The sequence below is a fragment of the Lysinibacillus sp. NPDC097287 genome (assembly GCF_044761695.1).
In the GTDB taxonomy this organism is placed as follows: domain Bacteria; phylum Bacillota; class Bacilli; order Bacillales_A; family Planococcaceae; genus Lysinibacillus.
The window spans coordinates 1-57671 of record NZ_JBIWCX010000009.1 but is presented as its reverse complement, the minus strand read 5'-3'; the positions used below and the strand labels follow the sequence as shown (position 1 = coordinate 57671).

Annotated in this window: 56 protein-coding genes and 1 riboswitch (1 of these 57 running past the window's edge); of the genes, 8 read left to right on the top strand and 48 right to left on the bottom strand. The window is 37.2% G+C overall.

Features of this window, described 5'->3' with window-relative positions:
- A protein-coding gene (locus ACIQ2D_RS13810) for a tubby C-terminal domain-like protein (RefSeq protein ID WP_402864931.1) crosses the window boundary here: on the bottom strand, positions 1 to 325 show its 5' portion. 200 nt of this gene lie to the left of the window's left edge; only the first 325 of its 525 coding nucleotides appear in the window; the start codon lies at positions 323 to 325; the stop codon falls past the left edge of the window.
- Between the two features lie 128 nt (positions 326 to 453).
- On the bottom strand, positions 454 to 1176 hold the full coding sequence (locus ACIQ2D_RS13805) for a FadR/GntR family transcriptional regulator (protein WP_402864929.1): 723 nt from the start codon (positions 1174 to 1176) through the stop codon (positions 454 to 456).
- A gap of 140 nt (positions 1177 to 1316) precedes the next feature.
- Here ACIQ2D_RS13805 and ACIQ2D_RS13800 point away from each other — a divergent pair, with 140 nt between their 5' ends.
- The gene (locus tag ACIQ2D_RS13800) at positions 1317 to 3131 is read left to right on the top strand and encodes an L-lactate permease (RefSeq protein ID WP_402864927.1); all 1815 of its coding nucleotides are present in this window, start codon (positions 1317 to 1319) and stop codon (positions 3129 to 3131) included.
- A 53-nt stretch (positions 3132 to 3184) separates the two neighbouring features.
- On the opposite strand, the gene ACIQ2D_RS13795 is transcribed toward ACIQ2D_RS13800, so the two are convergent.
- On the bottom strand, positions 3185 to 3364 hold the full coding sequence (locus tag ACIQ2D_RS13795; RefSeq protein ID WP_402864925.1) for a hypothetical protein: 180 nt from the start codon (positions 3362 to 3364) through the stop codon (positions 3185 to 3187).
- A gap of 85 nt (positions 3365 to 3449) precedes the next feature.
- Complete coding sequence (locus ACIQ2D_RS13790; protein ID WP_402864923.1) at positions 3450 to 4292, bottom strand: polysaccharide deacetylase family protein; 843 nt, start codon at positions 4290 to 4292, stop codon at positions 3450 to 3452.
- Between the two features lie 290 nt (positions 4293 to 4582).
- On the opposite strand from ACIQ2D_RS13790, the gene ACIQ2D_RS13785 reads away from it, so the two are divergent.
- Positions 4583 to 5293 (top strand): N-acetylmuramoyl-L-alanine amidase family protein, encoded by a 711-nt coding sequence (locus ACIQ2D_RS13785; protein ID WP_402864921.1) that lies wholly within the window; start codon positions 4583 to 4585, stop codon positions 5291 to 5293.
- A gap of 72 nt (positions 5294 to 5365) precedes the next feature.
- On the opposite strand, the gene ACIQ2D_RS13780 is transcribed toward ACIQ2D_RS13785, so the two are convergent.
- The 4 genes from ACIQ2D_RS13780 to ACIQ2D_RS13765 all read right to left on the bottom strand — a co-directional run bounded on the left by ACIQ2D_RS13780 (position 5366) and on the right by ACIQ2D_RS13765 (position 9354).
- Positions 5366 to 7198 carry a sensor histidine kinase gene (locus ACIQ2D_RS13780; protein WP_402864919.1) on the bottom strand — a complete coding sequence of 611 codons (1833 nt, stop codon included), beginning with the start codon at positions 7196 to 7198 and terminating at the stop codon, positions 5366 to 5368.
- A complete protein-coding gene (locus tag ACIQ2D_RS13775) occupies positions 7195 to 7875 on the bottom strand; it encodes a response regulator transcription factor (RefSeq protein WP_402864917.1) in 681 nt (226 codons plus the stop codon). The genes ACIQ2D_RS13780 and ACIQ2D_RS13775 overlap by 4 nt, the downstream gene beginning before the upstream one ends.
- Positions 7876 to 8139: 264 nt before the next feature.
- Positions 8140 to 8856 (bottom strand): toast rack family protein, encoded by a 717-nt coding sequence (locus ACIQ2D_RS13770; protein ID WP_402864915.1) that lies wholly within the window; start codon positions 8854 to 8856, stop codon positions 8140 to 8142.
- Positions 8857 to 8988: 132 nt separating this feature from the next.
- Complete coding sequence (locus ACIQ2D_RS13765) at positions 8989 to 9354, bottom strand: hypothetical protein (protein WP_402864913.1); 366 nt, start codon at positions 9352 to 9354, stop codon at positions 8989 to 8991.
- 859 nt (positions 9355 to 10213) lie between these two features.
- Between ACIQ2D_RS13765 and ACIQ2D_RS13760 the strand changes: the two genes are divergently transcribed.
- Positions 10214 to 10483 (top strand): hypothetical protein, encoded by a 270-nt coding sequence (locus tag ACIQ2D_RS13760; protein ID WP_402864911.1) that lies wholly within the window; start codon positions 10214 to 10216, stop codon positions 10481 to 10483.
- 97 nt (positions 10484 to 10580) lie between these two features.
- Here the strand turns inward: ACIQ2D_RS13760 and ACIQ2D_RS13755 are convergent, their stop codons facing one another.
- The 3 genes from ACIQ2D_RS13755 to ACIQ2D_RS13745 all read right to left on the bottom strand — a co-directional run bounded on the left by ACIQ2D_RS13755 (position 10581) and on the right by ACIQ2D_RS13745 (position 12512).
- Positions 10581 to 11489, bottom strand: a complete 909-nt coding sequence (locus tag ACIQ2D_RS13755; RefSeq protein WP_402864909.1) for a hypothetical protein — start codon at positions 11487 to 11489, stop codon at positions 10581 to 10583.
- On the bottom strand, positions 11473 to 12003 hold the full coding sequence (locus ACIQ2D_RS13750; protein WP_402865110.1) for a sigma-70 family RNA polymerase sigma factor: 531 nt from the start codon (positions 12001 to 12003) through the stop codon (positions 11473 to 11475). Before ACIQ2D_RS13750 ends, ACIQ2D_RS13755 begins: the two co-directional genes overlap by 17 nt.
- Positions 12004 to 12122: 119 nt before the next feature.
- Positions 12123 to 12512 carry an SRPBCC domain-containing protein gene (locus ACIQ2D_RS13745; protein WP_402864907.1) on the bottom strand — a complete coding sequence of 130 codons (390 nt, stop codon included), beginning with the start codon at positions 12510 to 12512 and terminating at the stop codon, positions 12123 to 12125.
- Between the two features lie 129 nt (positions 12513 to 12641).
- On the opposite strand from ACIQ2D_RS13745, the gene ACIQ2D_RS13740 reads away from it, so the two are divergent.
- Positions 12642 to 13286: an HAD family hydrolase gene (locus tag ACIQ2D_RS13740; RefSeq protein WP_402864905.1), complete on the top strand. Its 645-nt coding sequence runs from the start codon at positions 12642 to 12644 to the stop codon at positions 13284 to 13286.
- Positions 13287 to 13387: 101 nt separating this feature from the next.
- Here ACIQ2D_RS13740 and ACIQ2D_RS13735 read toward each other — a convergent pair whose 3' ends face one another.
- The 7 genes from ACIQ2D_RS13735 to ACIQ2D_RS13705 form a co-directional block, all read right to left on the bottom strand.
- Positions 13388 to 13936 carry a GNAT family N-acetyltransferase gene (locus ACIQ2D_RS13735; RefSeq protein ID WP_402864903.1) on the bottom strand — a complete coding sequence of 183 codons (549 nt, stop codon included), beginning with the start codon at positions 13934 to 13936 and terminating at the stop codon, positions 13388 to 13390.
- A gap of 118 nt (positions 13937 to 14054) precedes the next feature.
- Entirely contained in the window at positions 14055 to 14750 is a 696-nt protein-coding gene (locus ACIQ2D_RS13730; RefSeq protein ID WP_402864901.1) for a glyoxalase, read from the bottom strand.
- A gap of 302 nt (positions 14751 to 15052) precedes the next feature.
- Positions 15053 to 15754: a class I SAM-dependent methyltransferase gene (locus tag ACIQ2D_RS13725; protein WP_402864899.1), complete on the bottom strand. Its 702-nt coding sequence runs from the start codon at positions 15752 to 15754 to the stop codon at positions 15053 to 15055.
- An 84-nt stretch (positions 15755 to 15838) separates the two neighbouring features.
- On the bottom strand, positions 15839 to 16744 hold the full coding sequence (locus ACIQ2D_RS13720) for an NAD(P)/FAD-dependent oxidoreductase (RefSeq protein WP_402864897.1): 906 nt from the start codon (positions 16742 to 16744) through the stop codon (positions 15839 to 15841).
- A gap of 91 nt (positions 16745 to 16835) precedes the next feature.
- Complete coding sequence (locus ACIQ2D_RS13715; protein WP_402864895.1) at positions 16836 to 17237, bottom strand: Rrf2 family transcriptional regulator; 402 nt, start codon at positions 17235 to 17237, stop codon at positions 16836 to 16838.
- Positions 17238 to 17690: 453 nt separating this feature from the next.
- Positions 17691 to 18311 carry a DedA family protein gene (locus ACIQ2D_RS13710; RefSeq protein WP_402864893.1) on the bottom strand — a complete coding sequence of 207 codons (621 nt, stop codon included), beginning with the start codon at positions 18309 to 18311 and terminating at the stop codon, positions 17691 to 17693.
- A 159-nt stretch (positions 18312 to 18470) separates the two neighbouring features.
- Complete coding sequence (locus ACIQ2D_RS13705) at positions 18471 to 19679, bottom strand: MFS transporter (protein WP_402864891.1); 1209 nt, start codon at positions 19677 to 19679, stop codon at positions 18471 to 18473.
- Positions 19680 to 19814: 135 nt separating this feature from the next.
- On the opposite strand from ACIQ2D_RS13705, the gene ACIQ2D_RS13700 reads away from it, so the two are divergent.
- A complete protein-coding gene (locus ACIQ2D_RS13700; protein WP_402864889.1) occupies positions 19815 to 20666 on the top strand; it encodes a LysR family transcriptional regulator in 852 nt (283 codons plus the stop codon).
- A gap of 198 nt (positions 20667 to 20864) precedes the next feature.
- Positions 20865 to 22634 (top strand): methyl-accepting chemotaxis protein, encoded by a 1770-nt coding sequence (locus ACIQ2D_RS13695; RefSeq protein ID WP_402864887.1) that lies wholly within the window; start codon positions 20865 to 20867, stop codon positions 22632 to 22634.
- 65 nt (positions 22635 to 22699) lie between these two features.
- On the opposite strand, the gene ACIQ2D_RS13690 is transcribed toward ACIQ2D_RS13695, so the two are convergent.
- From ACIQ2D_RS13690 to ACIQ2D_RS13635, 12 genes are all read right to left on the bottom strand, one after another.
- Positions 22700 to 23431 carry a sulfite exporter TauE/SafE family protein gene (locus ACIQ2D_RS13690; protein ID WP_402864885.1) on the bottom strand — a complete coding sequence of 244 codons (732 nt, stop codon included), beginning with the start codon at positions 23429 to 23431 and terminating at the stop codon, positions 22700 to 22702.
- A gap of 286 nt (positions 23432 to 23717) precedes the next feature.
- A complete protein-coding gene (locus ACIQ2D_RS13685) occupies positions 23718 to 24629 on the bottom strand; it encodes a sensor histidine kinase (RefSeq protein ID WP_402864883.1) in 912 nt (303 codons plus the stop codon).
- A gap of 11 nt (positions 24630 to 24640) precedes the next feature.
- Positions 24641 to 25396, bottom strand: a complete 756-nt coding sequence (locus ACIQ2D_RS13680) for an ABC transporter permease (protein WP_402864881.1) — start codon at positions 25394 to 25396, stop codon at positions 24641 to 24643.
- Positions 25389 to 26312 (bottom strand): ABC transporter ATP-binding protein, encoded by a 924-nt coding sequence (locus ACIQ2D_RS13675; protein WP_402864879.1) that lies wholly within the window; start codon positions 26310 to 26312, stop codon positions 25389 to 25391. The genes ACIQ2D_RS13680 and ACIQ2D_RS13675 overlap by 8 nt, the downstream gene beginning before the upstream one ends.
- Positions 26313 to 26933: 621 nt before the next feature.
- Positions 26934 to 27413 (bottom strand): GNAT family N-acetyltransferase, encoded by a 480-nt coding sequence (locus ACIQ2D_RS13670; protein ID WP_402864877.1) that lies wholly within the window; start codon positions 27411 to 27413, stop codon positions 26934 to 26936.
- A gap of 479 nt (positions 27414 to 27892) precedes the next feature.
- Positions 27893 to 28585 (bottom strand): response regulator transcription factor, encoded by a 693-nt coding sequence (locus ACIQ2D_RS13665; RefSeq protein ID WP_402864875.1) that lies wholly within the window; start codon positions 28583 to 28585, stop codon positions 27893 to 27895.
- Between the two features lie 367 nt (positions 28586 to 28952).
- Positions 28953 to 29282, bottom strand: a complete 330-nt coding sequence (locus ACIQ2D_RS13660) for a DUF3889 domain-containing protein (protein WP_402864873.1) — start codon at positions 29280 to 29282, stop codon at positions 28953 to 28955.
- A 95-nt stretch (positions 29283 to 29377) separates the two neighbouring features.
- Complete coding sequence (locus ACIQ2D_RS13655; protein WP_402864871.1) at positions 29378 to 29869, bottom strand: sigma-70 family RNA polymerase sigma factor; 492 nt, start codon at positions 29867 to 29869, stop codon at positions 29378 to 29380.
- A gap of 111 nt (positions 29870 to 29980) precedes the next feature.
- Positions 29981 to 31795, bottom strand: coding sequence for an ABC transporter ATP-binding protein (locus tag ACIQ2D_RS13650; protein ID WP_402864869.1), 1815 nt, complete (start codon positions 31793 to 31795; stop codon positions 29981 to 29983).
- On the bottom strand, positions 31792 to 33525 hold the full coding sequence (locus ACIQ2D_RS13645; protein WP_402864866.1) for an ABC transporter ATP-binding protein: 1734 nt from the start codon (positions 33523 to 33525) through the stop codon (positions 31792 to 31794). Before ACIQ2D_RS13645 ends, ACIQ2D_RS13650 begins: the two co-directional genes overlap by 4 nt.
- 339 nt (positions 33526 to 33864) lie before the next feature.
- Positions 33865 to 35319: an aldehyde dehydrogenase family protein gene (locus tag ACIQ2D_RS13640; protein ID WP_402864864.1), complete on the bottom strand. Its 1455-nt coding sequence runs from the start codon at positions 35317 to 35319 to the stop codon at positions 33865 to 33867.
- A gap of 19 nt (positions 35320 to 35338) precedes the next feature.
- A complete protein-coding gene (locus ACIQ2D_RS13635; RefSeq protein ID WP_402864862.1) occupies positions 35339 to 36451 on the bottom strand; it encodes an NAD(P)-dependent alcohol dehydrogenase in 1113 nt (370 codons plus the stop codon).
- 218 nt (positions 36452 to 36669) lie between these two features.
- Between ACIQ2D_RS13635 and ACIQ2D_RS13630 the strand changes: the two genes are divergently transcribed.
- Entirely contained in the window at positions 36670 to 37269 is a 600-nt protein-coding gene (locus ACIQ2D_RS13630) for a TetR/AcrR family transcriptional regulator (RefSeq protein WP_402864860.1), read from the top strand.
- Between the two features lie 378 nt (positions 37270 to 37647).
- Here ACIQ2D_RS13630 and ACIQ2D_RS13625 read toward each other — a convergent pair whose 3' ends face one another.
- The 18 genes from ACIQ2D_RS13625 to ACIQ2D_RS13540 all read right to left on the bottom strand — a co-directional run bounded on the left by ACIQ2D_RS13625 (position 37648) and on the right by ACIQ2D_RS13540 (position 56973).
- A complete protein-coding gene (locus ACIQ2D_RS13625) occupies positions 37648 to 40635 on the bottom strand; it encodes an S-layer homology domain-containing protein (protein WP_402864858.1) in 2988 nt (995 codons plus the stop codon).
- A 214-nt stretch (positions 40636 to 40849) separates the two neighbouring features.
- Positions 40850 to 41890, bottom strand: coding sequence for a ribonucleotide-diphosphate reductase subunit beta (locus tag ACIQ2D_RS13620; protein ID WP_402864856.1), 1041 nt, complete (start codon positions 41888 to 41890; stop codon positions 40850 to 40852).
- A 12-nt stretch (positions 41891 to 41902) separates the two neighbouring features.
- On the bottom strand, positions 41903 to 44116 hold the full coding sequence (locus ACIQ2D_RS13615) for a ribonucleoside-diphosphate reductase subunit alpha (RefSeq protein ID WP_402864854.1): 2214 nt from the start codon (positions 44114 to 44116) through the stop codon (positions 41903 to 41905).
- Positions 44117 to 44272: 156 nt separating this feature from the next.
- Positions 44273 to 44461, bottom strand: a riboswitch (cobalamin riboswitch).
- Positions 44462 to 44571: 110 nt separating this feature from the next.
- The gene (locus ACIQ2D_RS13610; protein ID WP_402864852.1) at positions 44572 to 45255 is read right to left on the bottom strand and encodes a hypothetical protein; all 684 of its coding nucleotides are present in this window, start codon (positions 45253 to 45255) and stop codon (positions 44572 to 44574) included.
- Positions 45252 to 45746 (bottom strand): ECF transporter S component, encoded by a 495-nt coding sequence (locus ACIQ2D_RS13605; RefSeq protein WP_402864850.1) that lies wholly within the window; start codon positions 45744 to 45746, stop codon positions 45252 to 45254. Before ACIQ2D_RS13605 ends, ACIQ2D_RS13610 begins: the two co-directional genes overlap by 4 nt.
- A 20-nt stretch (positions 45747 to 45766) precedes the next feature.
- Positions 45767 to 46159, bottom strand: a complete 393-nt coding sequence (locus ACIQ2D_RS13600; RefSeq protein WP_402864849.1) for a bifunctional adenosylcobinamide kinase/adenosylcobinamide-phosphate guanylyltransferase — start codon at positions 46157 to 46159, stop codon at positions 45767 to 45769.
- Positions 46108 to 46707, bottom strand: coding sequence for a histidine phosphatase family protein (locus ACIQ2D_RS13595; protein WP_402864847.1), 600 nt, complete (start codon positions 46705 to 46707; stop codon positions 46108 to 46110). Before ACIQ2D_RS13595 ends, ACIQ2D_RS13600 begins: the two co-directional genes overlap by 52 nt.
- Positions 46680 to 47456 carry an adenosylcobinamide-GDP ribazoletransferase gene (gene cobS / locus ACIQ2D_RS13590; RefSeq protein WP_402864845.1) on the bottom strand — a complete coding sequence of 259 codons (777 nt, stop codon included), beginning with the start codon at positions 47454 to 47456 and terminating at the stop codon, positions 46680 to 46682. The genes ACIQ2D_RS13595 and cobS overlap by 28 nt, the downstream gene beginning before the upstream one ends.
- Positions 47437 to 47712, bottom strand: coding sequence for a hypothetical protein (locus ACIQ2D_RS13585; protein ID WP_402864843.1), 276 nt, complete (start codon positions 47710 to 47712; stop codon positions 47437 to 47439). Before ACIQ2D_RS13585 ends, cobS begins: the two co-directional genes overlap by 20 nt.
- Positions 47713 to 47940: 228 nt before the next feature.
- Positions 47941 to 48516 (bottom strand): bifunctional adenosylcobinamide kinase/adenosylcobinamide-phosphate guanylyltransferase, encoded by a 576-nt coding sequence (locus ACIQ2D_RS13580; RefSeq protein WP_402864841.1) that lies wholly within the window; start codon positions 48514 to 48516, stop codon positions 47941 to 47943.
- A 14-nt stretch (positions 48517 to 48530) separates the two neighbouring features.
- Positions 48531 to 49139: a histidine phosphatase family protein gene (locus ACIQ2D_RS13575; RefSeq protein WP_402864839.1), complete on the bottom strand. Its 609-nt coding sequence runs from the start codon at positions 49137 to 49139 to the stop codon at positions 48531 to 48533.
- A 5-nt stretch (positions 49140 to 49144) separates the two neighbouring features.
- Positions 49145 to 50233, bottom strand: coding sequence for a pyridoxal phosphate-dependent aminotransferase (locus ACIQ2D_RS13570; RefSeq protein ID WP_402864837.1), 1089 nt, complete (start codon positions 50231 to 50233; stop codon positions 49145 to 49147).
- Positions 50220 to 51176, bottom strand: a complete 957-nt coding sequence (gene cbiB, locus ACIQ2D_RS13565) for an adenosylcobinamide-phosphate synthase CbiB (RefSeq protein WP_402864836.1) — start codon at positions 51174 to 51176, stop codon at positions 50220 to 50222. The genes ACIQ2D_RS13570 and cbiB overlap by 14 nt, the downstream gene beginning before the upstream one ends.
- Complete coding sequence (locus ACIQ2D_RS13560) at positions 51173 to 51856, bottom strand: adenosylcobinamide amidohydrolase (protein ID WP_402864834.1); 684 nt, start codon at positions 51854 to 51856, stop codon at positions 51173 to 51175. Before ACIQ2D_RS13560 ends, cbiB begins: the two co-directional genes overlap by 4 nt.
- A gap of 313 nt (positions 51857 to 52169) precedes the next feature.
- Complete coding sequence (locus ACIQ2D_RS13555; protein WP_402864832.1) at positions 52170 to 52355, bottom strand: hypothetical protein; 186 nt, start codon at positions 52353 to 52355, stop codon at positions 52170 to 52172.
- Positions 52356 to 52452: 97 nt separating this feature from the next.
- Positions 52453 to 53811 (bottom strand): aspartate kinase, encoded by a 1359-nt coding sequence (locus ACIQ2D_RS13550; protein WP_402864830.1) that lies wholly within the window; start codon positions 53809 to 53811, stop codon positions 52453 to 52455.
- A gap of 303 nt (positions 53812 to 54114) precedes the next feature.
- Positions 54115 to 54849 (bottom strand): nuclease-related domain-containing protein, encoded by a 735-nt coding sequence (locus ACIQ2D_RS13545; RefSeq protein ID WP_402864828.1) that lies wholly within the window; start codon positions 54847 to 54849, stop codon positions 54115 to 54117.
- A 48-nt stretch (positions 54850 to 54897) separates the two neighbouring features.
- Positions 54898 to 56973, bottom strand: coding sequence for a DNA topoisomerase (locus ACIQ2D_RS13540; protein ID WP_402864826.1), 2076 nt, complete (start codon positions 56971 to 56973; stop codon positions 54898 to 54900).
- 163 nt (positions 56974 to 57136) lie between these two features.
- Between ACIQ2D_RS13540 and ACIQ2D_RS13535 the strand changes: the two genes are divergently transcribed.
- Entirely contained in the window at positions 57137 to 57532 is a 396-nt protein-coding gene (locus ACIQ2D_RS13535; RefSeq protein ID WP_402864825.1) for a glucosamine 6-phosphate synthetase, read from the top strand.
- Positions 57533 to 57671: the final 139 nt, after the last annotated feature.

Below are 57671 nucleotides of genomic sequence, written 5' to 3'. Positions count from 1 at the left end.
CATCCATAATAATGAGATCAGGAATCATAATTTTCCAGCCATCATAGGCAATCATATAATCTTTCCCCGTTACTAAATCTTTTCCTTTAAAATGTACACGACCACGACGAGACACCTTTTTACACGTAAAAAGTGGTCGTCCATCTATAGACGTTGCATCATAACGTACAAAATAACGATAATCCATTGAACGATCGAATACCTTTTTCAACGCATTTGAGTAAACACGTTGAACAATGGACGACACCTTGCCTTCCTCATTTAAAACCTCTACTTTTTCCGTTGATTCAATAGCTGCTGGTTGCTTGTATGTAAAAGTTTTCAATCATTTCGCTCCTTCAAGTACAGTTGTTTCTATTCTAACAAAATAAGTTCTCCCTTTTCCACGTAAACGCTGGCATCATCATAAAAAAACACTATGGATACTTTTATCCATAGTGCTAGTTCAAAGGTTCAATCAATTTCCTCTTTCATATGCTTTGCCAATACATCTTCTACAAATAGCAAATGTGACTTCATTGCCTGCTCAGCTGCAGCTACATCTTGTGCTTCAATTTGACGATAAATTAATTGGTGTTGTTCATTTAATTGAGCTAAGGTTTGCTTCTCATCGTATAAACAAATTCGTCGTGTCTCACGCATAGCCTCTGTCATTAAATCAGATACATGTTGCATTAATGTACTTAGTAGTACATTGTCCGCTGCTTTTGCAATAGCTAAATGAAAAGCTAAGTCTTCACGCTCCCCTAACTCTGAGTTTTCAGTATGAGCTATCATCTTTTCTAAATGCAGTCGCATCTCATCCAAATCTTCCATTGTTCGTTTTTTGGCAGCATTTGCGACTATAGCCGCTTCTAAAATTAATCGAACTTCTAATAATTCTTCAATATTTTTTTTCGTCATTAGCATAGCATTTTGAATTGGATAAGTTAGATTTTCTGGAGTAAATGTTTTAACAAATGTCCCCTCACCTTGTCGCATTTCAATTAAGCCCATTGCACGTAAAGACGTGAGTGCTTCACGTATTGCAGAACGGCCAACTTGGAAATTATTCGCCAATTCTTGAACAGAATCTAGTTGATCACCTGGCTTTAGCTGACCACTTTTAATCATTTCTAATATAATATCTGCAACTTCTTCATATATCTTTTTGCGGGTTATTTTTTTATAGTTCAATTTTCTATGCACCTCATTTCTATTATACCAAATATTAATAGTTTTTTATAATTTTATTGATAATTCAGAATTCATCATTATATAATAAATACAGGTCATCAGACGACCTAATCATCTAATGATTAAAAGGGGGAGAAAATGTGAATTTATGGATTTTATCAATTATTGCACTGCTGCCAATCCTGTCTATATTTTTCTTTTTAGTTATTCTTAACTGGCCGGCAAGTCGGGCTATGCTGATCACATTGGTGTTCACGTCATTAATTGCTATATTCGTTTGGGGGACGGATGGCAATGTTGTCGCAGGGGCTGCATTTAGTGGGCTTATTTCTGCACTCGAAGTAGTATTTATTATTTTTGGAGCCGTATTACTGTTAAACACAGTCAAGCATAGTGGGGCCATTCATACGATTCGTAATGGCTTTACGAAGATTTCACCAGATCGTCGAGTACAAGCCATATTAATCGCTTGGTTATTCGGATCATTTATTGAAGGTGCTTCAGGTTTTGGTACACCTGCTGTTGTAGCTGCACCATTATTAGTGGCAATTGGCTTTCCAGCAATGGCTGCAGTTGTTGTAGCGCTCATCATCCAAAGTACACCAGTATCGTTTGGAGCTGTTGGTACGCCGGTTATTGTTGGTGTTAACACTGGAATATCTGGCCAAAGTTCTGTTATGGAAGGGCTTACTTCCATGGGTATGGAATATAGTGAATACATTTTATTCATCACGAGTAAAGTAGTTTTATTCCACGGGATTGTTGGTACACTTATTCCAATTTTTTTATCTTGTTTATTAACTAGATTCTTCGGTGAAAATAAATCATTCCGTGAAGGTTTGGGTATTTGGAAATTCGCTTTATTTGCTGCATTCTCATTTACAATTCCTTATTATTTTATCGGGGTCTTTTTAGGACCAGAATTCCCATCATTATTAGGTGGACTTGTAGCATTGTGTATCGTTATTCCAGTTGTAAGTAAAGGTTACTTTATGCCTCCCAAAGAGAAAATTTTTGATTTCCCGGCAAGAGAAAACTGGGCGCCAGATTGGATTGGCAAATTGAATAACCAAGCAGTGCCTGCAGAGGATAGTAAACGTTCATTCTCGATCGTCGTAGCTTGGATTCCATATGTATTATTAGCGCTGTTTTTAATTGCATCACGTACGATTGATTCACTTGGCGCGTTCTTAAAAGGATTTGCAATTAAATTTGAAAATATGTTCGATTCTGGCATTACGGTAACTACAACACCCTTATTTTTACCGGGAACCTTATTTATCCTTGCCGCATTATTAACAATCTTAATTCATCGTATGAGAATAAAAGACTTTATGGCAGGTGTAAAAGATTCTGCACAGACAGCTATTTCAGCCGGTGTTGCATTAGTACTCGCAGTACCGATGATTAAAATTTTCTTAAATACAGTTTTAGCAGAAGATCGGGTGGCAGAAACAGCCACAACATTAGTAGGACAAAATATGCCACTTGTATTAGCTGAATCCGTTTCAATGATAGTCGGAGATTTCTGGCCAATTGTAGCACCCGCAATTGGCGCACTTGGAGCTTTCATAGCAGGCAGTAATACCTTTAGTAATATGATGTTCTCTTTATTCCAATTTGGAACAGCTCAAAATATTGGCCTCTCTATGGAGCAATCTGGAATGGTAATTGCACTTCAAGCAGTTGGTGGTGCGGCAGGTAATATTGTTTGTGTACACAATATTGTAGCTGCTTCTGCAACAGTTGGCCTAATCGGTAAAGAAGGTCTGATTATCCGTACCGTCTGGTTGCCTTTTGTATATTACGTACTTGCAGCGGGATTACTTGGAATGGCGGTCATTCATGGTTTCCTAAATATTTGGTTATTACTGTATGCTGCTGTAGTTATTTTCTTCATATGGTTCCTTCAACGCAAAGTCGATAAACCACTTTACAAAGCAACAACAAACTAAATATCTACTATCAAAAAATAAGCACCACGGAAGTTTAACCGTAGTGCTTATTCTTATTCATTTAGTGTTGCAGGATTAGTTTTGTTTTGAGGCTTTTCTTTGTTTTCATTAGTATTTTGTTTTTTCGCTTGATTATTTTTTCCAATCACACCTAAATCATCGGCACTAATGTCGAATCCGAATCCAAATTCTTCTCGATCTAATCCTTTTTTGTTTCGATTATCTTTAGACAAAATAATCACCTCCACTAAATAAATTGTCCATTTTGGTATGATTTATACTTCACTGTAAAACATAGCACTTATCACATACCTATTTTCACAATCGTTGATCTTTGTGAAAATTTAAAGGGAAATGGACAAAATCATTATAAACGCCAAACTTATAACCTTTTTCCTTATAAAACGAAATAATCTCTGGTAGCACTTGTAGAGTTTGGTGTTTTTCATGCATGAGTACTACTTCAATATCTCTTACGGTTGCATTTTTTATATTTTCTACAATTTGATAAGGGTTATTTTTAAATTTCCAGTCGAGAGAATCAATTGTCCAATCCCATACTTTCATATTCGCTTGTGCAATTTGATTACGAAGTTGTTCATTGTTTAAGCCTGGAACTGAACCATATGGTGCTCTAACTAATTTAGGGTTAGTACCTGTAATCTCATGAATTAAAGCTAGTGTTTCATTCATTTCTTGTACAAATTGACCGTCCGTGTATAGACGTTTACTATTGTGTGTCATACTATGTGCGCCTACATAATGCCCTTCACTCGTAGCTCGCTTGACATTTTCATGAAAATTCTTATTCTGTAAATGAACGCCTTGCATGAAAAAAGTTGCTTTTACATCATGTTCTTTTAATATATCTAAAAATTGCCCTGTTAATTGACTAGGCCCATCATCAAATGTTAGGTAAACTACTTTTCCTAAAGGTTTGCTCATAGGTGTATTCTCTATTTTAGGCTCTTCTTTAATGATTTCACTTTCTTGTTTTGGTGCCATTTGTTTACTTTGTTCTTCTGTAATAATTTTGACAGGTGGTGTATAAAATTTCTCTTTTAGATTGGACATTAGAATAATAGTAATTAGAACTATTCCTATCAATATTAGTCCTTTTATTATCCAACTTTTCTTCATTGTTTTTCGTGATGTTTTCATATAGTTCAACCTCTCCTTTATAAGGGTCAGTTTAATAGAGCAATATAAAGATAAAATGCAGATTGTGTCGAGTTAATTTAAAGAATATAGCGGACTCCGTTCTTTAACTTTTCATTTGTAATGTGCGCGAAAACCTTACTCTCTCAATGGTTCAACTAGCTATGTTTTCACATATAGCACGATCAGGAAGGAGTTTTATTTCATATTCATCTTGTCTTCACTTTATCTTTACTTAGGTATCTTAATATAGGTTCATCAGTTGAACAAAATAGATTAGGAGAGTACAAAAAATGAAGAAAAATAGTTGGAGATACCTTTTAGCATCTCTTATTTGCGCGATCTTTGTTTGTCTAATATATAATGCCGAAAATAAAGATACTAAGACAATTGAAATTGACAATAATACAGTAGAAAGTAATACCATCGAATTATTAAAAGGGAAAACCATAATGATTGATCCTGGACACGGCGGAGTTGATATTGGCACAACTGGTCTAACCTATGGAACAATTGAAAAAGAATTGAATCTTACAGTAGCACAAAATATTAAACAGGAGCTTGAAGAAAGAACAGCCGCAACAGTCATTCTAACTCGTGATAAAGATATAGATTTGGGCCATAATCAAAAAGAGGCTTTACACAGAAGAATTGAAATTTCAAATAATGTTTCACCTGACCTGTATCTAAGTGTTCATCACGATGCTTTTACTGATCCTAGTGTTAACGGAATAACTACTCATTACAGTTCACAGCAAAAAAAAAGCAAAAAATTAGCTAAACTCCTGCATTCATCTATATTTAAGCAAAATATTAATGCTAAAAATCGTGGAATTAGAGATAGTGATTATTATGTTTTAAAGAACAATTCCGCTCCTGCAGTATTATTAGAGTTGGGCTTTACTTCAAATAAGGAAGATGAAATTCGAATGGTATCTAAAGATTTTCAAAACAAAACTGCCATATCAATCGTTGATGGGATTATTGAATTTTTTGCAACATGAAATCATGGAACGCCATAAAAAAGAACAGCTCATACAAATGGTTTCTTAAACCGTTCGTATGAGCTGTTTTACTTACTCTTTTATTTGCAAATAAAAATAGAACTGTACGCCATTGTCTGTATTACAAACACCATATTCTACTCCATGTAGCATTAAAATATTTTTGGAAATCGCCAGTCCTAAGCCAGTTCCTCCGCCTGACCTTTGTCTAGAAGCATCAATCCGATAAAAGCGATCCCAAACTTTCTCTAAATGCTCTTCTTCAATATGTGCACCTTTATTCTCCACACTTATTTTCACCAGTTTCCCCTTCACCTCTGTCGCCATTATTATTCTTTCTTGTGAAGGCGAATATCGAATAGCATTCGTCAAAAAATTCGTCAGAACCTGTTCGATACGGCGTTGGTTGGCTACTACTTCTATCGGTGATAAATGAGTCTCAACTTGCAATTGTTTTTGTTGTATGTCAGGCATTAATTTTTCACAAATTTCTTCCATTAGTATGTGAATATAAAATGAATCCATTTGCATTTTATACGTACCCGATTCATACTTTGCTAATTCCAGCATATCGATAATCATTAAATCCATTTTATCGACTTCTTTTTCCAATGCATCGAAATAATACTCTTTCTTATGGTTTGCTACATTCCCTCTCAATATCGTTATACAGCTTTTCATAATACTTAAAGGCGTTTTTAATTCATGTGAAACACCAGAGATGAATTCTTTCCGCGTATTTTCTAGCTTTTTTTCTTTTTCAATGTCTTGCTGTAACTGCTCAATATACATACTCAACCTATTCGACAGTAAGTTGATATTCCTTGATAAGTCTCCAATTTCATCATTTGAATGAACCGCAATTGTCTCAGAGAAGTCTAAATTCGCTATTTTCTCCGTTGTTCGATTAATCCTTAATAATGGCCTCGCAATTTTTACCGAATAATAAAAGGATGCCAGCAATATCAATATAGAAACAAAAGCAACAATGTATATATAATATTCTTCAATCATTTGCACAGCTTCATCCACAGGCTGTAATGAAGTCATTGAAAAAATATATGATTTCGTTCCATCGGACTGTTTGATTGGCTTTATTAAAATATTGTATTTAATATCGTTTTGCTCATAATTAACCAGTTGGGTAGTGTCATCATCATAATCAACTTCATCTAGTAATAACTTACTTTGAAAATCATTAATTTGTTCTAAAAATAATGAATTAGAATAAATAACATTGGATAAATCATTACTTTCTGGAAAATGGACATTAATGATTTGCCCACCAATACTAGCAAAATTTAATTTTTTTGTAGTTAGTTCCTTTGCTTTTAACAGGATGTCTAAGTCTCCAATTTTTTCAGAGAGCATTTCATTTTTGAATGTTAAAGGATCTATCCTACTATTCGGTATTTCATTATTGAATACTCCTTCTACCAAAATCTCAATTGGAGTTAATTGCGCCCCTGTCAACATGCCAATTACATATACATTACTATTCTCCACTAATGATTCTGATAGCTGAGCTGATTTAACTTCATCAATCATATATAAAGGAATTTTAATTGTTTTCATATTATATACTTTTTGGTAATATTCATTTAAATTAACTTCCATAAAAAAATCATTTTCGTGTTTTAAAAGACCATTCTGATCTAATATTGTAACCCATGCATTATTATCTTCAGCAAAATCTCTTTCAAGCTGCTGAATTTTAGATATGTCATTACTATTTTTTCGATACTCTTTTTCAAATACAGTTAAATTTGATTCTAAATCCTCCACTTTTTTATTCACATAGAATTGTTTGAAGAATATGGTTTGCCCTACAAAAATCGTAGCCAAAATTAGTACACAAAGCATTGTAGTGAGTAAAAACAACTTAAGAACAATTCCTCTTTTCATCGTATATCCTCAAATTTATATCCTGTTCGCACAATTGTTTTGATGCATGTGGAATGGTCCCCTAATTTATTTCGCAAGTTTCTCATATGACTATTAATCGTTCGATCATCCCCGATATGTTCATAACCCCATACTTTTGTGATGAGCTGCTCCCTTGTGATAACAATCCCTTTATTCTCCATTAAATATAGTAGTATTTCATATTCTGTATGCGTTAGTGCAATCTCTTTTTTATTTACTTGGACAGTCCTAGAGGGCATATGAATTTGAATACCACCACTTTCAAGATAGTCACCTACCATTTCATTTTTCGGTTCTCGTTGACGTAATAATCTTTTGGCACGTGCTAATAAAACGAGTGGATTGTATGGTTTTGTCACATAATCATCTGCACCTAATTCAAAGCCTAATAACGTATCATCTTCATCAGTACGAGCTGTCAACATAATAATCGGGACATTTGAAGATTTTCTAATTCGGCGACATAATGACCACCCATCTAATTTTGGTAGCATAATATCTAATATGATTAAGCTAAGCTCATTTTCTTGAAACACTTTAAGTGCCTCTTCTCCATCTATAGCTTCCAAAACTGAATAACCTGCATTCAGAAAATAATCTTTAAGAATTTCTCTTAAAATATCCTCATCTTCTACAATTAATATTGGACCTGTCATTTTTATCTCCTGCTTAATTTATTTCATGTAATAACTTTATTCTAGCCAAATTAAAAGAACCTTAAATCCGCTTATTAATAAACTTTACATGTCCATATTAAGTCAGGAAACAAGCAGAATCAACGACATTAAACTATAGTAAAAAAACTTTATGCTACCTTTATCAAATCTTTATTTTATCTTCATATCAGACAAAATTGTGAAGTAAATAAGGAAAAATAAAGTGGACTACCTCTTAAAGAAATAGTCCACGAAAATAATCGATTATTTATCTAATTCAAAGGAAACTTCTCCAACACCCATCTCGGCGTTAACCGTCAATATTACCTTAGCATCCTCATATGCTTCATTTACATAAATGTTATCCCCTTTAGAAATAAATCCAACTACATTAGCTGTTCCAATTCCTTTTTCGATGGTGATTTTAACGCCAACCTCTGATGGTAAGTATACTGTAGTTTGCCCCACACCAGTTTCGATATCTGTTTCAAAGCTTTTTTCCCAATCACCACGTAAATCTATGGAAAGTTCACCTACACCCGTTTCAATATCTAAATCTTGAATTTTTAACCCTCGCAAATCTAGGTTTGCCATTGCTGCGCCGGTGTTAACCGATAAGTTTATAGGTATCTCATCCGTTAGCTTTAAATTCCACTCATTTTTTATTTCAGAAATTTTAAACCTATTTTGATCTTTGTGTTCAATTACAACTTCACCTATATCACGACGAAGATCATATTGAACTTGTGGTTTCAGCTTCTTTAAATTATATATGGCGCTACCCTCAACCCACTCTTTTGCACCTTTTTGAACCGTTATTTCACCTAAATCTAAATTTAGTTCTACATCTAATTCCTTCGCTTTATCCTTCTTTACAGAAATGGACTCTTCCTTATCTTCTTCAGTAACAAACGAAATACAACCCGATAGTATTAATAAGGTGGCACTGAATACCAAGCCGATTAAAAGTGGTTTCTTCATTTTAATTTCCTCCTCAATAAAAATCCCTATAAATACATTTTATTGAAAAAGGCAATTAATAATAACGACCCTCCGCTTTAATTTCATCTAAGACCTAAGACGTAGGGAGCACTATATTTATTTGACAAAGCATTAATTTTCTACGGCCTTTCCATCCCTCACTGCTTTTCTATATGTGCCATTTTCCTCTTCGATTGCAATTGCTTCTTTTGTACTGATGCCATTTATTGAGTAATATTTCGTTCCCTCTTCATATACGTTCGAGAAGTTCCCAGCATATGTTCCTTCTACATCCGAATATGTTGTTACTTCACCAAGCTCTTTATTAATATCTTTTACATATTCATCACTTATTTGATAAATGTAGCCATCCAAAGCCGCAAATGCAAAAGCCCACTCCTCAGATGTATTGTTGCTAATTTCTGTATCATTCTTTGCGCATCCTGTTAATAAAACTATAGAAATAATAGCAGTATACATAAAATAGTTAATTCTCAATCTAAATCCTCCTTTCAATACGAGGACAGTTTAACTCAAAAACTTTATTTTATACCTTTCATTTAATATTTCTATATACCTTCCAACACACACTCTCTAAAATGGATAATATAGGTTCATTACCCAATGTCAGGGGTGACATTTGATTAAAGTACTTTAAGATTTTATAATGCGTGTTGAGTGGAGCTGGGCGACTCCTAGGGAAATTAGCGTGAGGCCACTGAAAAAGTGTTTTTTCAATAAATTCTCTAATAAAAATCTGACCTGGGGATTTTGAGCTATGGCGTTCCCTTTCTGCAGGCACACCGTAAGCCGCAACCCTCGCTACGCGCGGTTTGTTGCGGCTTACATCTCGTGCTGTTCCTGCAGATGTTTTTTGTGCGAAAGCGAAGCGACAGCAACAGGAGTCTCACGCCGCCGCGCAAAATCCTTGAATAGTAGAATAATCCCTATGCAAAAAAATACTATAAAATAATTCTAATTTAGAGTTTTTCAGTGCCCTCAATTAGCGTCATAGATGAGACCCTGGAGCAAGGCGAAAATGTGGATCGAAGGCTAAATGGGTCACGTCCTGTGACAATTTATCTGCGTGAAAGCGGAGCGACAGCAGCACACGTCTTCGTAACCAACATCGTGTTAGCCTGAAGCTGGCTAATAGGACGCTCCTGGAAAGCGCCCAACCGGAACGGAAAGCACCGAAGAATTCTATTAAGTATTTTCGACTAAAGGAAGTGACTACATTGAGATTTAATAAACAACCAACATTAAATGAATTAATATTAGCTTTTTTAGTAGTTTTTATAACCATTGGTACGTCGGCCTATTATATTTTATCTTAACACCGAAAAATTCACTTGAATTGTATCAAGCCATTTCATTTGCAGATGATTTTGAAAAGGCACAAGGGCATATGTTAGAGGGATATGAAGCCAATTTCAAAAAGGAAGATTTCGAATTTATCAGTAGTTTGGGTACAAGCCCAAACAGCATCAGCCAGTTTACTCTTTTTGAATATGGTCATAAATCTTATGTATTTATGACAACGCCTGGTACAACAAAATTAAAGATCCTTGCCGTTGAGGAATTACCAAAAGATATAAGAGACTATTTTCTTGAAATAAACCCATAAAAATAAACATTCCAGAGGAAATTTCACTAGTCCCGATAAAAACATTAAAAAGACCTACGAATCAAGAGATTATTGATTCGTAGGTCAATGAAAACTACTATTTCAAAATTACAGGATACGTGAAAATATTTGAAGGTCCATAAAGCTCAAACACATTGTCTTCATGATTTACAGCTTGAATACTAATTTCAGAAAACCCAGCTTCTATCTCATAAGGAACTGCCACTAATTGAGCGGTATTAGATTCAACCACTACCTCAATCTGTTGGGCATCCATCTGTATCAACAACTTCTCTATTTCGTGCCCCTCTAGTAGTGGAATTATCAGCTGTCGAACATCTTTCAAATGAACAGCACTCATTAAATCCGTCTCACTTTGAATAAAAAAATCAATAGCATACCCTTTTCCATCATTCTTAAAAATTGCAACACCTTGTAATTCCCCTCTTGTAAAATAAGCTAAACGGTATTGATTAATCGTAATTGCATCATTAAATTGGGTATCTTTAGATCCTCCAAATGAGTATATACCCCAATCCAAAGATCTCAATATATCCGCATCATTCTTAACATAATATCGATAACCAATGTGTTCTGACATATTACCTAAAACTGCAATGATAATGATGACACTCAACAATAATTGCCATAGCCACTTTTTCGTCAATGCAAATATCCCGTAGAAAAAAGTTATAACTATTACTACTATTCCAACAATCATCCATGGTTGTTTTAACACTGTATAATCTTTCACTTTCCCAGAAAACTCAGGATAAGATTCTGTACTTGTTGTTGAGGTTTGATGGAAAATACTCTCGATACTATCTTGTGATAACAGTATATTCAGGCCTATTAGCAGACAGCCAGTTACAATTACAGTGACAACTAAGGGGATGATAAATTGCTTCCTTTTCGGTTTTATTTTTTGAAACGTTTCAGCTTGTTTTTCATTTGAAAACTTGCCTTCTTTATAGACATTGTTGATGGCATTACGAATTGGATCCATATTCAAATCCCCCTTCCTCTAGCGTCAAACCAACCATTTGGCGTGCTCTTCTTAGCCTTGTTTTGACAGTGTTTTCAGGTATATGTAGTGCTTCTGAAACTTCCTTTAGCGAGAAATCTGCAAAGTGGAATAGCAGTAATACATCTTTATACTTGGTTGAGAGCTTTTCAATCGCCGCAACTAGTAAAGCATCCGATTCGTTTGCAATTAGTGCGCTTACTGGATCAATTGAATTTCCCATTAATTTGCTCCAAGAATCAATCACTTGTAGCTTTTTATATTGCCAACTTGTTAGATAGCTATGACAATTATTAATCGCTATACGATACAAATACGTTTTAATCGATGATTCTTCACGAAATTGCTCCATTTTTTCATAGTATTTGACAAATGTATCTTGAACCACGTCTTCGGCTACTGACCAGTCTTGTACGTATGTGTAGCATAGTCGCATTAAATAATCACCGTATACTGTCATAGCTTCTGCTAAGCGAGCATCTTTCTGCTCTTTCATCAACTGGCTCGCCCCCTAAAGAATCATTTGTAGTTAGACTGATGAATAACAAAAAAGTTTCATGAAAAATAAATATTTTCCCATGAAACTTAATAACTGAAATTGTTTTCACTTTTCTTTTACACAAAAGGTATTTCTTTCTCCTCTAATAATGCCTTCAAATTAGTAAGTGAAGCATCATAGCCTCCCATGTTAAAAGAGACAGTTGTACCATCCTTATCTTCTTTCAAATAAATGACTATTAGGGTTTCCGGAACTTCCAGGTAAAACGAAAACTCCTCATTAATACTTACACTATTGATCGTTAAGGTCATCGGTAGCTTTTCCGATAATTGATTATGATCATTCGGCATTAATGTGAAAGTAATCTTTTCACCTGCAGCCAATTGAGGAATTTCCCAAGTCGAACCTGGCGCATACCATTGTAGTAACTGCTTTTCATCCGTAATAGCACGCCAAACAGTTTCAACGCTTGCATCAATCCAAATTGAACTTTGCTCTTCATCCATAACTGCTTCCTCCTTTATCTTAAATTCACTGTTTTCAAATTACACATTGTCCTAATATAATTATAATTGCATTTGTAAAAAAATCTATAATAACCAGTATTAAGAAATATAAAGAAGGAAGGAAATCACATGGCATATCAAACAATTTTATTCGATTTGGACGGCACATTGACAGACCCTTACCCTGGAATTTCTAAGAGCATTGCCTATGCATTAGAAAAAATGAAGGCACCTGCCCTCGATACACAAACATTAGCTTCATTTATAGGGCCACCACTTCTTCAATCCTTTCAAGAAATTTGTGGTTTTACAGAGAAACAGGCCACTGAAGCCCTAGGATACTATAGAGAACGCTACGCTAATAAAGGACTATATGAGAATTCTGTATTTACTGGTATTCCAGAGTTACTAAAAAGCTTGAAAAATTCCGGGAAAACGTTGGCAGTGGCTACTTCAAAACCAACTATTTTTGCAGAAAAAATTTTAGATCACTTTCAGTTGGCTCAATATTTCATTGTAATTGTTGGTAGTAATTTAGATGGTAGTCGTAATGAAAAGAGCGAAGTAATTCATGAAGTACTTACGCAATTAAATGTAGTCGCTAATGAATCAATTATTATGATTGGCGATCGCAAACACGACTTAATTGGCGCACAAAAAGAAGGTATTCACAGCATTGGTGTCCTATATGGGTATGGAAGTTTGGAAGAAATCGAACAGACAGGTGCCTCATTTATTGTAGAAAGCGTAGAAGATCTATTATCCATACTATAAAAATAAGATAGGAAACTATAAAGAAAACTATGTAATTAGAAGTATAAGGCTACGGAAATTGAGTTTAAGTAGCCGTTACTTCCATAAATCTATCTTTAATATCAAGACTGCTGTTTGCAACTATTTTGAAAGTCTTTTTGCAGTAGCCCATATACTACTAAATCATGATATTTCCCATCACGACATACATGTTCTTTTAAAGTCCCTTCATATTGAAGGCCTATTTTCTGCATAATTTTGTATGACCCAACGTTGGAACTAAAAGCTCTGGCGAATATTTTATGAAGCTTCATTTCTTCAAATCCATATTGTATGAGACATTTCGCTGCCTCAGTTCCGTAGCCCTTCCCCCAATATTCTTTTGCAATCCAATATCCAAGCTCACCACGTTTATAGATTGGTTGAATCATTAGATTAATAATGCCTATCAACTGGTTCGTCTCTATTTCGATAATTGCATATATTACTAGATTACCATTCTTTTGTGCGTCTAGAGCAAAATGTATGAATTCTTTGCCTGAGTCATTTGGAAGAGGATGCGGAATTGTTAATGTATTTTGAGCAACTTCAATATCGGATGCAAAAGCTTCTATTTGACTGGCATCTTCAAAAGTTAAATCTCTTAAGATGACATTGATACCTTCTAACATACTTTAACCCCCTCAAACTTCAATTCAAATAGCACTTTAACGATATAAAACTTTACTCACCTTTCATGGTTAATTAAGGTATAAAAAACCTCGCCAAACTAGTAAGGTTTACCAGATACTACTTTTGCTCATCTGTTTTTATTGCTGACAAGTGACCCTCACTATCAAGAATTAGAGTCAAATGATTACTCAATTCTAGCTTAACAGGGCTAACAATGGCCTTCTTTGAAGAGAAATACCAAGTACGCCCGCTTGGTCCTAACAATAAAAAGGTGCCATCTTCTTTTTCCCCCATAAAGTTCAAAGATTTTTCATCTAGTTGTGCATGTTTGCCGACTGGAATCCCTAATTGTTTCAGGGTTTCACCAACTAGTAAAACATCATCAGTTGTTACATTCATTTCGCCAATGTTTACGATCAAGTCTGAAGAGAAATACTCTTCATCTCTTGAAGGTGATACATCATGTTGCGCAATAAACTCCAATACATTTTCACATGGATCTAAAAAATAGACAGAATGTGCATTACTCCATTCGAAAAAAATTTCATCCGCACCATCTTCTTCTAACAATTCTACTTTTGCTCGCAACCATTCTTTTGCTTTTTTAAATAGATTGCTTGGAATATTAAACGCAAAATGATATTGTGTCTCTTCCATTTTTTCTGATTGGATAAAAGATAAAATACTCGTTCCGACTTGGACTTCGAACAATGTAGTAGTGCTTGTAATAAGTGGTAAATTCATTATCTCACAATAAAATTTTTGCATTTTAGTAAGTTGGTTTGTGTTTAAAATAGCCTTTTTTATATACATGGTATCCCCCTCATATTTCATATTATTGTAAACATCCAATGATTCTTTTACCTCAGCCATTAGTCTATAATCTAAGAAAAGACTTCACCTTGTAATAGTATGGTGAAATCAGGTCCTCATGTGGTCGAATGTCAACAATATTGTAGTAAAATCAGGAATAGATAATAACTATCCTTACAAAAAATACAAGCTCCTATAAATCCCATTTTTTAATGTACTATTCTTCTAGCCTAGTATATTAAGGTCAATAAAAAGACGTTGATTCAAGGATCAACGTCTTTAAGTACAATAAATCAAATATGTTAACATTCCCTATGGCAAATCCATCCCGCAAAAAGCCCCGTAGAATAAAACTGGGTTATATTTGTGAATCCAGATTCCTCCAGTAACCATTTAATTTTATTTTCAGGAATGAAAGAAATATTCATAATACCTTTACCCATTTCGTCCACTTTTGATTTCTCGTAGCCAGCATCTAGGAAAAAACTTTTCCATACGTTTATTCTGTCTTGAAGTTCTTCACCATCGGGGTCTCCGTACGCGCTAACGAGTACAAATGGAGCTCCCGGTTTCAAATTATCCTTAATGGTTTTGAGTAGCTTTATTTTCTCTTGCTCCTCGTTAACGAAGTGAAGTACTAAGATACAACTTGCCGCATCAAACTTTGAATCTGTAAGTGGCAGCTCGTCAGTTGTTCCCTGAAGAAGTCTGACACGGCTTTCCAAACCTAGTTGATCTGATTTATTTTTAGCAATCTGAAGCATATCTTCAGAAGGGTCGACCCCAGTAAATGTCCATTGTGGGTTAGACGGTCCCCAGGCAGAAAGTTCATTTCCCCCACCCGCTCCAATTACGAGCAAGGATGCTGCTTTTTCACCTAATTGAGCACGAAAATAAGATTGGACCATTGTGAATAAAGTATCATATGTGGGAATTGAAATTCGTGCATTCTTCTCATAGATAAGGGTCTTTTCGAAACTAAACGCAAATTGTTCTTTCATCATATACCAGCTCCATTGTTTGATTTCATATTGCCCGCCCCTTCACTAGCAAGGATCTCCGCAAAGAAAATTTCAATAATAATTAAATCAAAAACGTTCCATCGTAAGATCAGTATTCACTGCAAAAGCAACTTTACTACCATCGGCAGCAGCTAACATTAAAGATGATGGTCCGGACTTTTCAGTTTCTCCGGCAATATAAATATTATTTTGCGTTGTTCGCCCTGCACCATCTGTTACAACTACTCCACTTTCTTGTACTCCACACCCTAGCTGTTCAACAAATTTGTTTGGACGATAAAAAGAAGGCAATACAAACCCACCTGCTCTAAAAATGACATCCCCTGATTCAAATTCAATTTTTTCTAAATATCCTTCATTACCTATTAGTTTTTTTATTGGCTCAGATATTATTTTAATATTTCGTTTTTGTAATTCTTTGACACCTTCTTTAGATATTACAACTCCGTTTGTTAGTACAACTAAATCTTTCGACCAGTTGTAAACTAATTTAGCCATATGTAGTGCATTCTCTTCATTTTCTGCCATTACAATTAAAGGCTTATCTCGCAGCTCCCAGCCATCACAATAAGGACAACTAAAAAGGCTTTTTCCATAATATTCTCTAATGCTTGGTATAAAAAATACTTCTTGAATACCTGTGGCTAATATTATTTTTTCTGTAACAAACTCTTTGCCATCTGATGTTTTTACGATAAATCGATTATTCTCAGAATCCTTGATAATTTCAGTAACTGTTGTTTTGAAATAAGATACGGATGGGTAATTTTCCAACTCTTTTAATCCAATTGCCTTAAAATCATGTGGTTTAATCCCATCTCTTGTAAGAAATCCATGTGACTCTTGTGTAACTCTATTCCTATTGGTTCCATCGTCAAATACAGCAATTTTTCTTCTAGCTCTCCCTAAAGTTAAACTAGCGCTTAGCCCCGCTGGACCTGCTCCAACAATAATACAATCAAAAATATTCATATTTCTCCACCTTCGACTATTATATAATTTCTATTCAATTAAGGATATTGAAACTCTTTAATATCTCTAATGATAGGGTAAATAAAGTGGCTTAAGGAGCCACTTTCATTTGCTTAGCTATATCAACAATTTTTTGATGTTTTAATTCATTTAACATCTTTTCTTCAGCAGAAAAAATGACTTTTTGTATTAAGCACTCAGGATCATGATTTATACAATAGTCAAATAAGGCTGTAGGACCCTCAATGGCCTGGATGATATCTAAAAACGATATACTCTCCCAACCTGGTCTTAATTTATAGCCACCATTCGCACCAGAAATTGATTCTACCATCCCTGCTTTAACAAGTTTAGTCAATATTTTAGACAAATATGTAGTAGAAACCTCTTGACGTTCAGCCAGTTGATGCACACCTACATGTTTCTCTGGCGTAGTAATTGCGAGATATAACATTGTATGTAGTGCATAATTTGTTGCTTTTGAATATTTCATCTTTATAGTTCACCCCAATTAGAGATATCATGTGTCTACTATAGCTATTATAAAATTTTTAGTCAAGATAGATGTTTAACAATAAGGTCACTGAAAAACTCTAAACTAGGGTATTTTTATAGCATATTTTTGCAAAGTATTATTTTACTTAGCATGGATTTAGCCCGGCGGCGTGAGACTCCTGTTGCTGTCGCTTCACTTTCGCACAAAAAACACCTGCAGGAACATTATTTGCGACGAAAGCGTGAGTGAAACGTAGCGGCAGGAGTACGCACAAGCCGTAAGACGCAACAAACCGCGCGAAGCGAGGGTTGCGGCTTACGCTGTGCCTGCGGAAAGCGAACGCTAGAGCGCTAAATCCTTAAAGTCATATTTTTATTAGAGAATTTATTGAAAAACATTTTTTCAGTGCCCTCTTGAACAATCCAGTTTCAAAGGTAGCATATCATATTATTAACTTTGCGCTCTTCTTATCCTTCTTTTCCGAACAAATCGAATTGTCATCAATAGTAAACATATAAAGAGAATTCCATACACGATATCGGCATAAATATCTAAATAATAAACAATTCGTTCCCAAGAATCCCCTACTGCAGCGCCTACTTTCACCAATACTACATTCCAGGTCATTGTACCAAGTGTCGTTAAGAAGAGAAATAGCCCCAATGGCATACGAGCCATTCCTGCGGGCAAAGATATCAAACTTCGAATAAGCGGCACAAACCTACAAAAGAAAACTGCCACTACGCCATGGGACAAAAACCAATCATTGGCTTTGCGAATATCCCCCTTCTTCAATCTCAGTAAAAAGCCCCATTTACTTACCAAGGTTTCGAGCTTGTTGATGTCCACCGATCTTCCTATACCATATAAAACAAGAGCTCCAACTAAAGACCCCAACGTAGAAGCAACAATAACACCTGAAATTTCAAGGTCACTATGTGTTGTCATAAATCCTCCAAACGTTAGGATAATCTCTGAAGGAATTGGCGGAAAAATATTTTCAATAGTAATTAAAAAGAAAATCCCTATGTAGCCATACTGCTCCATCACATTGATGATCCAATTCTCCATTTATTTTTATTGATGCCCCCCGCAATTTGAATTTGCCATTACAAATCGAAATAAAATTTGGCTTTCATTATTTTATTGTTTATTTGCCACAAACAGTACTTTACCATTCATTTTGATGATTCAAAAGTGATACCTCTCAATTCATTTTCTAACATTTAATTAATAAACCGCTCGATTATCAGTTACGTTATTCTTTGTAGCTCTGTATAAATTAATAGCTCCTAACGCAACAGTAATTCCTACTATGTAAAGAGCTAACTGATAGCTATTGAATATATTGACCATTAAACCGAACATGGACGGTGCGATCACGATAAATAATTGATTTAAGGTTAAGGCTGAACTTACCGTTAAGCTTATAAAACGAGGATCTGATTGCTCTGTTACACAAGCAATAAACAATGAATACCAGCCAATTGCTACAAATCCTAATAGAAAACAGAATGGTAGCATCACTAATTTTGCATGCATGATCGGTGGCAAAATCACCGTAAGTACAACTGTAACAACCATTACTATAAACAATAATCTTTCTCTATTGTTCTCAAAGAATTGATCACTCAGCCATGCAATGACCACCCGTCCAATCATCCCACCTATTAGTACAAGACTTAAATACTTTCCTGCCTCTGTTAATGAGTAGTCCCCCTCTTGATGTAGATAACTCATAAAATGGGCAATGATGACCATCTGTAATGACATCATGACAATGCCTACAATATAGATTGGGTAAAGTTCCTTATTGTTTTTAATTGAACGCATTTTCTCCTTAAACGACACTGATTTAGTTGCTGTCACATTGCTTTCTTTTGGCTCATGATACGCGAATAAGAAAAGCAAACCTCCCGCAATGGCAACAATCCCTTGCACAATATGCACGGCTTGTAATTCAAAATGAAAATATGTATACGTTAATATGACAGAAGCTAAGGCTCCCCCAATCGGTATACCCGTCTGTCTGATTCCAAGTGCCAGTCCTCTATGTTTGTCTGGAAACCATTTCGCAATCGCCGTACTTCCACCAGTTTGAGCACTTCCATACCATACCCCAACTAAAAATAATAACAGAAGTAAGACCATATAATTGTTGACGAAAACTAGTGTTAGTGCAGAGAGTCCTAATAAAATCGCTCCCCATCCGATGATTAGTTTCTCTCCCTTTTTGTCCATCCAATATCCAAATAATATCATTGAAAACATAGGACCAATATTAACAGCTGAAACGATAAAGCCTGTTTGGAATGGGCTTAAATCCCATTCAATTTGATAAAATGTTGCGATTGGTCCCATACCATACGTCACAAACGTTGCTGCAGTCTGTGCAAGTGTAGCAACGACTACAATTAACCAATTATAATAAGCTTTCATACCAGTTCCTCCATTTTTTTTATTTCAACTATGCATTTGTTGTTAAATTGAGTTTACGCTGGATAACTAGTCGCGTAAAATGGAAGAAAGTGATAGTCTCTATCAAAATTTTTAATAGGGTGTGTAACAAATATTATGAACATCGAAGAAATCGTACTAAAAATAGAATTATTAAACCGTCAAAATTTGAGTAAATCCGCCGAAATCACCAACTATACGCAATCTGCCCTAACATCTAAAGTGAAAAAAATGGAGAAAGAAATCGGTCAACCTGTCTTTAAACGTACAACCCAAGGTTTAAAAATCACCAATGTCGGAATTCAATACAAAAACTACCTTGAACTCATTACGCATGAGTACAAGGAATTTTTACAAACTATTGGTTCTGAGCAAGCTAACATGAAAGTAAATATTGGTGCATCACATACAACCATCAAAATTTATGGTGCTTCTATCGTCAACGCATTAAATAACAATAACATTCCATTAGATGTTGATTTCACCGTAGAATCTAGTAATTCCATAAATGAAAAAGTCCACAATGCCGAAATGGATTGTGGACTCACAAGTAAACCAATAAAAATCTATCATGATTTAAACTATGACATCATTGCTACTGAAACATTCGAAGTAATTTCAAACGATTCCCATATAATTAACTTTAATGAGCGTATCCCCCTTACCCTGCTCGTATTGAGCAAAGGTTGTATGTATACTCGAGCAATCGTCGAATGGCTTGAGGACAATCAAATTTCATATAACCTGAAAGAAATAAAATCAGTAAGTAGTATTCTTGATTTTTTACAAATAGACAATTCTATTGCTGTGTTAAATACCAAACTGATTGAACTCTACAATTTTACAAATATCAACACTTATAATTTGCCACTGAATAATGTGATACATACTGTTTTCATGTACAAAAAGAGCGAAAATACTCAGAAAAATATCATTCAATTAAAAAATGTTATTCAATCTATTCTTTAGTCCTCCTAAACCTTAAAATACATCGTTCCATTGAGCTTAATGACTTTACAAGATATTACTGTAATGTTAAATTTAATTAAATTAATTGTGTACAAATTGTGAAATGGGAGTTATTGATTCTTATATTATTAATAACTGACCTCCTACAAAACTATTAATATCTTAATAGGGCAAACTACATAAAAAAGGAGCTTACTTATGAGAAATAGCAGAGGTATTACAAGTAGCATATCATTTAAATTGTTTGTATTGGTTTTCTTTTTAGTTGCTGCAATTGGTTCTACAATTGGTATTACAAACTATTACTATGCAAAAAAAGAATTAATTACTAGCGGAAAGTTGGATTTAGCACATTTAACAAACTCCGCAACTGAAGTACTTAATTTGTTGAATGATGAGGTAGAGCAAGGAACTATTACAAAAGAAGAAGCACAAGAAAAAGCGCGTTCTATTTTACTCGGCCCTACTGTAAAGGGTAACTCTCTTCTACACGACTACAGTAAGTCCAATTTTCTTTATAAAAATGAAGGCTATTTATTTGCCTATGATTCAGATCATCGTGTTACATTACACCCTGTTATTTCATTAAACGAAGATCGAACAAACTTTCAGAATAACCGTGAGCAATATGTTGTTCAAGATTTAGTAAGTATTTCTCGATCTGCTACATACGAAGATCATTTTTATGAATATAGCTGGATTAATAAAGAAGGTGAAAAGGAACGCGAAAAAATTTCTTATATCACGTATTTTGAACCATGGGATTGGCATATTGGCATCGGCGCTTATATGGATGAATTTTACGCTCCCCTTGCCAAGTTAAAGTGGATCACTACCCTATTAACAGTATTTGCAGTTGTACTAGGGTTAGCAATATTCTATTTTGCATCGAAGAAAAAATTTGCATTACTACGTGACATTTCACAATCTTCACTAGAAATTGCAGATGGTAATTTAACAGGTAAACAACTTCCAGAATCAAACGATGAAATTGGTCAGCTTGGAACATCCTTCAATCAAATGACCAAAAATATACGTAACTTACTATTGGATGTACAACAAACAAGCGAAACACTCCTATCATCAGCTAGCGAGTTATCAGCAGTTTCCGAACAAACGTCTGCCAGCAGTGATGAAATCGGGGCTGCCCTGACAGAAATTGCTACAGGCGCGATTGGTCAAGCATCTAATTTAGATGAAACAAATAAAAGCTTAGACCTCTTAACTACATCAATTGAAAAGATGAACAATCAAAATCAACAGATTCGAGATATAACGACTATTTCTGAAGAAGCGACAGCTAAAGGAAAAGACATCGTCACGGTTTTAAAAAAATCCAATGACGAATCGGCTGAAGCATCTGAACAAATAAGTATCGGCATTACCAAGCTCTATAACCAACTTAAAGATATTTCAAAAATTACAGACACGATTAATAACGTCTCCCAACAGACCAATTTGTTAGCCTTAAATGCAAGTATTGAAGCTGCACGTGCAGGTGAACATGGCAAAGGATTTGCGGTCGTTGCAGAGGAGGTACGAAAATTAGCGGAAGAATCACGGACATCTACACAGCAAATTCAGCAAATGATTGTGGGTATTGAAAAAGAAGTAGAAGTGACGGTTTCAGCCATGGCTATGACCTATACCCTCTCTAGTCAATTACATGATGCAGTCAACGATACAGAAACTGAATTCAACAAGATTTCAAACACTGTCCAAGATATGGCTGTTGGCATAGTGCACTTAAATGAAGAAATTTATCAGGTGACTGCACAAAGTAAAGTGATCATTGATGCCATTCAAAGTATATCTGCAATTTCTGAACAAACAGCCGCTTCTTCAGAAGAAGTAACTGCATCAATCGATGAACAAATCAAAGCTATTCACAGTGTGACGACATTAGCCCAAGGTTTAACGGAGTTAAGTGAAAAAGTAAATAATACGCTAGGGAAATATCGGTTATAAAACATAATTGACTTAAAAAAGCGCCGACAATTGTCGGCGCTTTTTTTATACTTTACTTTTGAAATCTACTGTAATAACGACTTTATACTTTCGATTAATAGGAACATCCCTGTACAAATTAAAAGGATATATGTAAATAGCCTGAAAATTTGTTGATTAATCCTTTTGAAAATAATTTGACCGATATACAAGCCAATACATACGATGGGAATTGCATAAAGACTTGATTGCCATATTAGTATGCTCGTTCCCGTGAAGAGGATTTGTGTTAGTAGGCTTATGCAAAATATAAAGAGAAAGAAAGCTAGAGTAGTTGCTCGAAGGTGCTCTTTTTTTATGTTTGTTCCTGTAAAATATAGTAATAATGGCGGTCCCGGCATACCAATACTTGTCGTCAGTGCACCTGAGACACCCCCAACAATGAAATCCCTCATTGGTGTTGCTTTCATCTTGAAATTACATATTAATAAGAGCGTTAATAATAAAAGAAGTACGCCCACGACCAATTTTATCACTGTAATATTACTCAACATAAAAATTATAAAACCAAATGGAATACCAACTATACTTCCTAGCGAAATTCTTTTTAATAGCATTTTATCAATATCTTTTCGTATTCTCCATATTAATATTGTCGAGATGATTAACGATAAGATGATGTTTATTTGTATAGCTTCTTGTGGAAGAAATAGCATTAACAAGAACGGTGTCGCCATAATGGAAAAACCAAAGCCGGTACTGGCTTGCAATATGGTAGCTACCAAAATGATACATATAAAAATGAATATAGTCTCCAATACAATCCTCCTAACAAATAATACACTTACTAGTATTCTATCATTTTGAGATTAATTTTTTCATTAGGTTGGAATACACTATGTCCTTCTCATATTGTGCTCTTGTTAGACTATCCTCTTTTGGATCTTCATTACTACAATAGATAACACCATTGTTAAGTTCGAATGTTAATACGATTTTTGTTAATTGCAGCAGGAGGTTTCACCTCCTGCTAGAAATGCAAGCGAACCGGGCCCTCGCGGATATAGAGGATCCTGATTTTAAGCACTGATTAGTGTCCTTAAGTTAATAACCTTTTCTCCATTCACAAATCATAATTAACTTATTGTCTTGTAGTTCTGCATGTAGGTCTCCACCCATCTTCACCATTAAACTTTTAGCAATCGATAAACCTAATCCTGTACTTTTTCTTGTTCTTGTTTTATCAACTTTATAAAAACGATCAAAAAGATACTTCAAATCATGTTCACTAATTTCATTTGCTGAATTACTAATTATCACTTGTATGGTACTTTGCGATTTTTTTAGTCGAATGACTACATTGCCATTTGAATGTTTTATAGCATTGAGAACTAGATTTTCTATCACTCGCTTAACTGCAGACGGATCAGCAATTAAACTCATCGCTTCTTCTGGAATATGAATGACTGGCTCAAGATTTTCTTGATTGAATTGTTCATAAAAACCTACTAATACTTCTAATACTAAATTGTTCATGTTAATCTTCTCATTCTTCAGCGGATAATCTGCAGACTCAATAATAGATAATTCAAAAAAGTCTTCCAATAAGACCTTTAATCTCAATGCTCCACTTTTAACAATTGCTGTATACTCGCTTTTTTCCTCTTGCGATAAATCGTCCAATTCTAAAAATTGAATATAGCCTAATATTGAGGTCAGTGGTGTACGAATATCATGTGAAATATTGGCAATGGCCTGCTTCAATTCATTTTCTTTTCTTCGTTTCTCAGCATTTGCTTGTTTCTTTACATCAATTTGGGCGTTGATCTCGATTGAGAGCTGTTCGAGATCTTTGTCAAAAAAAGCTAAATCTAATTTCTTGTCCGTTATTTTGTTGTTTAACTCATGCAACTGCTTTCGAGCTCTTTTTATCTCCCTTTTAAGAAAATAAAAGCGAGTGAGAAAAAATACAGCTACAATTATAGATATTACCGTAATATAGATGATCTTCCTCACCCCTTCCTCTATTACTTAATTTCCTTCTTCTGAAAGACAATACTGCCTATTATTGCAAAGATAATATAAGTAATTAATGGAACAACCCATAAATTAAGTAATTCCTCACTACCTACCTTGAATTTGGTGGTATCCAAAAATAGCTTGAACACCGAATGGTTAAAGATCGTTTCGAATACAGTAAACTCTTGGCTTAATGCGTATAGAATACTATCAATAAGAGTAAAAAATATGATTAGAAACGCAATCGTTTTACCGCTATCTGTGAAAATGATTGCTGCAACCGCCATAATGGAAGCAAATGCTAAAGCGTAAAGGATAGTTAGTCCGATAGTCCGAACAATATAAGATAATTCTGGCATGTCATTAAACCCTGAAAATACGCTTCCCACTATAGTCATAAAAATAGGAAATGCCAATGAAATAACAACTGCCCCCAGAGAAAAGGCCATTAATTTAGCTAGATAAATACGGAGTCTGCTATTACCTGAGGCACCTATACTTTTCATTGTTCCAATGGAGTACTCACTTGAAATAAAGAACCCAGCAAGAATACAAGGAACCAGTCTCGTAATGTAATTATTACCACCAAGTGCTATATAAGCATATAATTCGTTCACTGAAACGGCTTGTGCATTAAATGTGCCATCATCAAAGAAAATAAGCATTGGATAGAAGGCACCTGATAGAGCTAATCCAATAACTAATGTCCAAAATATACGATCTTTTCTTAACTTAAATAATTCTGATTTTACTAAATTACTCACTTTGAGCACCTCCGATAAGATTGGTAAAATACGTTTCCAAATCTTCACCCATCGGCATGAATTCTTCGATCGTCAATCCTTCATTTGAAAGTGTTTTGGACACCTTACCTGGAGCATCCAAATAAGCAAATAGTTTTATCGTGCCATCAGGTAAAACTTCATAATTAGTAGTCCCTAGTTGCATCTCAAAAATTGTTGTAGCTTTATCTGGATTATCCACTTTAATATGGATATAGCGTTGGCATTTCTCGTTCAGTTCATTTGACGTTAGTTGCTCCAATAATTCCCCTTTATGAATAATTCCATAGTGAGTAGCCAGCAAATGGAGTTCGCTTAAAATATGGCTAGAGATTAATATTGTAATGCCAAATTCTTGATTCAATTTTTTCAATAACTCTCGAATTTCTACAACGCCCATTGGATCAAGCCCATTTATCGGTTCATCTAGAATTAAAAACTCAGGATCTCCTAATAGAGCAATGGCAAGGCCAAGTCGTTGTTTCATCCCTAAGGAGAAATTCTTCGCCTTCTTTTTCCCTGTATCTTGAAGTCCTACAAGCGTAAGCGTTTTATCGATGCATTCTTTCCCCGGTATTCCTTTTAACAGTCTGTGCGCTTCTAAATTTTCAGTCGCCGTCATATGTGGATACAACGCTGGGCCTTCAATAATCGCCCCAATTCTCTTTCTCGCTTCGATTAGTTCACGTTCATTACTGTGCCCGAATAGCTCCAGATTCCCTGCATTCGGAAAAGCAAGACCTGTAGCAATTCGGATTAATGTGGATTTACCAGCGCCATTTTGCCCGATAAAGCCATAAATTGAACCCTTTTCAATTGATAGGTTCACTTTATTAAGAGCAAATTGATGTTTATATTTCTTTGTTAAATTACTTGTTCTAAGTACATAATCACTCATATCTAGTACCTCCCTTATATAATGCTTTTAGTTTATAAAGGAAAACATAAGAAAGGCATAAGTTAACTCTTAAGAAAACCTTAAGTTTTACAATTATTTTCGTGTATTCTGATTTCCGATTCAGATTGTAGACATTGATTTAACTACTATTCCACTGCTTATTATGTATCCCTCTTTTATTTTTAATACGATTGAAGCATTTTAAAATGGGCGGAATTTGGGGAACATGTAACTTTTTGCTGGTGTACATCGAGGTACACTGGGGTACAAATAAACCGGACAGGTGTACTATACAAAATCCTACTGATAACAATAGGAAAAATCACTATACTAAAAAGCCACTCAAGGGGCTTTGAACTCGTCTATTTAATTGTATTGTGGTAATACTGTCGAAAGCTCATTTGCAGGTACACGTTGAGCTGAACGTGCTTGTTATTGTAATAGCGATTGTGTAAGTGTATTTCCGTACACTTTTAATCTTGGATATTACTAAGCTAATTTTCAAGGATTGATGCTAAACTTTCCGCAAAACATAAAACCAGAGTTAATCTACAAAATGTAGAATCAACTCTGGTGACGAAGATAATAGAAAGTAACCTTTCTTTTATTTGTGGTCTAACATTATTTTATTAATTGTCTCATGATAATTTCTTCGCCAATACGTCCTATTAATCTCTTATTTGTATCTTCAAATCCTACTTTTAAATATAGTTTTTGTGCTGGTATATTATCTTTGTCTACAACTAAAACAATTTCATCGCAATTAGGAAATTCCGTTTTAACAAACTCAACTAGTAATGTCATTCCTTGTTTTGCGTAACCTTTTCCTTGTTCAGTATGATTAATTGATAGTGCAGTTAATAGCAAAGCATTCAAATTATTGGAGTATTTCTTTACTCTTTCATTTGAATTTAAGAGAAAGAAACCAACGGGTGTATTATCACTTAAAATTACAATACGATACTGTCCTTCATTAATTTTCTCAAATTTGCTTGGAAGTGCAGAAAATTGTTTTTGTTCTTCTGTAAGTACAAAAGAGTTCAACCCTTCCATATATTTACTTGAAAAATGCTTTAATTCAACTTTTTTCAATTTTTCCATAACATAATTCTCCATTCATTTTTTCTATACTTTACCACTTAATTAGGTTTTCGTCGTCAATTTATTTGAAATTTCAAAATGATACCGGCGTTAGAAAACAGCATTGAATGAAAATGGGCACTACGCCCCCATCAACATTTGTTTAACTATACAGTCTCTTGTGCGAATAATCGTTGTACTTGATAGTTTCATGTGCTTGCCAGTAGCTCTCATGCTATCACCATCTAGCAATCTATGAAGTACTTTCACCTCTCTGTCGCCAATCACAAAAGGAATGCGTTTTTGCACCACTGCAATCTTTTCCTCATACTCCTATATGCGATAATTTAGTGCATATACACGAAATTGTACTTCTGCAAACACCGGATCACTTGTACCTTAAGTAAATTTTGGGGGACAAATTGGGGTACGTAATGCTCGTATCCCCCTCCCTCCCTTATTGAGAAAGCATAGTTTGCTTGATAGGTCTTAAGAAAACCTTAAGTTTTTAATCGGTACCCCATCCCCCAGATTGTCTCTATATATTCTTCGTTTGGATTAGCACTAGATAGCTTACTTCTGATATTACTCATGTGAACATTAATTGTATTGTCATCCCCATGAAATTCCTCATTCCATACACTTTCAAACAAGTTTGCTTTAGTGAAGACTTTATTAGGTGAAGACATAAGAAGAGCCAAAATGGAGTATTCTCGTGCAGTCAAAATAATATCTATACCATTTACACTTACCTCTTTTGAATCCGTATCAATACAAAGATCCTTATGCCTTAACACCTTATTAACGACAGGCTTACTTATTTGCCGAAGCCTTCGTAAATGTGAATCAATCCTCGCTGATACTTCCTCAATATCAAAAGGTTTCGTAATATAATCATCCGCACCTGTTCGTAAAGCATCGATTTTCGTCTGTAGCTCCATCTTTGCAGAAATAATAATGACTGGTAGATGATATTGCTCACTTAATTTCGCTAATATTTCTTCACCGTTCATTCCCGGGAGCATCAAATCTAGTAGTACCATATCCCACTCTTGCTGTTCTAAATAAATCATTGCTTCTGTTCCAGAAAAAGCTGCTTGAGGTATATAGCCACTATTTCTTATAATGCTACATAATAATTGATTTATATCATTGTCATCTTCAACTACCAAGATTTTTATTTGTTCATTCAATTGATCTTCTCCCCTTCTTATTGATTAGTATAACGATTTAGTTCCATTCAAAAACTTATATGAATGATTATATAAGTGTCAATCAAAAGACCGATATATTCTAAACGTAAGAAGAGGTGTAAATAAGATGTTTGCAATTTTCACGAGAACACTTTATGATGTTTTAGGCGTTTAAACTGGCCCACCACATACGTAAAAAGTTACATAATAAAGGTATATTATTTTGACAGCAGTAGACACTACTAACTACCTTATGTGGGTAATAACAGTAGTGTCTTCAGACAGCCCATTTGTAAAACAACGTTAAAAATTAGGTAAATAAAAGAAAATCGAACTAATAAACGGATTTAACATCAATAATATTGCATTATCTTGATGTTTCTTGAAATTCAATCTTTACCATTTGTTCAGTTTCGGTAGTATATTCAATTCTTACAAAAACGCCAAATTCGTGGTCACCATCTTTTAACCAAAGCTTAAACTTTTCAATTGTAGATGCTTCTTTAGACTCCCTTCCCTCATGCAAGTAGTCAATAATCTTCGCATTTGGATACTTTGTTTTAGTTTCTTTAATTGCGAGTTGACCCCATTTAGCATAGGATGGAATTTCTTGTTGTGCATGGGCAGTAATCTGGGTTTGTATTGGTGCTATATTCGTTGTAAGTACGGCACCAAGTGCAATGATTATTTTCCGCAAAATTGGCCTCACCTCCTTTTTTATAGGATGAGTTATTTGCTTTTTATCATGCCATGTTGAGTACAATTTTTAAGCCTTACTTTATATGCTAAGTACTAAGAGTTTTCTTGAAAGAACCGAGATTCATCACTACATGCATGAACATGCCTACAACCAAAATGCGTCCCATCACGATTGGATTCTTCAACTAACAGGACCGTCATAAGTGGTAGTTGCATCACATTCTCTGCAAGTCTAGAATCCTCATCTTGTTGGATTACGATTTGCTCGACATCGTCATTACTTTCTTGACAACTAAACTGTTCATCCGTGCAGGTAAGTACATTTTGGTTGTACCAACTTTTCAAGTAATCTTTACAGTGGTTTATGCCAATTCGCCAAAGCCACGTTTTTACGGTCGAATTACCTTTATATGTAGGGAGTGCCTGATAACACTTCACGAAAATTTCTTGTGTTAAATCTTCAGCAATTGCCTGATTTTTTACATAAGCATACACAAGCTGCAACAACTCTTGGCCATAGGCTTGCATAATCTCATCTATGTTATGCACCTGAGCATTTTCAAGCGATAATGTTAAGTCATCCACGTTCGTACCTCCTTTTCAACTATTAGACGAGGCCCAAATAACAAAAGTTTGCATTAAAAAGAACAATCATACTTTAACTGATGATTGTTCTTTTTAATTATTTACTAATATTCACATCGTATCGTTTTCTAAAAGTAGTTTTTTCTGTAGATTGCTGTAAATTCCTTGTCGCTTCATTAACTGTTGGTGATTGCCTTGCTCCACAATTTCACCTTGCTGAATTACAAGAATTTGATCAGCATTTTCAATTGTTTTCAAACGATGTGCAATAACGAAACTTGTTCTTCCATGCATCAAACGCTGCAACCCTTTTTGAATATCAACCTCAGTCTGCGTATCAACGCTCGACGTTGCTTCGTCCAATATTAAAATATCGGCATTTTCTAAAATCGCTCGAGCAATTGCTAGTAGCTGACGTTGCCCTTGACTTAGATTCGCCCCACCGGCTTGGACTGGCGTATCATATTGCTCCGGTAAATATTTAATGAAGTTATGCGCATTAGCAATTTTCGCTGCTTCCTCTACTTCTACATCCGTAGCGTCTAGTTTGCCAAAGCGAATGTTTTCACGAATCGTTCCCGAAAACAGGTACGTATCTTGCAATACTACACCTACTCGCTTGCGAATTGTCGCCATTTTATAATCTTGTATATTGTAATCGTCAATGAGAATTTCACCTGCATCCACATCATAAAAGCGTGTTAGCAAGTTAATAATCGTCGTTTTCCCGGATCCAGTTGGTCCAACAAGAGCAACCGTTTCACCCGCTTTTGCATGGAAGCTAATATTTTTCAGCACTGGCTGATCTTCTACATAGCTAAACGACACATCCTGGAACACGACATCTCCTACTAAGCGCTCACAATCTCGTGCCCCTTCCTTATCTGCTATTTCTGACGGTTCATCTAAAATTTCAAATACACGCTCCGCTCCAGCAATTGCTGACTGAAATGTATTTAGTAAAGTAGACAACTGATTCAATGGACGGAAAAACTGACGGGTATATGTCACAAACGCCGCAATGACACCAACCGTGACAACCCCTTTTACCGCTAATAATGCCCCCGTACCAATGACAACCGTAAGTCCTAGGTTATTCATGAAATTGTTAATGGGACCAAGTAAACCAGACGTAATTTCTGCTCGCTGTGCCGAGTTACGTAAAGCTTCATTTTGTTTATGGAACGTTTCAATGGTTTGCTGCTCTTTACCAAACAACGTCACAACTTCTGCTCCAGTAATCATTTCTTCGACATAACCATTTAGTTTTCCTAAATCCCTCTGACGTGCCACATAGTTTTTACTACTCCGTTTAACAATTTGCTTTGTTGTAAAGACTATTAACGGAATAATAATAAGCGTAACAATTGCTAGTTGCCAGCTTAGGGAAAACATTGCAATACTAACACCTATAACTGTCAAGATAGACGATACAATTTGCGTGACACTTTGCGCCAAAGCGGTATTTAAATTATCGATATCATTTGTCACACGACTCATTAAATCCCCTAGTGCGCGTTTATCGAAAAATTTCAGTGTCAATGTTTGGAGTTTATTAAATAACTCTAATCGTAGTGTGCGGATTGTTTTCATCGACACATGAATCATGACATAGGTTTGTAGCCAAGTAAAAATAGAGGCTACTGTGAAAATCGCGGCTAGCACAAGTCCAAGTCGAATTGTCCCAGCTATGTCCTTTTTCATAATGTACGCATCGACAATATGCCCGATTAAATACGGACCTGCAAGACTAAGAAATGTAGAGGTAATTACGAAGAAAATCGAGAAATACAGCCCTACTTTTTGTTGTTTCAAATATTGCCAAACACGTAGAATTGTTGCTTTTTGGTTTATGGCCTTTTCAGCAGGACCACCAATGCGAGGTCCTCGGCCAAAGTTCATTTGTTTTGGTTGATTTTGACTCATAGTTGTTCACCAGCCTTTTGTTGCGATGCGTAAATAGCTTGATAGGCCTCGTTATCTTTCAATAATTGTTGATGTGTTCCTTGTCCGACAATTTCGCCGTCTTCCATTATTAAAATGTGGTCTGCTTGCTGAATCGATGCGATTTTTGATGCCACAATAAAGGTTGTCGTATTAGGGAAATTTGTAGCAATTGCCTGTTGCACATGTTTCTCAGATGCACTATCTAGCGCTGATGTCGTATCATCTAGCACCAAAATCGCAGGTTGTCGTACAAATGCACGTGTTAACGCTAGACGCTGCTTTTGCCCACCAGATAAATTCGTTGCCCCCTGTGATAACTCATGCGCCCAGCCATTTTCAAGCTTGTCGACAAATTCCGATGCACAAGCCGCATCAAGTGCATTTTGTAGTTCCTCTATTGTTGCGTCGTCCTGACCGAGACGAATATTTTTTTCAATCGCACCTGAAAAGAGCATTGCTTTTTGAGATGTAAAGCCAATATGTTCACGTAATGTCGTTAGTGCATACTCTCTTAATGGCTTACCATCAAGAAGTATCTCCCCGCTTGTTGGGTCAAATAGACGTGGCAGTAGTTTCACTAACGTTGACTTACCACTACCTGTTTTTCCGATAATACCAACTGTTTGCCCTGCTTTTACAGAGAACGTCACATTTTTCAATACATCTTCGGCAGTTTCATAATAACGGTAGCTAACATTTTTGAAGTCAACTGCACCTTGAATTTTTGGTGATATAGCATTTTCTGCTTCTCTCACCGCTACCTCTCTATTTAGTACATCGACAATACGCTCTCCTGAAGGTATGGCACGTGCAATTTGCATAAGTACCATACTTGATGACATCAGTCCGTTTAAAATGATTGTCAAATAGTTAATGAAAGCCAGGATTACTCCGACTTGTAGCGTACCCGCTTCGACTTTAATTGCGCCCAGCCATAGTGCCGCCACAATACCCAGGTTCACAACAAACATCGTAATTGGTACAAGTAAACCAACAACTTGCTCTGCAGAAATAAAACGTTTTGTCAGTGTTTCATTAAGCACGCCAAACTGATCTGCTTGTTGCTGTTCACGACGAAATGCCTTGACCACTCGAATCCCTGCTAAATTTTCCTGTAACTTCGTATTTACACTGTCAATTGCCTCTTGTACTCTACGATACAAAACACCTGAATATTTCGTGAAAAAGTACATGGCAATAATTAAGATTGGCACAATAACCAGTAAAATCGAAAACAGTTCTCGAGCTGTCACAAAAACGATGACAACCGCACCAATAAATAATAGCGGTCCACGCACAAAAATACGCAACGTCATCATGAACGCGCGTTGAATGCTTTCTACATCACTCGTTAATATCGTAATGAGCTTCCCTGTCGTAAATGCATCTCGTTCCTTTGCTGAGTACGTCATCATCTTCTCAAATAATGCTTCTCGCACATCCGATGCAAAGTGAATCGCTGCCTTAGAACTAAAGTAAGAACAGCCAATGCCTCCTACAAGGCCGAGCACTGCACTCCCTAGCATCCAACCAAACATCGTCAGCACATACGCATTGTCACTGTTCGCTATACCAGTATCAATCATATGCTGCATAATCGTTGGCTGAATTAAATCCATTGTGACTTCTAATACCATCAGAAGTGGCGCAATGATTGTAAAAAATTTATAAGGCGCTAAAAACTGCCCTAATTGTTTGATTGCTTGCATTCATTCGTCTCCGTTTCTACTAATAGAATCTGTTTTTAATTATAACTGAAAAGTATTCTCATTTGGTAAAAAAGTTTTTCGAGGCACGTAATATATTGAAATTTCTTTACTAAATGTGACTCCAAGAGAACGTTTAGGAGCTTAGGCTTTAATGAAAGGTTAAGTTGTTCTGGGGATTTATTAAGCTGTTGATTTAGAATAGAATTTTACAAAAAATTTAGACAAAAAAATGAGGAAAGATATCAACTCTTCTTCCCTCACCTCTTATTAAAATAGAAACGTTTCATATTACCTTATGAATGACAGTCATAATATGATCGCTTTTTCAGCTGGTCAATCTTAAAATGGGAATTCACGGTCTATTGTTTGTACAGATACCCACTTTGTTTCTGTAAATTCTTCTACTACCCATGGGTTACCGAAGCGACCCATACCTGAGTTTTTCACCCCACCGAATGGTGAGCTTTCAATGGCATTTACTGTTTGGTCGTTGACGTGTGTCATGCCGAATTCAAGACCTGCAGCTAGCTCTTCACCTTTTGCTAAGTCAGATGTGAAGATAGCAGAGCTTAAGCCAAATTTCGTATTGTTCGCTGCTTCAATTGCCTCTTCATCAGAAAATACTTTAATAATAGAAGCGATTGGCGAGAATAATTCTGTCTGCGCTAGCGTACTATCAGGTGATACGTTACCAAAGATTGTTGGCGTTAAAATGTTGCCCACGCGTTCGCCTTCTAATAATACTTCAATGCCATCTTTTTTCGCTTCTTCAATAAAGCCAAGTGCTTTTTCAAGTTGCGTATGGTTTATTAGGGGGCCAATCACTACAGACTTATCTCTTGGGTCACCGATTGGTAATTTTTTTGCATGTGCTATGAATTTTCCAACGAATTCATCGTAAAGTGAATCATGAACGATAATCCGGTTTATCATCATACATATTTGACCTTGATGTAGGAATTTACCAAAGATTGCTGCTTTTACAGCTTGATCAACATCCGCGTCCTTTAATACGACAAATGGCGCGTTACCACCAAGCTCTAATGCTACGCGTTTTAATAAACCGCCAGCTACTTTTCCGATATGGTAACCGACAGGTGTTGAACCGGTAAAGCTAATTAATCTTACAGATGGATGTTCAATCATTAAATCGCCAATCTCATAAGGCATAGTTAAAATAACGTTGAATACACCTGCAGGAATACCCGCTTCATCGAACGCTTTAGCGATGATTGTCCCACCTGTTAACGCTGTTTGAATATCACCTTTATGCACAACGCTGTTACCTAACATAAGCGCTGGTACGATTGTACGCATTGATAAAAAAAGCGGGAAGTTAAATGGTGAAATTGATGAAATAACACCTAGTGGTTTGCGGTAAGCTTTGTTGATTTTACCTGGTAACACTTCAGGTAACTCGCGGCCACCCAATGAATCAACATAGTTGAACGCTTCTTGAATACAGGCAATTGTTAGGCCGACTTCCACTTTCCCTTTAATGTATGTTGAACCAGATTCCTGTGCTAGTATTCGAACGATTTCTTCTTCGTTGTCTGTGAAGAAGACAAGTACTTTCTCAAGCACTTTTCGACGTTTTGCTGCATCATTTGCCCATGCCACATATGATTTATTTGCTACTTCATATGCGTGTTGCACCTGCTCTTTTGAAGCAATTGGGAATGTTGATAGCGCTGAGTCATCGTATGGGTTTGTTAATGTAGATTGTTTGTCACTCTTACCGCTAATCCATTCGCCGTTAATATAGTTTTTTGTTAAATCTTTAAAATCGAACATGCCCTTTGCTCCTCACTAATTACGCTTTATATTCTTTATCTAAAATTAAAATTGGTTTAATTGTAGAACCATTTTTAGAATCTTTAAATGCTTGTTCCACCTGTTCTAAGTCGTAGAATTTAACTAGTTTTTCCATTGGGAATTGACCGTTTTTAAAGAACTTAACTAGTTTTGGAATGAATAATTGTGGCACAGCATCGCCTTCGATAACACCTTGTAATGTAATAGCGTTTAACAATAATTCGTTTGTTACATTGAATGTTAAGTCGCGTTTACCAACTGCAACAGTTGCGCAAACACCTTTTACGCGTAAGCAACGAATCGCAGCAAGCGTTACTTCTGGTACACCTGTCGTTTCTAATGAGTAATGTGCACCTTTGCCATCTGTAATTTCTTTAATTTTTTCAGTTGGGTTTTCTTTTGTGCTGTTGATAATATGTGTTGCACCTAATTCTTTTGCAAGTTCAAGACGGCTATCATGAATATCCACGGCAATAATTGGATCGCAACCTGCAATTTTAGCAGCCATTAAACCACTTAAACCTACAGCGCCTGTACCGAAAACAACAAGGCTTGTACCTGGTGCTGGAGCAAGGGAGTTTAGTACAGTACCACTACCAGTCATTAAACCGCAACCAAATGGGCCCAAGTAACGTAAATCTGCATCTTTATCAACTTTGACAACGTTCTTCTCATCGACAGTTGCATACGTACCAAATGATGATTGACCGAAGAATTGCGATACGTCTTGGTGGTCATGTGTGTGAATTGGTGTTAGATTATGCTTATTACGACCAGAGAAGTTTAATGGTATCATGTTTTCACATCCGCCTGCATTACCATCCAAACAGTTATCACAGTGACCGCAATAAGCGAATCCTAGTACAACATGGTCTCCTTCTTGAACGGTTGAAACGTTTGAACCAACTTTTACAACAATTCCTGAACCTTCATGTCCTAATACCGCTGGGCGAGGTACAGGTAGCGTACCATCTAACACAGTTGCATCTGTGTGACATACACCAGAAGCGACGATTTTCACAAGCACTTCATCTGCTTTCGGATCGTCTAATAATAATGTTTGTTTTTCGAAGTCTTTTTCAGGTGTTGTTACCATAGCTTGAATTTCCATATATTTTTACCTCACTTTATTTATGTTGTGTGTTACTCTCATGCTAAGCATCAAAAGTCACAAAAAAGTCATTAGTTGCTGACTCATGTTGATTGTATAGCTGTAAAATCCCTATTTCAATCACCAAAAAATCTATTTTGTACAGGTTTTCAACACAAAAGCATTTTTTGTATTCCTATTCAACATTTTTTTTTATATGTCTAAAAAGGAGAGAGCAAATGATAAAAAAAGAAGATCGCCGTGTTGAGCGCACGAAAGAAACATTACGCCAAACCTTTAAAAAGCTCGTTAAAGAAAAAGGCTATTCGCAAGTAAAGGTGAAGGATATCGTCGAGGAAGCCAACTACAATCGCACGACATTTTACGTGCATTATGATGGCAAGGAGGAACTTGCGAAAGAATTAATACACCTTGAGATGATTGACTTTGAGTACGAATTTTGTAAACCGACGCGCGACAATCCACTGCTCGATTTAACACGTATGCAACCAGATGGTACAGATGTATTTCAATATATCGTTGACAATCGCGACTATTATGACTTAATTGTTATGGAAGACTGCATTCCGAATATTCGAGAAAATCTACTCTGCAAATTGCAATACATTTTCCAAGAGAGAATGTCATTTGTCAGTGACAAGTATGTTGAAATTAATGACGATTATTTTATTCAATATCGCTCGTATGGCATTTATGGTTTTATTCTCGAATGGATTCGTAACAACTATGATGCTTCCCCTTCCGAGATGGCTCGTCGTATTATTAATTTATTACATATTCAATCCTCTCTGATGATGCAGTTAAAAGGAGAAGATTAATCACTGTACTACAACAACAATTAGCAACCTACATTATATGGAGGTTGCTAATTTTAATGGCAGCAATGGAACAGTAATGGTTGGTGATAAATAACCAAATCATAGTAGGTTGGATTATTAACACTGAAGAAAATTATTACACGTCGATTGTTTATCCATTTACTTCCTATTAAATTACATAAAAAAAGAGAGTTCCTCATGTACAGTAGTAGTCATCATAACAACTGTTTACGAAATAAGGAATCTCTCTTGTCCAAGAATATCACGTTTTACTTTACTTCATAACTTTCTTCCGGAAACCAAGCTTCAAGCAATTATAGCGGAAGCTTTACGAATGAAAGACTGGATAATTTTTGTTAAACACCAAATGTTGCATATTTATTCTTCCACGACGGTTAATTGTTCATTTGGTAAGTTAATTTTATATTTTTCATTCGATATAGCTGTAATGATGTTACCAAACTGAATTCCGTTAGCTCCAATTTCAATACGTATTTGATTACCCATTAGATTTTCTGCAACTGTTCCTTCAATGACATTCTCATTTATTGTAAAATTTAAGACTTCGCCAACTTCCAAAGTAACACCCTCAGAAGCGGTTAGTACTAAACCATTTGGTGTAAGTGTTGTTGCTGTAATCGTAATTTCCGGAATGATTGTCACTTGCGCTGTGATTGCTGGGATCAATTCAGTAAGTTCAAATGTCTCCGGATTTAGATAAGCTATCGCTTCATGTAAAGTGACGGTCACTTGATATCCATTGATTTCAAGTTGATCTTCTGTCAGTGGATAGTCTTGCTCTCTAATAAGATTTTTAATCTCTTCAAATATTCTGGAGTGATTTGTGATTTCATGATGAGGTACTGTAATTTGTTTACCTGCTAATAAGCTTCGCACAGCTGTTACTTCTTTTAAACCATTAAGTGGATCGATATTCATAAGTTTTTTTAATTTTTCTGCCATGTTGTCAATGACTGCTTGAGATAAAGTTGTATTTGCTAGTAAGATTTTCATATCAGTAATAGATGCTAACAAGTACTTTGCATTACGGTTTGCAGTTGATGAGTTACCTGACTTGGCATTCGTTAGCATTTTTTCTGCATCTGCAATTGTAGTAGCAAATGCGTCTTTGACATATCTAGGTAGCCACTGGTTCGCTTGTGAAATATCCTGGCCATTGTCGGAAATGACTATATCTCCACGCTGAATGGCATCTTCAAACTCCGCCAACTTAATCTGCGCCATTGTAATATAGTTTTCAAGACTCTCTGTTGAGAGCTCCATTGTGCCTTTTTGTTTGGCCGCATCATAGTCACGCTTTGCTACTATTAGTTTGTTGTAGGCTGTCAAAGCTTCTGTATTAGTCACATTTACTTTAGTAGCAATTCTTTCTGCTTCTTCTAATACTTCACTAAAATTAACTCTCACTTCTGCTGTCGTCCATTGACGAGACATCGTAATATCTGAGCCGTCTGCTGAAACTTCTACTAATCCCGATTTTGCCTCTTTAATTGCCTGCTGTAGACGCATTAAATCCGTGTTAGTAACGACCGTATCTGTGCCAACTCCAGAGCTACTACCACCACCCGAACCGCTATCTTCCGAATTATTTGATGGTGGTGTATTATATGGTACTTGTGTATTAGCAGATGTTATAAAATTCGTAATTTGTCCAGGTTGAGCGCCTATCATACTGCGCAATTGTTCTAGAGGAGTGGTAGCTCTAACATTAGTAATCCTCACTGCCGGCTGTAGTCTAATATTAGCTTGAGGAGTACCTACGAGTAGATTGTTTATATTTAAAGAACCTCCAATATTGATATTTGATATTGGTAGGTTACCAACCGGTCGAATCTGTTGTTGTGCCTGTTCTTGTTGCTGCCCTATAAATTCCATCATTTTTCTTAAATCGTCTAGCATTTGCTGATTCTGTTGTATTCGAATAGGGTTCTGCAGTAACTCTTGCTGGTCCATTAACATTCTCTGTTGTTGATTAAGTATCTGAAGGGATAGCCTTTGTAGGTCTTCAGGAGATCGAACTATCATATTACCAATCGTTGCTGTTCCCGATACTTCAGAACTTTGCCCTGGATACAAATCTACTACACCTACACTAGGTGCATTTATAATAATCTGGCTAGTAGGAAAAATAACTGCCTGTGGTATTTGTCTATCCGAGTTGATAGTTGCTGGACCAGCAGCCACTATGCCACCTAGCATACCACTTTGAACGCTCAGAGTTAGCCCTCCTGTTACAAAAAAATTGGTTGCTACATTTGTAAGCGAAGCTGTAACGATAGGGGCTCTCTCCTGGATAATCAACTCACCTTTTACCTCTACCTGATTGATTGCAACATTTGTTTTTGCTCGATCTGTCAATACAACATTTTCAGTAACGATCATATTTTTCAGTTCGATAAAATCTGCATTGACTGTGATATTGCCAGCAAATGTTGTGTTGCCACCATTCAATATAACATTTGCCCCTTGTTGTCCAGATGTATTCAATTCAATAAATAACAAATCCGCAATTTCCCCATCTACGAGGATAACATCTATTTGTGCACCTTCTAATGCCGCAGCATTTCCTTCATTCAGCATCGCTTGAACATTATCACCAATCGTCCATTCCTGATCCTCGGCTTTCACTTTGTTCTTTTCGATGTCTTTAATTGTAATACTCGCTTCTACTATTTTTGCGCTTGGATTCTCCTGCTCATGTTGTTGGGGTTGTACTGCTTGCACTGCCTTTTCCGCTCTAATGATAAATGACGCAAGTTGTCCCCTTGTTACAAAAGCCTCTCCACCAAACGTCGTAGCTGTTGTACCCGTTGTAATACCGTATTCAAACAAAGCACTAATTGCCTCTTTATAATCACTTTGTAGATCTGTAAATGGTAATTCAACAGATCCAGACCCTTGTAAACCAAGGGCACGCGTAATTATTTTTGCCATATGATTTCGTTTAATAGATTCGTTCGGACGGAAAGTGCCGTCACCATACCCATCTATAATGCCTGCTTGTTTAAGTGCTGCAATCGCCCCTGCATATTCATTTTGTGGCGATACATCACGGAAGCCAACATTTGCGCCATTTCCTGTAGCTAATCCTAAAATTCCTGCAATCATTTTTGCAGCTTGTCCACGTGTCACTTGCTTTTCTGGTGCATAAGTGCAGTCCTTGTAGCCCTGGATAATGCCACGGCTTGCTAATTCCATAATTGCTGCATAATGACTATTGCTTTCCGACACGTCCACAAATTTAGGCGTTGCTGCCTCTACTGCCATGTCCATTCCTACAGGTACAACACAAGTTGAAGCTACTGCCGCCGCTACTGTAGAAATAAATAACTTATTTTTTACCATATTTCTCGCCTCCGCAGATATATTTACTGGTTTTTCATCCACATAATATACTGCGAAGGTTAAAATTAGGTTAAATTTTCAAATAATAATTAATTTTTTTATCATGACAGTCATTTGAAACCGAAGGAAGCTGCTAAAACAATAAAAAGTAGAAAGTTATGTCTGCTATTTAGCTGACATAGCTTTATACTTTTCTAACTAACATCTAAAACTATTACAAATCATCAAAGCCGTTATCTTCCACATTGACCTTCACATATTGGCGTGAACGTTGCTCGAAGAAGTCTGTTTTGCCAAGATCAACGTCCTCATATGCTTTCACCCATTTCAATGGATTTTTACGGTAGCCATCAAATGGACGCTCATAGCCTAATTGATTGCAACGGACGTTTGCATAGAAATGCACGTAATCATGAACATCCTCAACATCTAAACCGTCAATCTTATCACCGATGACCTCATTTGCCCAATCAACTTCTAGCTGCACTGCTTCACGGAAAATTTCTTGTACACGCGCTTCTCGCTCTGGCGTATCATACTCTGGATACTCCGCCAAAAGCTCACGGTAAATTTTCACGAATAAATCGACATGTAGCTGTTCATCACGATTAATATAGTTAATCATCGTCGACGAAGCAACCATCTTTTGATTGCGTGCTAAATGGTAGAAGAACGCGAAGCCTGAGTAGAAAAATAGCCCTTCTAAAATAACGTCATAGACAATCGCCTCAAGCATATTTTCAACTGTCGCTTCCTCTGAAAACGCATGATAGCCTTTAAAGACAAATTCATTGCGACGCTCTAGTACTGGCTCTGTACGCCAAAAGTCAAACGTGCGATCCTGTACATCTTTATTCACAATACTTGATAGCACATACGAATAGGAGTGATTATGAATCACTTCTTGCTGCGCTAAAATGATCATCAATGCATTCAAACTTGAATCTGTTAAATAGTCTGCTACTTTGCCCGCAAAATCAGTTTGCACACTATCTAAAAGAGCAAGTAGGCCAATAATTTTCAAGAAAGAGTCCTGCTCATCAACTGATAACTCCGCAAATTGCTTGATATCATTACTCATATTAATTTCAAACGGTGTCCAAAAGTTTCCGAGCATTTTTTTATATTTTGGGTACGCCCAGTTAAAGCGTACGTCATCCCAGTTTAAAATGTTAGAAGAGCGCCCGTTGACAATCGCTGTTGAACGGTTTGGCGCCTCTTTATCCATAATTTGTCGTTTTGTAATTGTTGTCATTTGTTATTCCTCCTAGCTAGCACAAGACTCACATTCGATTAGTTCCACTGACGTTGAGCGTACATAATACGTCGTTTTCACACCACTTGCCCAAGCATTTAAATGCAGTGCAAGTAAATCTTTTGCCTTAATCGTATTTTGTACATATAAATTCAATGAAATGCCTTGGTCAATATGGCGAGCGCGTGCAGCATTTTGCTTGATCGTCCAGTTTTGGTCAATGAAGTACGCCGATTTATAGAACCAAATTGTTTCCGGCGATAAATCTGGTACCGTTACTGGAATTTTGTAATCCTTTTTCTCCTCGGAATAGCTCTTTTGGAAAATTGGATCAATCGTTGCCGTACTACCTGCTAAAATTGATGTCGATGAATTTGGTGCAATGGCCATCACGTAGCCATTTCTCATGCCGTTTGCTGCCACTTCAGCTCGTAATCTAGTCCATTTTTCACTGTCATAGCCACGCTTGTCAAAGTACTCACCCGTTTGCCAATCCGAACCCTCGAATAGTGGATACGAACCCTTTTCTTTAGCTAAGGCATTGGAAGCTTGAATCGTTAAATAGGCAATTTCTTCGTACAACTTGTCTGCATAGTCAACCGCCTCGTCCGACTCCCATTGAATCGATTTTAACGCCAATATATGATGCCAACCAAACGTACCAAGCCCAATTCCACGATAACGTGCATTCGTACGTTCTGCTTGCTTGACTGGAATTGTATTGAGCGCAATAACATTATCCAACATACGTACTTGTATCGGGATAAGTCGTGCTAACACATCCGCAGGTACAGCCTTCCCTAAGTTAACTGATGATAGGTTGCATACAACAAAGTCCCCTGGCTTACGACGTGTCACAATAACATCATCTTCAAGTGTGATCGACTCAAATTCAGTTGGACTCATATTTTGAAAAATCTCTGTGCACAAATTCGAGCTGTAAATCATCCCCTCATGCTTATTCGGATTCATGCGATTTACTTCATCGCGGTAAAACATAAACGGCACGCCTGTTTCTAGCTGCGAGCGCATAATACGCTTCATAATATCGATGGCCTGTACAACTTCACGACTTAGTAACGGATTCGCGATACATGTATTGTATTTCTCACGGAAAGAACCGTCACCTTTCTTCTCATCATAGAAATCCTCAAGTGAAAAGCCCATAATTTCACGCACTTCATGCGGATCAAATAAATGCCAATCCTCGCGTGCCTCTACAGCTTCCATGAACAAGTCTGGCAAACACAGCCCCGTGAAAATATCATGAGCACGTAAACGTTCGTCCCCATTATTTAGACGCAAATCTAAAAACGTAAAGATATCCTTATGCCAAATATCTAGATACACAGCAATTGCCCCTTGGCGCTGACCCAGCTGATCGACTGATACAGCAGTATTATTTAACTGCTTGATCCATGGTAGAACACCACTCGACGCACCTTTAAAGCCTTTAATCGATGAACCACGGCTTCGGATTTTACCCATATACACGCCAATGCCCCCACCGTTTTTCGATAAAGTCGCCACATCTGTATTCGTATCATAAATACTTTGCAGGCTATCATCGACTGTATCGATAAAGCAGCTAGATAATTGCCCGTGCGTTTTCCCCGCATTTGATAAAGTTGGTGTAGCAACCGTCATAAATAAATTACTCATCGCCCAGTAAGATTCACGTACCTTCTCTAAGCGATTTTCTGTTTCATCTTGCATAAGCGTCATCGCAATTACCATCCAACGTTCTTGCGGTAATTCGACTGGTGTTTTTGTATAGTCACGTACAACATAGCGGTCCATCAATGTTTTTAAACCGATATACGTAAACAGTTCATCTCGGCTTGGCTCTAGATATGATGCCAGCTCCGTTAATTCTTTCATGCTATATTTTGTCGTTAGATTTTCATGGTAAAGACCCGCTTCTGTGTAACGCACTAGCTGATCAGGGAATGATTTGTAAACCTCTTCCACATCGATACCACGTTGTTTCGCAAATTGGTCGTATAATTTTTCTAAATACACCTGTGCTGCGACAAATGTCCAGTACGGTTCTTCTTCGTCAATTAGGCTAAGCGTTTGTAAAATCATCGCATCTGCCCACGCTTCAAACGTAGCGTCCTCATTTTTTCGTAGCCAACGATCCGATAACCTTACAAAACTTTCAAGTTCATCCTCCGTGTACTTTTTCTTTAACTTAGCGATTTGCTGTTCGATTTGAATCGTCATATACTCTCTCCCTTTCTTTCAGCCACACAAAAAAGCGACCACACAACCTGTATCGGTTGCGTGGTCGCATAAAAATCGGAAATGGAAATGAAGGACATGTACACAAAGAAGTGGACAAATCTCTCGCCTCCACTTCTCAATCCCCGAAGAATGTGTTGCTGTCTTGAACGTAACGGCAGGTCTCCTGGCTCGTGCCTTTAGCCAAATGATCGCCTTCCCGTTTTTCACAGTGGCTTTTTGATCATTTGTCAGCACTCACAGTTGCGGGGACAGCTTCGGCTTTAGATGACTCTATTTCCGAATTCCCTATTAAACCATAATGGTACCGCTTGTCCAAAATACTATATATTGTGTTTTAACTCCTAAACAAATCTAACATATTGTGTTTAATGTTTCAAGAGGTGTTTTGCACTTTGTAGTTTACAAGCCACTACTTTTGCTCGAAGCAAGCCCAATTAACCTGTAGTTATACACAATTTCTCAAAATTTCTTGTGAAAATATTTTGGGCTAGTTTCTCTTTTTCGGGATGCAACCCGAGTAAAATGACAGTACATGGGCCTGCAGTTTTTGCAACATCTAGTGAGCATTCTACTTTTTTACCACCAAATAATCGTGAAAACTCAACTTGAAGTCCCTTTGAACCAACCGGCCAAACTTGCTGTACAATTTCTTTATGCCAGGCATCAAAAATAGGTTGTAACAGCGCAACATTTTCAGGCTGCTCTAGCACCTCATTACCAACAAGTGGCAGTCCGTATGTGTACCAAATTAGCTCACTATGCTCATATGCGGCACGCTTTTGTATCTCACCAATCATCGTGATAGATAAGCCTGATTGTAATGTTGGCATATTTGACTCAGAGGAACCATCTACGGGTGGACGAACTAGACCTATTTCATCAAATACCTGCTCAATTCCTGCTACATAGTGATTCCATGCTTCATCCCCTGAAAAATTAGCAAGTAAAATATGTGTAGGAATAGCATTAGCAGCGAGCTGCTCTAAAAATGTTACCCGTGCCGTTAAATATGCCGATAATTTGTCAGGTGCAGCCACAATATCTTGCGGTTTTTCACCAATGGCCGCGGCATTATCTGTTGTTGCGATCAAGCCGCCAATTCTTACTGCATTTCTCAATGTACTCGCCCTTCTTTTCGTACAAAAACTTTCGAAATGACTGGCATCGCTACAGCGACAATCACTAAGTTAATGAGTGTTGCCATGAACAGACCAGGTAATGCTCCCCAGAAAAATGCCGGACTAATGATGAAATAAAAAGGCAGTGGTGCAATGATACCATTTAAAACAAGTGCCACTGGCCATTTCCAAAATTTCAAACCTTTTTTATGCATAATACCAAATATCCACACTACTACAAACATTTCAGCTGCAATAATAAGATGCAATGGCCCAAGTGGGAATCCGGATGTTAGTGCCGTAATAAAATGCCCAATCATCCCTGCTACGCCAGCTAAAGTGGGTGATAAGAACGCTACACTCAAAAACGCAGGTGCAGAGTCTAGAGCCGCCGATGATACAGGCGACGGCACTTTAATAACAGCGCCAATAGCACAAATGGCTGCTACCATGGCTGTTAGCGTCAAGTTCATTATTTTTTGTCGATTCATTTCCATTTCCTCTTTTCTTTTTATTTTATCGTCTCGCCAATGCCATACCAAATACGAACAACTTGCTCCGCTTCCGCAAATAACGCCTGGTACAAACGACCACACGTATCACGGAGCAACCTCGCTTGTTTTTCCAATGGCACAACGCCGCGTCCCATATCCGTCACAATTATATACAGTACACATTTTTCTTCAAGAGCCTTTAGTCGTGTCAAAATTTGTTCGACAAGGACCTCATCTTCTTCTAAATTTTGTGTTATAAGCCATTTTTCTAAATTTTTTATTACTAACGCTTCGCAAGTTGGTTCGTTTTTAGGTAAAAAACCATCTGAGATCAAAACATCTTGCCCACTAAGCTCCTTCAGTACATAGTCGGTTTTCCCGTTATAGGCACCACCGATAAAGACATGCATCTCGCCCCCTCCTTCCAAGCCCTTTGTGAAAAGGTAAACGTGAACAGTACGTGATGTGGCACATCGTATGACCAGAATGGCTTTTCCTCTGGCGCGAATCGGACTAATAATGCTCGAATTACACCACCATGCACAACAAGTACATAGTCTTGATCCTCTTTTGGCAACGCTAGAAACCCTTCAACAACGCGAGCACTAAACTCATCAAAACCCTCACCATTTGGTGGGAAATTTAGGGCCGGATTATCTAACCATGCACAATACCGTTTGTCTGACTTTAATTCATCATATGTTTTGCCTTCAAATTCGCCAAAATTAGATTCCCGAAAACGAGCATCATGAATGTACATGGCATTCGGAAAATAACGAGCAGCTGTTTGCTGACAGCGCAATAAATCACTACCATATACCTTAGACACATTTTGGTCCACTATAGGGAGTACGGATGGATCCGCTAAAGGTGAATCCGTCCAGCCAAGATAACGTTTTTGAAGATTTTCTTTCGTCGGCGCATGTCGCATTATACGCACAGTAACAACGTCACCCATAACACGACCTCCATTCCTTCAATTAAAGCACCGAGTAAATCACCAGATACACCGCCAAAATTACGTAGTGTAAACTGACGGAACACAAAAAGTGCTACGGCTAAAACAACCAGCAAAACTAGAGGTGCTAATATACCACCCGTTACATAAACTACGCCACTAATCGCAATAGTAAATGTTACAGCCATCAGAGCTACAAGTACACCTGGTTTTATATGCGTTCTAAAAAAGTACGCAAGCCCCTTCTCCTTAGAACACTTCATTGAAATAAAGTAAAAAATCATACCCACTCTTGTGAAGAGTGGAATAAATAGCAATGACCATAACGCAAGCTTATCTTGAACAAATAATTCATGGAGGACCACAAATTTTCCGAGTACTAAAAATAACACTGACATAACACCGAATGCCCCAACACGTGGGTCATCTAAAATCTCAAGCCGCTTCTCTCGGTCACGATACGAAAAATACGCATCCCCCATATCGATAAAACCATCCAAATGGAGACCTCCCGTAAAGAACGCAAATAATCCTACAACTACAAAAGCTAGAAGCACTTCGCTACTTGCCGTCCACTCCGTTAATCCGTAAATACTTGCAGCCACAAGACTTCCCATAATGGCACCAACCCACGGTAAAAAGGCAAACATACCGGTAATCGTTGTTTTCGTCAGCGGAATTTCTTTATGTACAGGCAAGACTGTAAAAAACTGAAATGCGAGTAACACGCTATGCCATATATTTTTCAACGCTTTGCCCTCTTTCTTTTTTTGTAACCATCTTTATTTTTGATAAACTTATATAGATAAAATCGTCGAATGTTGAGCGAATCGACACTAACCTTGAGCGACCTACTCCCCATGTTGAGCGACTTGGCACTAAACATGAGCGATCTTCCTCACATGTTGAGCGATTCGGCACTAACCTTGAGCGACCTACTCCCCATGTTGAGCGACTTGGCACTAAACATGAGCGATCTTCCTCACATGTTGAGCGACTTGGCACTAACCTTGAGCGACCTACTCCTCATGTTGAGCGACTCGGCACTAACCTTGAGCGACCTACTCCCCATGTTGAGCGACTCGGTGCTAACCTTGAGCGAACTTCTCCCCATGTTGAGCGACTTGGCACTAACCTTGAGCGAACTTCTCCCCATGTTGAGCGACTCGGCACCAAACTTGAGCGACCTACTCTCCATATTGAGCGACTCGAAATCGCCTTGAAGCAACCTACTTATTTCCATTTCTTTACGATACCATAATTCATTTCATATGCATCATTTGCTACAAAAACGAACCATTGATGTAATTTCCCGAGCATTTGGCGATACAATTCGACCTCTTCACTCGTGTAAGGTGGCTCATCGAATAATTCATTGGACACGACAAAAAGCGTCACCTTTTTTCCCAGTAACGTCACAATCGATTCTTGCATTAAGCTTAATTTCTCCTCTAAGCAGCCGGGCTTTTCTACACATGGTGTCCCTGTATCGAAACCTTCATAAAATGCATTCGTTAGCCACGTTGTAACACAGTCCCATAGGACAACATCGCCTGCAACTAACTGACTAAAAGCAATACTAACATCATAAGGTGCCTCGATTGTGTTCCATGTTACCCCCTGTGCTAGACGATCCTCTCTATGCCGTATAATACGTTTTTCCATTTCTTTGTCTGTCGCCACGCCAGAAGCAACATAAACGAGCCGTTTTTCTCGTAACGGCTCGTTTTGATATTGAGCTACTGCAGCCTGTTCGGCAAAATGAGATTTGCCGCTGCGTACCCCACCTGTTATAAAAATAAGTGGCATGTTCTAACGCCTCCTTATTGTAAATGTAATGTACTGCCGATTTCTTTTACTTTCCATTGATCGTTTACTACATCCACAATTGTAACACTTGTGTCCTCAATCGTTGGTGGTGCCCATAATTGTTTAATACTTCTACCTAAAATAGCATTCACGATACATTTAATCGTTACACCATGAGACACAAGTAGAATTTTACCATCAGGATATTGATTGGCGATATTCTTTAATACATACATCGCGCGCTCCGTTACTGCACCAAAGCTTTCTGTATGAGTGGCTATAAATTGTGCTGGATAATCTGTATACACTTCATACTCGTAACGATCATGCTTAAGTATTTCCTCAATTGTCTTACCTTGCCAATTACCTAAATTAATTTCACGCAAATCATCTTCATAATGAATTGGCAAATTATTATCGTGAACTAAATAAGATAAAGTTTCCTTTGCACGCTCACTTGAACTACAGAATGCCGCTGCAAACTGCACATTCTTTAATTGTTCACCTAATTTTTTGGCATTCAGGATACCATCAGATGATAGTGGTGAATCAAGCCATCCCTGCAACCGATGTTCTTTATTCCAAACAGTTTCCCCATGTCTAACAAGATAGAACATTGTCATTTATCTCACCCTTGCTTATTTGTATTAAACCATTCCTCTAAACAGCTATGTAAACGGGACATAGCTGTAATGTCCTTCATCCCCACTCGGAACCATCTTCCGTCAAGCCCTTTAAAATTCTTCGTATGCCGTAAGACAATACCTTTCGCCAAACAATACGTAAAAAAATCATCTGGATCATTTGACTGCGGTAACGAAAAGCATACGTAGTTTGTTACACTGTTCGTAACTTGACAACCATGCTTTATTAAAAATTCATGTAACCAATGTCGTTGTGTAGTTGCATGCGCTATAGCATTGGTGCAATAATCTTTTTCATCTAAACAGCCTGCACCTATTACTAGTGCAAAGGCATTTAAATTCCAATGTGGTAGCATGTCCTTAAGTGTTGCCACAATTTCCGGACATGCCACTAAATAACCAAGGCGTAATCCAGGTATTGCGTACATTTTTGTCATTGAACGTACGACGATGACATGACGATTTTCCACGACGCTATCGATTAACGAAAAATCTTCGCTCACCCAATCTATAAACGCTTCATCAAAGATAAGATCACACTGAACCTTCGCCCCATGTGCAATTAATTCCGTCAATTCACTCATTTTAGGTAAAACACCAGTCGGATTATTTGGTGTACAAATGATTAATGCATCTGCCTCCACCATTTCCGCGAATAAACGGTCCATCGGCAAAGCATATTGTAAAACATCCTCAACAATAACTGATACAACGTCCGCATTTGCCGCCTTTAACGTCCGTTCGTATTCAGCAAACGTTGGATGAATGACAATTACTCGTTTATTTTCATATCTTCTTGCCAGTACGCTAAACAATTCTGATGCGCCATTTCCAAGTAACACTGAATCTTTAGATACCCCATGAAAAGATGCTACTTTCGATAAAAATGGTTCCCCATCCGGGTCAGGATAGCGCTGTATTAATGGATAAAATGTACGCCAACGTGCCTCAACAAATGGAGGGGGTCCCGCACAATTTACGTTTTCACTAAAATCATAAACATCTGTTGGCATAGCCAGCCCAAGCTGACCATACACATTTTGCGGATTTGCTCCGTGATTAGGCAATTGCAAGAATAAGCACCTCCACTGCTAACATCACGAGCGTAAAGAGTAAGGTCGCCACACGCATATGAATGACAGCTGTTGCAATATGCTCCTTCGTTAATGGGACCAATTTCTCTCCCATTGTCGCTCGAAAAGATTCAATACCTTGATATGAATTTTTGCCGCCCAGCTGTACACCTAATTGTACAGCTGTTGCTGCTTCTAAATAGCCGCTATTTGGACTTGGATGCTTTTTCGCGTCCCGCAACCAAATTTTCAAACGCTGGCCAAGTGACACCTTTGTTTCATTTTTCGTACCGAGTACCATTAGTAGCCCTGTTATACGGCTTGGTACAAAGTTCAACACATCATCTAGCTTTGCCGCAAACATGCCAAAGTCCTTATACGTTTCATTTTTATAGCCAATCATTGAGTCTAGTGTATTAACTGCCTTATAGCCCCATAAACCGACTGCGCCAAATAAAAATGCATAAAATAATGGCGCTGTTACTCCATCGCTCGTATTTTCTGATACTGTTTCCACGACACCACGCACAATTTCATCCTCGTCAAGTTTTTCTGTATCACGTCCGACAATCCATGATAGCTTAACACGTGCCTCTGAGAGATCACCTTTTACTAGTGGTTCGTACACAGCCATCGCTGCCTCTTTCAAACTACGTTGTGCCAAACCTATACCGATTAATAGTCCTTCCACAATAATGCCAAACATAAAGCTAACATTATAGCTAACAAGTAAAATTGCTGTCACAACAAACATTGTCGTACCCACAACTGCAAGTGCCATAATCATGCCTCGCGTTTTAAGCATTTTGCCTTTATTCCATAACTCAGTTTGTGATTGTATCAGTTTTCCTACCCATCGTACCGGATGTGGCAATTTTGGTGGATCCCCTACAACTAAATCAAATACTAGCCCGATGATACAGGCGATCATCAGTGCAATCATAGTGGATTCTCCTCTTTATCTTTTTTATATTTTTGAATTGCTTCTCGCATCGTTTCATAAACACCATGACCAATAACTTTGCCAAGCATCGTAATCGGCCCCGCATATTGGTGATAATCACCCTCTTCAGTCGACGCAATCAGTAAACTATCTGTTGATGTTCCAGTTGCTAGTGTACCCGTAGTCGGATCTACTATCTCTTCATCGAATAGTGCCTTGACCTTCGCTTCAGTTGTCGAAATCATTGCCTGAAACAATGCCTCGTCCGATAACTGTCCATTGATCAGTACCCAAGTATTGATGGTACCTGCATGATACTGCTCCTGCCGATGAAAAGCTCGTGTAATATCAACAGCATTTCCAAGCCCTGCTGTAATCATTACAACAATGCGAATACCTTCATAGTCAAACTCCCGAACTGTTGCGTAGCTCGCAAAGACCGCTGTCATCATCGCGACTGTTTCTGAAGCTTTAAAACCTTCTTCTTCTAAAAATCGCTTTAGCTCTTCATGCGGATGCCGCTCATCATATTTATAGGACACTGATCGATTAATAAAATTAGCATAATACCCAAAGCCTGGGTTATGCATTGCCGATGATACTACTTTTAATGGCTTTTCCATCTGTAAGGCTACATATTGGTCAGTAATTTTGACATGTTCCTTTTGAAGCACAACCATTATTTCGCCCTCCTAAAACAAAAAAACAAATTCCTGCCTAACAGAATTTGCCTCGTTCATATAATTATGTAAATACATGGTTTACTTGAACTAGTGAATTCTTTTTCAAGCAATATAAGAATAAAACTATTATTTAAATATTCATTTATTCGAAATTGTAACATAACAATAGCGTAAAAAACAATGTTATTTAGATAAAAATCCCTACTTTTATACTAATAACATAACATAAATTAGGGATATTTTCACTACCCGAACCTTTCCGCACTATATAAATAGGAGATATCTTTTCTATTAAGACACCTCCTTATTCCTATTGTTGCTTCGATTTTAAGTTTTTAAAACGAACAACTGATCCCGCAATGATAAATGCCCAGCCTATGCCGATATAAACAAACTTCATCGTTTTTGTAGATGCTGGCAGTATATCCATAATCGTTAAACAGACAAATAATATACCGATTACCGATAGACCCATGCCAAATGCTAATTTATTCACTTTTGTTCCCCCTAACTCTCTGCCATCGATTCTACCTTATTCTAGCGAAAAAGAAAACACTAATCCAACCCAAGATGGCTGAATTAGTGTCATTTGTCTATGCATTTACAGGTGCAAAAAACTCTCCATAAAGAGCTTGTAAAATTTGGTTTTCAAATTCTTGTAATACGCCAAATACTAAGCTAACTTCTGATGATCCTTGGTTAATCATTTCAATATTTGCACCTGTTCTTGAAATAGCAGTTGCTGCACGTGCTGCTAGACCTGTATTATTACGCATACCTTCTCCAACAATCACGATCATTGAGAAGCCATGACGCATCTGTACATCATCAGCATGTAATTCATTTTTCACTCGAGACACAATACGTTCTTCAATTTCTGGTGTTAGCTGATTTGAACGCATAATCACTGATATATCATCTAGTCCTGATGGTGTGTGTTCATATGAAATATTTTCATCTTCTAAAATATGCAATAGCTTACGTCCAAAGCCAACTTCACGGTTCATCAAATATTTTGAAACATATAAAGTTGAAAAGCCACTATCAGCAGAAATCCCTGTCACTGGACGACCCGATGTTAGTCGAGTTGGCACGATACGCGTACCTGGAGCAGAAGGATTATTTGTGTTTTTAATATTAACCGGCACCCCAATCTTATAAACAGGCATTAATGCTTCATCATGGAAAACAGAAAAACCTGCATAGGATAATTCGCGCATTTCGCGATATGTGATTTCTTTAATTTCCACCGGATCATTAACAACTTTTGGATTTGCTGAGAATACGCAATCTACATCTGTAAAGTTTTCATAAAGCTCAGCTTCAACAGCTGCCGCTAAAATGGAGCCTGTAATATCCGAGCCCCCACGGTCAAATGTGCGTAATACGCCTGCCTTTGTATAGCCAAAGAAACCTGGGAACACAATGATTTCTTCTGTATGTTTAAGAGAAGCTAGGTTTTCATATGCTTCTGGTAGTGCAAATGTACGCTCTGGTAAGTCATTTACGACTAAGCCTTCTTTTGGACTTACGTACCGCGCTGGCATACCAATGGAGCTAAAGTAAGCCGCGATTAACTTTGCGTTATTGTCCTCACCAGACGCTTTTATGCTATCTACGAATAATTCTCTATTTGCTTTGTCCCCTTGCACGCGTTCGCGTAAATCGTTTGCGATCACATCACAAATTGTATTATCTAAATTTAAATCATCAGTAATCGACTTATATCGATTCACAACTGTTTGTACCTTTGAATCTGTATCCTCATTATTGAGAGCTGCCTCAGCTAAATCAATGAGTAAATCTGTTACTTTTATATCGGCACTTGAGCGTTTCCCAGGTGCTGATACGGCTACGATTTTACGTGCCGGATTTGCTTTTACAATACCCGCCACTTTTTGAATTTGTTCAGCACTTGCTACTGATGTTCCACCAAATTTACATACGATCATATTCATCAAATCCTAACTTTTTAAAATAAGTGTGTTTCCCGAAAAAACAATTGATTGTACACAGTGTACAAATTATCATTCTCCACGTCAATACAATTTCAAAAATTCGCGCAATTTAATTTTGAATAATGGTAAATATTCGCACCATTTTGTTTATTATACGGATTTCATGTGAAATAGTTAAGGTTTTTATTATATTTTTTCATTCATCTCACATAATCGGGAGAATCTTTGCTTGAAACAGCTTTCTAATAAGAGAATTTTTAGGCTGCAAGAGAAAAGCAAGCCAACTTCACTTGCTTTCTACCCCAAAATGCTTTGTAGTAACTTTTCAATCGCTTTTTGCTCACGTTTTGAAATCTCTTGCCCTTCTGTTTCTTCTATATAAATAAGTAAACGCTTACTTTCATTAGTATACGCTGAAAAAATCGGGGTGTTTGTGCTATTTACAACATTCACTTTCGCCGATTCATTTGTAAAATACACCGCTCCTTGCACCCATATGTCCATTTGATGGTGTCTCAAAAATTCATGTAATCGATACGCATGTGTTGTCACCTGTTTAACTGGATTGTAAAAGGTTGTCTCACCAGTACGATGCTTTATTTGTCGTAGCCTCTGATCACCTGCATCACCTTCAATAACGCCAGCGTAATTTTTCACCTCTACTACAAATACACCACTTGGTCCAACGACAATCGTATCTAATTGACTTTCCTTACGCCCACTTACTACAAGCACATCTGGAAATACTGAGTATGTATTTGGTAGCTCTTCGAGTAATCGAAGGGCCTTGTCTTCACCTGCGAGACCAGCTGTCACCTTGCCAAGCTGATTTTTCAATGTCGATTGACGACACATGTATAAAGCAACAAGTGCCGCAGCAATTATTGTCCATATCACTTTTTCCCAATGCCACTGAATGAAAACAACGACTAGAACACCTAAGACAGATATAAGTCGATGTAAAAATCTTCTCCTTGTTAATTTTTTTATTTCTTTTTCTAGTTGTCGTTCATGCTGATATATTTTTGCCATCTTCCTAGTCTCAAAAAAAAGATTGATTGGCGATGCAATCAACCTTTTTTAGCTCTTTCCATTTTGATTTGTATTGGCAAAAACAAATGCCAGTTTTCCATCTTCTAATTTAAGTTTTGCCTTACCCTTTTTTCCGCTTTTCCACGTAAAGCGTATTTCACGAGTTTCTTTTCCGAGCAATAGCTTTTTCGCATCAGTTGGTGTAATTTTGCCCTTCATAATGACCTTGGCGATGAAAAATTTACACCCTTTATTCGAACAGCTATAGCCTTTAAATCCTTCAACAACATCACCACTACATTCAAGACAGCGCCCTACCTTGACGATTTCTTTCTCCGCAACCGCCATCTCTAACGCCTTCAGACTCGCTGTCGTTTCATCAATATAAGCAAGCATTTCTTGATAAAATGCCGATGAAGATAGCGTACCATCGACTATGTCCTTGAGCTTTTTACTCCAGACAGCGGTTAGTACTGGCGATACAACATCATGCCCTTGCAAACTAGCAATAACATCAATGCCAAATTGCGTCGCTACAAAGGATTTTTTCTCACGCGCAATCATCCCAATGGTAATGAGCTTCTCTAAAATTTCTGCTCGTGTTGCTGATGTCCCTATACCCTCTGCATCTTTTAAACTAGCTTGCAAAGCTTTGTCCTCGACAAAACGCCCCGCATGAAACATTGCATCGAGTAACGAACTATCCGTATAACGAGCAGGTGGCTCTGTCATTTTCGAAAGTATTTCCTTTCCGAGCAGTGGTATCTCCTGCCCCTTTGTAAGTAGTGGTAACGGCAGTTCTTCTCTTTTACGATGTGTCTCGTACAATACCGTAAAGCCTTTATCCACAACCATATTGCCACTAGCTTTTAAGCACTCACCATTTGACGATAAAAACATCACCGTTTTATCCAGCACATACGGCGGCATAAAAATAGCAAGCAATCTTTTAGCGATTAAATGATAAACCTTTTGCTCAAGTGGATTTAGTTTTTCTAGCTTTGGCACTGTATCCGTGACCGTAATCGCATGGTGATCGGTCAATTTTTTGTCATCTACATAGCGTTTCGAATGCATAACTTTTTGAATATGTCCTGAGTTCTCACGTAATCCTGTTACCACATTTGTATACTCCGGTAATGCACCAAGTGCTTGCAAATGTTTGTCAATGCCCACTGCAAAATTCGTCGGCAAGTGCTTTGACTCTGTACGTGGATAGGTTATGAGTTTTTTCTCGTATAAGCTTTGCGCAATTTTTAACGTATTGGCCGACGTTATTCCATAGAACTTATTCGCCTCTTTTTGTAATTCTAGTAAAGAGTGTAACGACGGTGCAAAAATAGTCTTACGCTCGGTGTTTAAATCATCCACACTTGCAATAGGACCAAGCTTCTGCCAAATAGCCTCAGCCTGTGACTTTGTCTCCACTCGGTTTACCCTCCGCGTGCTATCTACCCATAGTGCCGAAAAACCTTCAAAATGTGCCGCAATTTGAAAATAAGGCTGTGGCACAAAGTTTCGAATTTCTAGTTCTCGCTGCACAACAATCGCTAATGTCGGTGTCATGACACGCCCCACCTTTACTGTACGCCCACCTTTCACCGTTGCAGCCCTCGTCAAATTAAGCCCAATCAACCAGTCAAAAACCGTACGATACATTGCAGCATTGCGCAAATTACGAATAAGTGGATCTCTTTCATCGAGCAAATTACCTAACGCTTGACGAATACCAGCATCTGTCGTTTGTGACGTCCAAAAACGCTTCACTGGAAGTTGGCAACCTACTTTTTTATAGAACGAATAAAAAATGTTTTCCCCTTCCATCCCCGCATCACAAGCATTAATGACAAAATCATAGTGATTATTTTTTAATTTCCCTGCAATATCCTCATATACTTTGTACGCCGTTTTTTTCACACGAAACTCAAAACGCTGTGGCACCATCGGCAGTAACGCCAAATCCCACTTCTTCCATTCAGCTTTATATTCATGTGGTTCTTTTAGCTCGACGACATGTCCAACAAATGACGCAAAATCAATCGTAAAGGGTAGGCTCATTTTTTTCGCTACTCTCTCTATATCACGCATTAAAGACGGCTTCTCAGCTATTAATAATGCTCGCAAATTCCTTCCCCCTTCTAAGAACAAACGTTTCCCTTATTATAACGCAAACATCCCGCCCATTCCATGTCCAACAAAATAGAAGATTTAACTAGAAAATATTATATTAAGCTAGCGAAAATATGTACTATGATGATAAAATACAACTATAAAGGGAGATGATTACATGGGGAAATTAAGTAAACGTAATATACTTTGGATTGTGCCAATTGGCATTATAGGTATTTTTTGGTACTTTTACGGGCCACAAAAAGATATTACCGAAAATGAATATATTACATATGTTAAAAACTATTCAGTAGAAGATAGTAGTCAATCAATAGAAAAAGCATTTGCTTCGTCATGTGAAAATCCGTATTGGGTGTACTTCGAAACACAAAAGGGTCAAGATGTTGTGGAGTTTGAAGGAGAATGCCCGATCAACAATAAAAATGAAAAGATTAATGTTCAATTTTTAGTTGATCGTGATATGACGAACGTTAGACATGGTGCAATGCTCGTAGATAGTGTCTTGCAAGAGGAAGCTGATCGCGATGAGTTTATCGTGGCACTGACAAAATAAAAAGAACATCATCTCACTAGGTAAGGCACTGCCTGTCTTTTTTAAGACAATAAGAAAACACCTTATTGTACAGCCAGTTTACGGTATTTTACCGGAGACTGGCTGTTTAATTTTGTTTGAATACGGATATTGTTATAAT

What these genes read in the sequence shown, in the direction of transcription:
- ACIQ2D_RS13620 (WP_402864856.1), bottom strand. Translation starts at nt 41,890, where the DNA reads ATGACAACAATTACAAAACGACAAATTATGGATAAAGAGGCGCCAAAC.
- ACIQ2D_RS13630 (WP_402864860.1), top strand. Translation starts at nt 36,670, where the DNA reads ATGATAAAAAAAGAAGATCGCCGTGTTGAGCGCACGAAAGAAACATTA.
- ACIQ2D_RS13710 (WP_402864893.1), bottom strand. Translation starts at nt 18,311, where the DNA reads ATGGAGAATTGGATCATCAATGTGATGGAGCAGTATGGCTACATAGGG.
- ACIQ2D_RS13575 (WP_402864839.1), bottom strand. Translation starts at nt 49,139, where the DNA reads ATGACAATGTTCTATCTTGTTAGACATGGGGAAACTGTTTGGAATAAA.
- ACIQ2D_RS13720 (WP_402864897.1), bottom strand. Translation starts at nt 16,744, where the DNA reads ATGAATATTTTTGATTGTATTATTGTTGGAGCAGGTCCAGCGGGGCTA.
- ACIQ2D_RS13615 (WP_402864854.1), bottom strand. Translation starts at nt 44,116, where the DNA reads ATGACGATTCAAATCGAACAGCAAATCGCTAAGTTAAAGAAAAAGTAC.
- ACIQ2D_RS13725 (WP_402864899.1), bottom strand. Translation starts at nt 15,754, where the DNA reads ATGATGAAAGAACAATTTGCGTTTAGTTTCGAAAAGACCCTTATCTAT.
- ACIQ2D_RS13730 (WP_402864901.1), bottom strand. Translation starts at nt 14,750, where the DNA reads ATGTATATAAAAAAGGCTATTTTAAACACAAACCAACTTACTAAAATG.
- ACIQ2D_RS13705 (WP_402864891.1), bottom strand. Translation starts at nt 19,679, where the DNA reads ATGAAAGCTTATTATAATTGGTTAATTGTAGTCGTTGCTACACTTGCA.
- ACIQ2D_RS13535 (WP_402864825.1), top strand. Translation starts at nt 57,137, where the DNA reads ATGGGGAAATTAAGTAAACGTAATATACTTTGGATTGTGCCAATTGGC.
- ACIQ2D_RS13715 (WP_402864895.1), bottom strand. Translation starts at nt 17,237, where the DNA reads ATGAAATATTCAAAAGCAACAAATTATGCACTACATACAATGTTATAT.
- ACIQ2D_RS13650 (WP_402864869.1), bottom strand. Translation starts at nt 31,795, where the DNA reads ATGAGTCAAAATCAACCAAAACAAATGAACTTTGGCCGAGGACCTCGC.
- ACIQ2D_RS13750 (WP_402865110.1), bottom strand. Translation starts at nt 12,003, where the DNA reads ATGAAAGAGCAGAAAGATGCTCGCTTAGCAGAAGCTATGACAGTATAC.
- ACIQ2D_RS13600 (WP_402864849.1), bottom strand. Translation starts at nt 46,159, where the DNA reads ATGCATGTCTTTATCGGTGGTGCCTATAACGGGAAAACCGACTATGTA.
- ACIQ2D_RS13700 (WP_402864889.1), top strand. Translation starts at nt 19,815, where the DNA reads ATGAACATCGAAGAAATCGTACTAAAAATAGAATTATTAAACCGTCAA.
- ACIQ2D_RS13780 (WP_402864919.1), bottom strand. Translation starts at nt 7,198, where the DNA reads ATGAAAAGAGGAATTGTTCTTAAGTTGTTTTTACTCACTACAATGCTT.
- ACIQ2D_RS13560 (WP_402864834.1), bottom strand. Translation starts at nt 51,856, where the DNA reads ATGGTTGTGCTTCAAAAGGAACATGTCAAAATTACTGACCAATATGTA.
- ACIQ2D_RS13580 (WP_402864841.1), bottom strand. Translation starts at nt 48,516, where the DNA reads ATGCCACTTATTTTTATAACAGGTGGGGTACGCAGCGGCAAATCTCAT.
- ACIQ2D_RS13745 (WP_402864907.1), bottom strand. Translation starts at nt 12,512, where the DNA reads ATGGATGAAGAGCAAAGTTCAATTTGGATTGATGCAAGCGTTGAAACT.
- ACIQ2D_RS13605 (WP_402864850.1), bottom strand. Translation starts at nt 45,746, where the DNA reads ATGAATCGACAAAAAATAATGAACTTGACGCTAACAGCCATGGTAGCA.
- ACIQ2D_RS13670 (WP_402864877.1), bottom strand. Translation starts at nt 27,413, where the DNA reads ATGGAAAAATTGAAAAAAGTTGAATTAAAGCATTTTTCAAGTAAATAT.
- ACIQ2D_RS13625 (WP_402864858.1), bottom strand. Translation starts at nt 40,635, where the DNA reads ATGGTAAAAAATAAGTTATTTATTTCTACAGTAGCGGCGGCAGTAGCT.
- ACIQ2D_RS13755 (WP_402864909.1), bottom strand. Translation starts at nt 11,489, where the DNA reads ATGGATCCAATTCGTAATGCCATCAACAATGTCTATAAAGAAGGCAAG.
- ACIQ2D_RS13740 (WP_402864905.1), top strand. Translation starts at nt 12,642, where the DNA reads ATGGCATATCAAACAATTTTATTCGATTTGGACGGCACATTGACAGAC.
- ACIQ2D_RS13640 (WP_402864864.1), bottom strand. Translation starts at nt 35,319, where the DNA reads ATGTTCGATTTTAAAGATTTAACAAAAAACTATATTAACGGCGAATGG.
- ACIQ2D_RS13785 (WP_402864921.1), top strand. Translation starts at nt 4,583, where the DNA reads ATGAAGAAAAATAGTTGGAGATACCTTTTAGCATCTCTTATTTGCGCG.
- ACIQ2D_RS13595 (WP_402864847.1), bottom strand. Translation starts at nt 46,707, where the DNA reads ATGGGTGACGTTGTTACTGTGCGTATAATGCGACATGCGCCGACGAAA.
- ACIQ2D_RS13545 (WP_402864828.1), bottom strand. Translation starts at nt 54,849, where the DNA reads ATGGCAAAAATATATCAGCATGAACGACAACTAGAAAAAGAAATAAAA.
- ACIQ2D_RS13695 (WP_402864887.1), top strand. Translation starts at nt 20,865, where the DNA reads ATGAGAAATAGCAGAGGTATTACAAGTAGCATATCATTTAAATTGTTT.
- ACIQ2D_RS13550 (WP_402864830.1), bottom strand. Translation starts at nt 53,811, where the DNA reads ATGATCGTATGTAAATTTGGTGGAACATCAGTAGCAAGTGCTGAACAA.
- ACIQ2D_RS13635 (WP_402864862.1), bottom strand. Translation starts at nt 36,451, where the DNA reads ATGGAAATTCAAGCTATGGTAACAACACCTGAAAAAGACTTCGAAAAA.
- ACIQ2D_RS13645 (WP_402864866.1), bottom strand. Translation starts at nt 33,525, where the DNA reads ATGCAAGCAATCAAACAATTAGGGCAGTTTTTAGCGCCTTATAAATTT.
- ACIQ2D_RS13770 (WP_402864915.1), bottom strand. Translation starts at nt 8,856, where the DNA reads ATGAAGAAACCACTTTTAATCGGCTTGGTATTCAGTGCCACCTTATTA.
- ACIQ2D_RS13790 (WP_402864923.1), bottom strand. Translation starts at nt 4,292, where the DNA reads ATGAAAACATCACGAAAAACAATGAAGAAAAGTTGGATAATAAAAGGA.
- ACIQ2D_RS13775 (WP_402864917.1), bottom strand. Translation starts at nt 7,875, where the DNA reads ATGACAGGTCCAATATTAATTGTAGAAGATGAGGATATTTTAAGAGAA.
- cbiB (WP_402864836.1), bottom strand. Translation starts at nt 51,176, where the DNA reads ATGATTGCACTGATGATCGCCTGTATCATCGGGCTAGTATTTGATTTA.
- ACIQ2D_RS13735 (WP_402864903.1), bottom strand. Translation starts at nt 13,936, where the DNA reads ATGTTAGAAGGTATCAATGTCATCTTAAGAGATTTAACTTTTGAAGAT.
- ACIQ2D_RS13675 (WP_402864879.1), bottom strand. Translation starts at nt 26,312, where the DNA reads ATGAGTGATTATGTACTTAGAACAAGTAATTTAACAAAGAAATATAAA.